The organism is Pseudodesulfovibrio aespoeensis Aspo-2 (genome assembly GCF_000176915.2).
GTDB classification, from domain to species: domain Bacteria; phylum Desulfobacterota; class Desulfovibrionia; order Desulfovibrionales; family Desulfovibrionaceae; genus Pseudodesulfovibrio; species Pseudodesulfovibrio aespoeensis.
Map to the genome: position 1 here is coordinate 171,559 of NC_014844.1, position 57,359 is coordinate 228,917.

A 57,359-nucleotide genomic window follows, 5' to 3' on the forward strand; every position below is an offset into this window, starting at 1 on the left:
GCGTGCTCCGCAAAAAAAGGGGGCTGCAGGAGATTCCAGCAGCCCCGGTGACGTGTCTGGCGAAAGGGGTTAGACCACGCGGTGGACCGGGTCGGTGACCCAGTAGACCACGTCGAACTTCTCCTCCATCCCGGCCTTGATCCGCTTGAGGTCGGGTTTTTCCATGTCGCGCATGCGGATGTAGACGTGCTTGAAGCCGACATCCTCGGGCACGTTGTGGGTCATGACCGACATGATCCGCGCGCCGTTCTCCTTGAGATAGTCGAGGACCGGGGCAAGGCTGCCGGGGCCGGTGGAGATTTGCAGGCAGACCTGGACGCCGCCCTCGTAGACGCCGGATATTTCGACCAGCACCTTGAAGATGTCGGTGTCGGTGATGATGCCCACCACCTTGCCGTCGCCGTCCACCACGGGCAGGCCGCCGAAATTGCCTTCGAGCATGAGCACGGCGGCCTTTTCCACGGTCTCGTCGTCGCGGATGGTGGTCACCTTCTTGGTCATGATGTCTTTGATCTTGACCTCGGAGAGCAGGTAGTACAACTCGTGCATGTCCAGAGTCGTGGCCTTGGACGGCGAGGCGTCCTTGATATCGCGGTCCGAGACGATGCCCGCGATCCGGCCCGATTCGTCCACCACGGGCAACCGGCTGATGCCGTGGTCCTTCATCAGCTTGGACGCCTTCATCATGGACCGCTCCGGGGTGATGGTCACCACGTTCTCGGTCATCCAGTTCTTCACCAGCATATGTTTTCCTCCTGTGTGATTCTGTTTGGCGGTCCGCTCTCCGGCAGGCAGCCGGGGTAAGGCGCGTCGGTTCCAGACGGGGCTTGGACGGGCTTCAATCCATATATCCGCAACTTGCCGTTTTGGCTAGTCTTGAGGCATTGTCGCCGCAGGGAATCATGCGGGACATGCGGGCCGGCCTCAGGTCGGCCCGGCAGGCGCGGGGAGGCAGTTGGGTCTGAATCGTGGGCAAATGGGATTGTCTTGTGTTTTTGCATTGGCGCCAGTAGTGACGAAACAGGTGTGTCCCGAAAAAGGGAAATGCACAAACCCCCGGAGTCTGACCATGGGCAAACCGTTGTGGACCTTCGTGCTTATCGTGTTTCTCATGGGCGTGGCTGGTTGCGACTCCACGGGCGAATCCGATCCCGCGCGCAGCGAGACGCCCGGCGTTTCCAAGGACGAGATACGGCTCGGCTCGTCGCTGGCCCTGACAGGCCACGCCGGGTATCTGGGCACCCAGACCCTGCGCGGGGCCGAGGCGTACATCCGCTTTGTCAATGAGGGCGGCGGCGTTCATGGCCGCAAGATACGCATCATCTCCTATGACGACTCCTACGATCCGCCCCGCTGCCTCTCCAATACCCAGGAGCTGATCATTTCCGGCGATGTCTTTGCCCTGTTCTGCTATGTGGGCACGCCGACCACGGTCAAGGTGCTGCCTCTGGTGGAGGAGGCGGCCATCCCCCTGGTGGGCATGTTCACCGGGGCCAACGCCCTGCGTGAGCCGTTCAACCCCTATGTGGTCAACATCCGCGCCTCCTACTATCAGGAGACCGAGACCGCCGTGCGGCATCTGGTGGAGGATCTGGGCATTTCCCGCATCGCGGTCTTCTACCAATACGACGCCTACGGGTTTGACGGGCTCATCGGCACCGAGCTGGCCCTCAAGGAGTATGATCTCGAACCCGTGGCCCGCAGCTCGTACATCCGGGGCACGCAGAGCGTGGCCGAGGGCATGGAGAAGATCAGGGTCACCGGGGCCGAGGCCGTGGTCATGATCGGCACCTACGACGCCTGCGCCCGGTTCATCTCCGTGGCCCTGGCCGCCGAGTACGACCCCATCTTTTACAACGTCTCCTTTGTGGGCGCCGAGGAGCTGGCGCGCCGGGTCGGCCCGGACGTGTCGCCTGTGGTGCTCATGTCCCAGGTGGTGCCCCAGCCAGTGGCCGGGGCGGACGGGGCGGACGATGTGGCGTCCCAGTATGTGCGGCTGCTGGCCCGGTATTTTCCCGACGACACGCCGAGCTTTGTCGGGCTTGAGGGGTTCCTCAACGCCCGGATCATGGTCGAGGGGCTGGAGCGGGCCGGGCGCGACCTGACCCGTCAGGGCCTCATCGCGGCCATCGAATCCATCCGCGACTACGAGCTTGGGCCGGGGCTGTCCATCACCTATGGCCCGGACGACAGGCAGGGGCTGGAAAAAGTCTATTTCACCCGGCTTGAGGGAGGGCGCTTCGTGCCCCTGGTCGATTGGCAGGCCCTGGTCAGAAGGCCCGGAGGTGAGCAATGAACATCAGCCAGCGAGTCGCCTTCCGGTTTTCCAGGCTGGGGTTGCGCGAGAAGATCCTGTTTTCCATGCTCGTGGCCGTCTTGTTCATCAGTGTGGCCATCGCTTTTGTGGCCCGCTACATCCTGGTCAGCTCGCTCACCCACGAGCTGGAGATGCGCGGCGAGGCCATCGCCTATTCCGTGGCCGAGCGCGGCGGCTCGCACATCCTGGACAACAACGTGCCCCAGCTCCTGGCCCTGATCTTTGACGAGACCCGGCTGCACCAGCGCAAGTATCTGGTCTCGTACATCTTCATCGAGAATCAGGCGGGCGAGATACTGGCCCATACCCTGACCAGGCCGCTGCCGGAAAACCTGCTGACCAACCGGCTGCCCGCCGGGGCGCAGGACTCCATCAAGCTCGTGTACCTGGACGGCGAGCCGGTCTTTGATCTGGCTGCGGCCATCAACGAGGGGCTGTACCGCATCGGCACGGTCCATGTGGGCCTGAACAAGAGCCACATCGACGCCCTGGTGGGCAAGCTGCGCGTGGCCTTTCTCGGCTTCATTTCCGGTGTCATCGCCATCACCATCTTTCTCAGCTCGTGGCTGACGCGCTACATCACCCGTCCTGTGTCAGACCTGACGCGCCTGTCCGACGAGATCAGCCGGGGCAACTTCGACATCCCGCTCAAGCTCGGCCCGGACGAGGACTGGGACGCCTCGAGGTGCCCGGCCTTCACCAACACGGACCTGCCGTGCTGGCATTTCGATCAGGCCCGCAGCACGGCCAGCCCCGGCGGGGAGTACCGCAAGTGCGCCAGTTGCACCTTCTATCGCAAGCACGAGGGCGACGAGGTGGTCCAACTGGCCGACTCCTTCAGGAACATGGTCTGGTCCATCAAGCTCTATCGTCGCCGCCTGCGCGAGTCCGAGGAGAAGTACCGCTCCCTGTTCGACTCCGGTCCGGACCCGATCTTCGTGGTCGATTGCGAGACCGGGGAGATTCGCGACGCCAACCCCCGCGCCGTGGAACTCTACGGCTATTCGAGGGCGGCCCTGCACGGCATGCGCTTTGTCGAGCTTGGGCCTGATCACAACGAGAAGTGCGTGAACTTCTTTGTCGATGGTGGCGGGGGATGCGTGTATTTTCCCAAGCAGATCCACTACAAGCGTGACAACGAGCCGTTTTTCGTCAACATGCACGCCTGCCCCATCTCCTACCGGGGCCATCACGCCATCATCATCGCGGTCACGGACATCACCGAGATGATCGAGAAGGACGCCCAGCTGATCCAGGCGAGCAAGATGAAGTCCCTGGGCGAGATGAGCGCGGGCGTGGCCCACGAGATCAACCAGCCGCTCAACGCCATCAAGATGGGCAGCGACTTCCTGTGCCTCATGGGCGAGGAGAACGCCGACGTGCCCAAGGAGCATTTCATGGAGGTGGTGCGCGAAATCTCCATCCAGGTGGACCGGGCCGCGGAGATCATCAACACCCTGCGCTCGTTCGGGCGCAAGTCGGATTTCATGGAAGAGCGGGTGGACCTCAACCAGCCGGTGCGGGCCGTGCTCTCCATGCTCAGGCGGCAGTTCGAGCTGGACAACATCAGCTTTGATCTGGAGCTGACAGAGGGGCTGGCACCGGTCATGGCCCACTCCAACCGGTTGCAGCAGGTGGTGTTCAACCTGGTGGCCAATGCCCGCGATGCCATCAACGACAAATCGTCGCCCCATGACGAGGGCTCGGATCGGCGCATCTCCATCCGTTCCGGGGCCGAGGGGGCATCGGTGTTTATCGAGGTGGAGGACACCGGCTCAGGCATTGACGAGGAGGATCGCGAGAAGATTTTCGAGCCTTTCTTCACCACCAAGGAGGCAGGCCAGGGCATGGGCCTTGGGCTGGCCATCACCTATGGCATCGTCAAGGACTACGGGGGAGATATCCGCATTCGCAGTGAAAAGGGCAAAGGCTCGGTCTTTCGCATGCAGTTCCCGGCCGCAGTGGCCCGGGGAGGCTCCAGACAATGAGGGACAAAACCGTGAAAGAAACGATACTGGTCATAGACGACGAGCGGCCAACGCTCAAGATGTTCACCCTGCTGCTCTCGGCCCTGAATTACGAGGTCATCACCGCGGAAAACGGGCTGGAGGGGCTGAACCTGTTCAAGGAACATCATCCGCCGCTGGTGCTGACCGATATCAAGATGCCGGTCATGGACGGCATTGAGGTGCTCAAGGAAATCAAGAAGATCAACCCCATGGCCGAGGTGGTGGTCATCACCGGCCACGGCGACATGGACCTGGCCATCCAGGCCCTGAACCTCGACGCCACGGACTTCATCAACAAGCCGCTGCGGCGTGAGGCGCTGGAGCTGGCCCTGTCGCGTGCCGGGGAGCGGCTGGCCATTGCCAAGAGCGAGATGGAGCAGATCGGTCTGGAGGAGCGGGGCGACGCGGTCATCATCCGCGTACGTGGCAACATCACGGGCAACACCGTGCCCCATCTGGCCGAGAGGCTGGCCGAGGCCAGACGGCTCGGCAGGAGGGTCATCCTCATGGACTTTGACGAGAATTCGTCCATCAACGGCGCGGGCATCACCGGGCTGACCACCCTGCTCAGGCAGTGCCGCGACGCGGACGTGCGCGTGATCCTGGCCGGGCTCTCGGACAACTTCCGGGCGGTCTTCGAGTCCGTGGGCATCACCCGGCTGGCCGAATTGTTCGACTCCCAGGCGGACGCGCTGGACACGCCGGGCAGCCGTAGCGCCTAGCCGACCGGGACACGGGACCAAACGATTGATCCGGCGGCCACACCATGTGGCCGCCGGATCAATCGTTTGGCGATGCCGGATTGCGGAGCCGGGTGCCTGTCAGTCGAGTTTTTCCACCTCCCGGACCAGCAGACCGAGGTCGGGCCGGGTGTTGATGTCGTGGACCTCGATGAAGCGAAGCACGCCCTGCTTGTCGATGACGAACAGGGCGCGTTCGGCCTCGCCGCTGGAGCGCAGGATGCCGTATGTGTCGGCCACTGCGCCGTGGGGCCAGAAATCCGAGAGGACCGTGAACCTCAGCCCGCCCATGGCCTCGACCCAGGCGCGCTGGCTCGGGGTGTTGTCCACGGTGATGCCAAGGAGCACGGCGTCGTGTTCCTCAAGGATATCCGTTATCAGATTGTAGCCCGGCCATTGGTCCGAGCAGACCGGCGTCCAGGCCGCGGGCACGAAGGAGAGGACCACGTTTTTCCTGGCGCGAAAATCGCGCAGGCGCACGGGCGTGCCCGCCAGGTCTGGCAGGGTGAAATCCGGGGCCATCTCGCCCACGGCCACCCGGAGCACGCTGTCCATGGGCTTGGCCGGGCCGCGCGCAGGGTCGCCCAGGGCCGGGCCGTGCAGCGCCAGGGTCAGGGCCAGAGAGGCCAGGGCCGCCACGAGAATCCGGTCGGCGAAACGAGTGTGCATGGCCTGTCCTCCCTATCTGGCCTTGGCCAGGGTCATGATGGTTTCAAAGATGTCCTTGGCAAGCTCCCCCTCGGCCTCGTAGAGCAGTTCCGGTGCAGGGCCGCTGGTCCTGACGATGTAGTAGGTGGGCGCGACCGGCTCGCCCAGGGCCTTGTGGATGGCGTAATCCTCGTCCTTGAACAGGGGGAAGGGCACGTTGAATTTGTCCTGGTAGAAAGTGGTCTCGAATTCCGTGTTGCCGAGGGCAAGGCCGATGACGCGGATTCTGCCCTCCGGGTCGGCTTTGCCGAGGCGTTGGAATAGCTCATTGAGGGCCGGGGCGTCCTGCTGGCAGATGGGGCAGTACATGCTGTAGCCCTCGATGAACAGGATGTCGGCCTTGATTTCCGAGAGCCTGAAGGGGTTGGTGTCCACGCCGAGATAGGTCTTTTGGGCGTCTGTCAGCGGGCCGGTGAGCGTCAGATCGGGAAAAGTCTTGGGGGATTGGGCTGCGACTGTGGCCGTCATGACCAGCAGGATCATGGCCGCGAGCAGGGAAATTCGCATTGTCATCCGGTCCTCGTGTCCTGTTGCGGTTGGGGCCTGACTCCCTGGCGGCGCAAAGCGGCGGGTCCGGCCTGGGGGGGGGCTGTGTTGCCTTTTCATAAGTATAATGGGCCCCGGCACAATAGCAATGGCCGGGGCCCGGAATTCTCCGTGTGCCGCGTTGCCGCAGGTCCGATACGGCAGGCTTACGGAGGTGTTCTGCCTGTAAAATTGGTGATCCCCCGGCGCGGGCCATTGGTCCGCGCCGGGGGGATTGTGTTGTTTAGCTGTTCATGCGCTTCAGCGGCGCGGCGAGCTTGGCCAGGAACTGCTTCCTGCTCATGGGGCCCTTCTGGATGGACGAGGCGTCGGCCTCCAGATACTCGTAGTAGCTGCTTGCCTTGGTCTGGATCAGATAGATGACCCGGACCATGTCCACATCAACCAGTTCGGCGTTCGGGTATCTCTTCTGGGCCGCTTCAAGGTTCTTTTCGGCCAGTTCGAGCATGTCGTCGCGATTGCCGAAGTTCATGGCGCCCGTGGGACAGGTCAGCACGCAGGCGGGCAGCATGCCCATCTTGACGCGGTCGTTGCACATGTCGCACTTGACCACCATCCCGGTCTCTGCGTTGACGCGCGGGATGTTGTAGGGACAGGACATGGCAAAGGCGTCCTTGTTGGGCTCCTTGGCCGTGAGGCTGGTGTAGACCACGGCCCCGGTCTCCTGGTCGTGGACGATGGAACCGGGCACGGTCATGGCGTCCAGGCAGGGCGGCTCAATGCAGTGGCGGCACTGTTCGGGGAAGAACAGCCACTCCATTTTGCCGTTGGTCTCAAGCTCGTTGAACCGGACCAGTTTGAGGGTTTTCCCGGAGAGATCCTTGGGGTTCTGGCGTGATCCCCAGTTCTCGGTCTTCTCGGCGGGGAGCTTTTTCCACTGTTTGCAGGCAACCTGGCAACCACGGCAGGCCGTACACTTGGTCAGGTCGATGAAGAAGGTCTTACTCATTTCATTCCTCCTTTACGCCTTGCGGACGTTGACCATGAAGGCCTTGGTTTCAGGGATGCCGGTATTGGGATCACCGACGGACGGGGTCAGGAGGTTGGCCGAATCGCCGCCGTCCTTGGGCCATGTCCAGCCGTAGTGCCAAGGCAGGCCCACCTGATGGATGACCGTTCCCTGGACGTCGAAGGGCTTGAACCGCTTGGTGACCATGGCCTTGGCCCAGAGCGAGCCGCGCACGCTCTCGACGATGACCTTCTCGCCGTTCTTGATGCCCCTGAGGGCGGCCAGTTCTTCGCTCATTTCCACGAAGATCTGGGGCTCCATCTCCACCAGCCATTCCTGGTTGCGGGTCATGAGACCGGTCTGCCAGTGTTCGGTGACGCGATAGGTGGTGCCCACAAAGGGGAACCTGGGATCGCACACGGCCTTGTCCTCGTCAGCGTAGGAAAGGGCCGTGGGGTTGTGCAGGGTGCCGGAGAACGGATGGGTGTTCACCGGGCATTCCAGCGGTTCGTAGTATTCCGGCAGCGGCCCGTCATCGCGGCCAGGGCCATAGAGCTGACCAAAGCCGTGCTTGCGCATGATGAAGGCGTGCTTGTCGCCGGGAGCCCAGCCGCCGTCCGGGACATCGCCGACCCATTTTTTGTCTGGGCCCTCCCAGGCGATAACGGCCTTGTCAGGGTTCCAGGGCTTGCCCTGAAGGTCCACGGACGCCCTGTTGTACAGGATGCGCCGGTTGACCGGCCAGCACCAAGAGAAGTTCGGGTACAGCCCGATCCGCTCCTGTTCCGGGGTCTGGGCCAGGCTGCGGCGTGCGGCCATGTTGCCCTTGTCGGTGTAGGAGTTGCAGTACAGCCAGTTGCCCGAACAGGTGGAGCCGTCGGCCTGGAGCATGGCAAAACTCGGCACCTGCTCGCCTTTTTTGTAGACCGTGCCCTTGATATCCACGTCGCGGGTGAAGTGGCCGTTGATCAGCTTGGCGGTCTTGTGCGGGTCGAACACGCCGTTGGTGGCGATGGCGTCCCAGTTGAGCCGGAGAATGGGCTCGGGGTAGACGCCCCCATCCTTCTTGTACAGGGCCTGGATCTCATGCATCAGTTCGTACATCAGGTCGCCATCCGGCTTTTGGCCGTTGGGCGTGTCTGGACCTTTGTAGCGCCACTGCATCCAGCGGCCCGAGTTGCTGATGGAGCCTTCCTTCTCGATGGACACGGCGCAGGGCAGGAAGAAGACCTCGGTCTTGATCTTTGCGGGATCCATACCTGGGCCTTCCCAGAACCAGCCGGTCTCGTTGGGGAAGATGTTGACGTTCACCATCCAGTCGAGCTTGGTCAGCGCCTGGCGGGTTTTGTTGGAGTTGGCGCCCGAGCAGGCGGGGTTCATGCCCCAGGCCAAGAGCCCCTTGAACTGTCCCTTGTCCATCTTGTCGAAGATGGTCAGCCAGGAGTATTCGGCTGCCGAGGCGGAATCGAGCTTGGGCAGGTAGTTGAAGGAGACCGCCGGGTCGTCGTCCATCCACATGGCCTTGAGCAGCGACGCCGAGTATTTCGGGAAGTTCTGCCACCAGTTGGCGGATTTGGGGTCGTTTGAGACCGGGGTGTTCGCCTTGTTGTACTCCTCAAGCGACTGATGGATCGCCTTGGGCGTGGACAGGTAGCCGGGCAGGATGTGGTAGAGCAGACAGTGGTCGGTCGAGCCCTGGACGTTGGCCTCGCCGCGCAGGGCGTTGACGCCGCCGCCAGCGATGCCGATGTTGCCCAGCAGCAGCTGGATGATGGCCATGGTGCGGATGTTCTGCACGCCTACGGTGTGCTGGGTCCAGCCCATGGCGTACATGATGGTCCCGGCCTTGTCCTTTTTCCCGGTGGCTGCGTAGGTCTCGTAGAGCTTGACGAGGTCCTCGCGCTTCATGCCGGAGATGTCCACGACCTTGTCCAGGGTATAGCGTGAGTAGTGCTTCTTGAGCATCTGGTACACGCACTTGGGATCCTTGAAGGTCGGGTCTTTTTTGGGCACGCCGTTTTCATCCATGGCAAAGGCCCACTTGGACTTGTCGTAGGTCCGGGTCTCGGCGTTGTATCCCGCGAAGATGCCGTTGTCGAAGGCGTAGCCGTCGCCAACGATGAAGGAGGCGTTGGTGTAGTCAAGGACGTATTCCTTGAAGGTCAGGTCGTTTTCGAGGATGTAGTTGATCATGCCGCCCAGGACGGCGATGTCCGCGCCGGAGCGGATGCCGGCGTACATGTCCGCCTTGGCCGAGGTCCTGGTGAAGCGGGGGTCCACATGGATGACGGTGGCACCCATTTCCTGGGCCCTGGTCACCCACTTGAAGGAGATGGGGTGGTTTTCGGCAGCATTGCTGCCCATTATGAGAATGCAGTCACTGTTCTTGAGGTCGATCCAGTGATTGGTCATCGCGCCGCGTCCGAACGACTCTGCCAGAGCCGCAACAGTTGCGCTGTGTCAGATACGCGCCTGGTGCTCTACGTACACCAGGCCGAGGCTGCGGAGCATGGTCTGGTAGGCCCAGCACTCCTCGTTGTCGAGAGCGGCGGAACCGAGCGAGGCAATATTGTCGCACCGGTTGACCATCTGGCCGCGAGAGTTGACGTGGGTGAACCCCTCGTCGCGGGTTTTCTTGATGTTGTGGGCGATCTTTTCCAGCGCCCAGGACAGGGAGACCTTCTTGAACTTGTTGGCATAGGGAGCGCGGTAGAGGACGGAGTCGGGCCTGCGGTCGTTCTCGGCCAGCTGCCAGATGGACGCGCCCTTGGCGCACAGCGCGCCTTCGTTGATCGGGTGATCCGGGTCGCCTTCGACGTTGATGGCCCGTTTGGTCTTCAGGGACGTGTTGACGAGCAAACCGCAACCCACTGCGCAATAGCAGCAAATGGTCGTGGTCTGCTTGCTCCATTTCGGGTCCATGGCCGCTGCCCGGTCGACCACGTCGGCCTTGGGCGTGCAGCCAAGCCCGAGTCCGCCAAAGGCCGTGGCAACGGCTGCGGTGGCGGAGAGCTTGAGGAAATTCCTTCGGTTGGTGTGCATGAGACCTCCTGATGTTGAGTGCGGCTCAACGCCCGCGTATCTCGCGACACAATGTCACGAGAAGCGAGTAGCCGCTTGGCTGCGCCACAAGGGCCGGAAAGGGCAGGCTCGGACCCGCGTCGCCTGACTGGCGATGGCGCACCGGGGCCATGCCCCGCGCCGCTTCCCGGACTCCATCCATGGCGAAGCCCAGCCCGGCAAAGGGGTGGGGCGTCGCCGTCTTGGCAGCCGCTGTCTGGTTGAATGAATTTCGCATACGCGTACCTCTCCCATGTATCATTGATACCCTTATGGGCGGCCTGGGGAAAAACGGCAACCATATCAGTCTTGCGCGTGGTGTCGCACAGCTGTTTTTCGTCGGTTTTCGCGCATCGTCCCGGAATCATGGACGTTCAATTGTGTCATTTTTGACATAGCCAGTTTTCTTCGTTGCGTTTTTGCACCGAATCGGCAGCTTGGCGAGCGGGCTGGGGATGGATCCTGGCGGGTGTTGCCCCTGGTGGCGGGGCGGCACGGTTCTGATAAAAAAACGAGTTCCGGCAGCTGGTTGTGGCCGGCAGGAGTGCCCAGGTTCAGGGCCGGGGTCTTGGGCGGGCCTGGGTCAGGCTAGTCGATGGTCGGGACCAGGGCGCAGAGGTAGGCGGCCAGGATTTCGCCTATGGGCCGTCCCTCGTTGTTGAAGCGGAACTCCAGTTCCTTGAGATAGAGGGGGAACCGCTGGCAGGAAATGCCGCGAAACCGCTTGATGCGCTCCTGGGCAAAGGCCCAGAACTCGTCGTCCACCGCGTCGATGTAGGGCTTCTCGTCATAGCGGCGGATGATCTCGTAGGGCAGGGAGTCGTTGCCGCAAAAGAGCAGGGCGTCGTATTCCTTGTAGCGGTCGGTGTAGACGAGGTTGCCTGTGCGGATGAGCTTGAGATGGAAGTTCATGTGGAAGTGGAAGAGGGTCTCGGCCTGGAATCCGGGCACCAGATCGATGAAGACCAGCCCGTCGCGGCGCAGGATGCCGTAGACCGGGATGGTGTCCATGCGCATGTCGCGCGGGCCGCCCGTGAGGCGGCTGCCCTTGATGTAGGAATCAAGGCCCGTGGCCCGGCCCAGCACCTGGCGCGCGTCGATGGCGTGGGCCACGATGGCAAAACGGATGGCGGTCAGCGCCTTGTACACGGTGTTGTAGGACAGGCCGAGGCGCTGCTTCATCTGGTGGACGCTGCATTCGTCCACAAACAGGGTGATGAGGTTCAGCCACTCCAGGGAGGTCAGTGCGCCATTGTTGATCCAGCGGCCAGAAAAGGGGTGGAAGGTGTACTTGCAGTCCGCACAGCGCAACCGCTCGCCCGACAGGTCGTAGACCTTGCGGTGGCCGCATCTGGGGCAAAAGGGCGCTCCCGTGGGCCAGGTCAGGTCCAGCAGGAAGTCGCGCGCCCGCTTCTCGTCGCCGAGCAGGGCAGAGAAATCCGCAGGCTCCACCTGCGAGGCACAGTGCGGCGGGGCTGTGGCCCGGCCTGCCCCATGGGCGCATCGGGCGCTGACGCCCGACGGTTCCCTGGTGGTCGTTGCTTCGGACATGGCTGCCTCCAGTCTCAGAATCCCCAGGCGGACAGGGTGGCCCGCCGATATCCCTGCCCCGCTGCCACATAGTCCAGCGCCAGGGAGTCCAGGTCGTCGAAGACAGGCAATGGTATCCTGTCGAGCGCGCGAAAGTCTATGGTCTTGATGTAGGTTTTGCAGCTTTCACAGACATCGACGCGGAAGCCGGGTTCCTCGTCCACGGTGAAGAAGGTCAGTTTCTTCTGGTCCTCCTCGCCACAGACCGGGCAGGCGATGCGCCGGATGCGGTAATCATGGCGACAGAACGAGCAGGAGGCGTGGCGGAATCCCTCCTTCTCCTTGAGCAGCGAGATGAGTGGCAGGCTGCCGCAGATGGGGCAGGAGCCGACCTGTGGCGTCTTGGTCGGGGGTAGTTTGCCGACCAGTTGCTCGGCAGCGGCCTCTATGGAGGGGCCGAGCGAGGCCAGGGCGAGGAAGGGGAGCGCCTTGGGCGCGCCCGGCGTGCGCTCCACCCAGGAGGCAAAGAAGGTAATGTCTTCGGACAGATAGCGGCGGAAGAGCTCTTCAGGCGTCATCTCGCCGCTTGTGAGCGCCTTGCCCACGGTCTTGGCCGCCTGCCCCAGGGGGCCGCCCGCAGCCTCAAGCAGCCCGATCAGCTGGCCCAGTAGGTCCGCCGCCTGGGCCGGATCGTAGGGAAAACACTCGCGGGCCACCAGGGGCACGCCCTGAAGCACGGCCTGGGCCGGGGCCAGCTCAGCATCGGGCGGCAGAACCACCTTGGCCGTGGCGCGCGCCTCCAGTTGCAGGTGGGCCACCTTGTCCAGGAGGTCGACCAACTCGGCCGAGATGTAGGATTTCCCCCGCAACTGGGAAATCTTGGTGTCCAGAGTGCGTCCGGCCTTGTCCTTGTTGAATTGCATGGGTGTGTCCTTATGGCTGTTTCCCCGTGGGGTTTTCCGTTCCAGGATAATCCTATGGGCCTGCCGTTGGTCTTGCCAACGGTTCTGCACTTGCTTGCGTTCTGGCACAAATAATGTAAAAGATCAATGAATTCAATAAATAACAGAACGGAAACTATGCCTATTTCGGCATAATTCTGACTTGTTTGGTCAACAATTCAGGGGCTTCCGAAAAGTGAAAAAAACCGCATTTTTGTGTCGGAAATGTGAATCGGCCCGGAGGAGTGTCCGGAATCGGGGCGGAATCGTCGGGGCAAGGCGGACGGACCGGGTTGCCGGGCACATGGCTGGCCGGTTCAGTACAGGGTGGTCAGCACCTCGACCTCGTCACCGGGGAGCATGGCCGCGTTGCCTGCAAGGACCACCGCGCCGTGGGCCAGGGCCATGGCGAGCATGGGGGGCGAGTCCGGGCCGGTCAGGGGGGTGGCGGTCATGCACGCCCCAACGCGCTTGAGGGAGCACAGGGCCAGCCATTCGCCGCCCGGTCGTGTGGAGATGGCGGTGTCGAGGCGGGCGGTCAGGGGCTGCACCGGCTCGGCCAGTCCGCGCAGGCGGCGCACGGCGGGCAGGATGACGGCGTGGAAGCAGGCAAACACGGCTGCGGGCGGGCCGGGAAGGCCAAAGAGCAGGGTGTTGTCCCGGTGGGCGGCGAACATGTTCCGGCCAGGGCGGATGTCCAGGCTGTCGAAGAGAGTGACGAACCCGGCCCGGCGCGCGCCGACGCGGGCAAAATCGCGCTCGCTGCGGCCCGTGCCCCCGGTGGTGATGACGATTTCCGGCAGGTCCGGGGAAGAGAGCAGGGCCACCAGCCGCTCCTCGTTGTCGGGCAGCACCCCGGTCTCGATGCGCTCAAGGCCGCAGCGGGCCAGCAGGCCCGAGGCCATGACCAGGTTGTCGGCAGGGAATCGGGCGGTGGGGCTGCCGCTGTCGTGAGCGTGGGCCAGGGTCGGGTCCGAAAGTTCGCTGCCCAGGGCCACGACCCTGGCGCATGGCCTGGGGTGGACCGGGACCGACTCGATGCGCGTGCGGATCATGACCGCTGCGGCCTGGGGCGTGATCTCGCTCCCCTGGCAAACAATGGTGTCGCCATGGGCGATCTCGCCGCCCGCGGCGCGGACAAACCAGCCAGGTCGGACCGGTTCGCGGACCTCGATGCATTCCGGGATATCCTGATTGCGGCACGGAGCGGATTTGGCGCATCCCTGGATGGTCACGTCCTCCTGGGCCAGGACTGCGTCCGCGCCGGGCGGGACCATGCCGCCAGTCAGTACGCGGGCCGTGGTGCCCGCCTCTACCGGGCGGTTGGCCCCGGATTCGGCGCGCACGGTGTGGGTCACGCGCAGGACTGTCGGCCTGCCCCCGCTGCTTCCGGCGATGTCGGCAGCGCGCACGGCATAGCCGTCGCGCACCGAGCTGGCGCGCTCGGGCACGTGGCACCCGGCGCTGATATCGGCGGCGGCCACCAGCCCGACGCAGTCCATGGGCGACAGCGCGACCGGCTCGGATGGCCGGGCCGCGTCGAGCAGCCGCCTGAGGGCCTTGCGGCGGGAGATGGGGCCGTCCTTCATGTCAAAATCCGATGATCCGCCCGTTGTCGTTGTAGACCCAGAAGCTGTCGTCCTTGGCATTGCCCACCAGGGTGATGCCGGTCTTGCGCGCCAGTTCCACCGAAAAATTGGTGGCCACCGCCGTGGAGACCAGGATGGGCACGCCGATGCGCACCACCTTGAGCAGGATCTCCGAGGCCACGCGCCCGGTGGAGACGATCAGCTTGTCGTCCACCGGCACGTTGTCCAGAAAGCACTGGCCGCAGAGCATGTCGATGGCGTTGTGCCGCCCGATGTCCTCGCGGAACAGGAGCATCTCGTCGGGCGTGCACAAGGAGGAATTGTGGCACCCGCGCGTTTCGTTGTAAAGGGTCGATCGGGAGTGCAGCTCGCGGACCAGGGCCAGGATCTGGTCGGGCGTGATCCGGATGTCGCCCCCCAGCCGCCGCTTGGACACGGTCTGGACGTTGCGCCCGAAATTGGTGCCCTTGCCGCAGCCCGAGGTGATGGACCGCTCCATGATCCGGTTCTCCCACGGGTCGTGGCAGGTCTCCACCTCGGCCACCAGCCGCTGGTCGTCCCGGCGCACGGTCAGGTCCGTGATCTGGTCCGGACTGGTGATGAAGGCGTCGGACTTGAGGAATCCGACCGCGAGATATTCCGGATACTTGGCGGTGCAGAGCAGGGTCACCACCTCGCGCCCGTTGAGCATGATGGTCAGGGGTATTTCGCTGATGGAAGCGATGGGCTTGCGTGTGAAACCCTGCCTGTATTCGTGAACGTCGTAATTCTGGGAATCCATGGTTCGCTCCCTGTCGGCGCGGGCCAAACCCGGCGGACGTGGCTTTTTCAGTCTGCCTCGAGTATATGACCCCCAGGCGTGTCGGCGCAAAGAAGCGCCATTTCCCCCAGCTCTCACACTGACGAGGTTGTGCCCATGTCCGTTCCCGTCATCTGCATTGTCGGCAAGAAAAAGTCAGGCAAGACGACCTTTATCGAAAAACTCCTGCCCGAGCTGGCGGCCCTGGGGCTGAGCGTGGGCACGGTCAAGCACGACGCCCACAGTTTCGAGATGGACCGCGAGGGCAAGGACTCCTGGCGGCACCGGCAGGCCGGGGCGGCCACGGTGGCCGTGTCGTCGCCCACCCAGGTGGCGGTGATCAAGTCCGTGGACCGCGAGATGTGGCTGCCCGAGCTGGCCGAGACCTTTTTTGCCGACCGGCATCTGGTGCTGGCCGAGGGCTATTTCCGCTCGGACATGCCCAAGATCGAGGTGTTCCGGGCCGAGGCCCACGCCGAGCCCCTGTGCGGCCCCCACAACAGCGGGGAGAAACGGCTTCTGGCCATGGTCACGGACGACCTCGCCGGTTCCGCCGATCCGGGCGTGCCGGTCTTCGGCCTGGACGAAGCCCCCCAGGTGGCCGCCTGGATCGCCCGCCGCTTCCACGGCTGGGTGCAGAGCGGTTTGTGGAGCGCGGAGCGCGATTAGGGGGTGTCCCCGGCGGCCATGCGGCGGGCCAGGTCCAGGTCGTCGGGCCGGTTGACGTTGAGGAACGAGACAAGGTCCGGGTCGCCGGGTCGAAGCTCGGCCACAGGCACCTCCCGGACCTGCACCCGGTCGAAGAAATCGATGATCTTGAAGTTTCCGTCCGCCAGCTGACGGGCGATGTGGGGCAGGCAGCGGCGGGAGTACACGGCGGTCAGGGGTTCGCGGTAGCCGTCCTCTTTCAGCGGCAGGACCACGTCGTCATCGGGCTCGACATGGGCCAGCAGCAGCCGGACCAGACCGGCCTGGAGAAAGGGGGCGTCGCAGGCGGCGAAAAAGCCGTGGCTGGTGGCCATGGCCTCAAGCCCGGTGTGGATGCCGGTCAGCGAGCTGCGCGCCTCGAATTGGTCCAGGGCCACGGGCAACCCCAGGTGCGCAAAGGGTTGGGCCTCGCGCGCGGCGATGATCACCTGGGGGAAGATGGGGCGGTACACGGCCAGCAGCCGCTCAATGATGGGCGTGCCGCCGATGTCGAGAAAGGCCTTGGCCACATGGCCCATGCGGCTGCCGATCCCGCCCGCCAGGATCACCCCTGTGAAGCTGTTCGCGCTGTTCATGGCCGCAGGGTAAGGCAAGCCAAAGGCAATGAAAAGGGGCATGGACATTTTTGCCGCCCGTTGCCTGCCCTGTTTCCCTGCGTGACCAGGGGTACCCAAGCGGCCCGGTCCCATGTATGTTCCGGCCATGACGACCCTGCTCAAGATCGTTGCCGTGCTGGCCGCCGCCTATGTCTGCCTGACTGTCTGGGTCTATCTCTCCCAGCGCAGGCTCCTCTACCAGCCCACCCGGACCGTGACCGCCACGCCCGCCGACATCGGGCTGGCCTATGAGGACGTGCGCCTGGTCAACGCGCTCGGCACTGAGCTGCACGGCTGGTGGCTGCCCCATCCCCAGGCCCGCTTCACCCTGCTCTTCTGTCATGGCAACGGCGGCAATGTCTCGCACCGGCTCCACTCCCTGCGCCTCTTTCACGACCTGGGGCTGTCCGTGCTCATTTTTGACTATTCAGGGTATGGCCGCAGCCTGGGTGAGCCGTCCGAAGTTGCCACCCGGGCCGATGCCCGCGCTGCCTGGGACTGGCTGGCGCAAAGGGGCATCGACCCCGGCTCGGTGATCCTCTTTGGCCGCTCTCTGGGCGGGGCCGTGGCCGCCCGGCTGGCTGCGGACGTGGTTGCGGATGTGGCTGCGGAGGGAACGCCCGTGGCCGGGCTGATCCTCGAATCCACCTTCACCTCGGTGCCGGACATGGGCGCGCGCCTCTACCCCTGGCTGCCCGTGCGCCTGCTCGTCCGCGACCGCTACGATTCGACCAGGGCCCTGGCCGGACTGCAAACGCCCGCCCTGTTCATCCACTCCCCGGACGACGAGATCGTACCCCATGCCCTGGGCCTCGCCCTGTACGACGGCTACCAGGGGCCGAAATCCTTCCTTGCCCTGACCGGCGGCCACAACGACGGTTTTCTGCTTTCGGGCCAGGACTATGTGGCGGGTCTGGTCCGCTTCCTGGCCGGACTCCAGGTCCGCGCCCCAGGGCCAGGGGCGGAAAATCCTGCCTGATTGGAGGGGCAATGTTTTTTCAAGATAAAGTAATATAAAGACATTCAAGTTTGCGCACAGCTCTTGCTTTGTGTTTTCAACATTGCAAGGAGGGACACCAATGAACCGCATCGAATTGTCGCGGGGGCTGGAACCCCGCATAGATCAACTGAGCAAAAAGGTTCGGGAGCTTCGCGAGAACGGCCACAGGTCTGCGGACGGGCTTGATAACGCCCTCATCGCGGTGGAGCGGAGCGGCGGACGCCGCGAGGCAGCCGAGGCGGCCATGAGCCTGCGCGGCCTGAGCAGCGAACTGCCCCTGCAAGGTGCGCAGCTGCATGGTCTGGATCCGGCCCGCGTGGCCGATCTCATCAGCGATCCCTTTGCCGACGACTAGGCCGGCCCGGCCTGTCGTCGTCCGGCTCCGGGCCAGGAGGGGCAGAAAACAGTTCGCCCCTTCTTTGCGCTTGCCTTTTGTCTCTGCTGGCAATATGCTGATTTAATTGCCCCTTGTCTGTTTTCTGTGTTTTCCCCCGGCCCCACGCTTCCCCTGGTCGGTTTTCTTCATTTTTATTTCCATAGGTGTCCGTTGGTTGCGCCCGATCCACCGGGTTCGCCGCCAAAACCCCTTGCCATGTTTTTCGGGCGGGAGTATATATAAGACAAAGGCTGAGGCTACCTCTGGAATGAGGGTCCATTGAAAACGGCAACGGAGGATGGAGGAAAATAGACACCGATTTCTTCTGGAACACATGTGGCGAATCGAGTCGCCCCATCTCTAGAAAGAGCACCGTGCGCCAAACCCAATGTATCAGGTCGTCAGGCCACAAAATGACGGTCCAGGTACGCCCGGATAACCCGGAAAGGCGCACTTTGCTTGGCCCGACAACCGCCCGGCCCCTGCTTCCGCCCGGCCCCTGATCTCTCCCCGCAATTCTCCTTGCCACCGCTTATCCTCCCATGCAATCCCGAAGACCCGCCTGAAAATCGCATTGTTGTCCTCTTTACTTTCGCCCCTGGATGCTTATCTATCAATTGTAAGGGAGGCCCAGGTGGACCTGCCCATGAGATAGACGGACAACCTTGACGGAGGATACAGGCGATATCACCCCTCAAAGCCATAAATCAGCGAGACGAGTCGCAACACATCACCAAACAGTGACAGTGCGCATCAACCCCCGGACCGAGAGCAAAGCGGTCGGAGGCCCGCCGGGCAAACCGGCAAGCGCACTTCTTTTTTGTCCTGCGTTCAAGCGTAATCGGTCCCGCCAGCTGTAACGCCGTTTCCTGCCTCCTGCCGACAGCCCTGCCCCATTTTCCTGCCATTCGACAGCCTTCCCTCAACGCCGTTCATTCCGGTCTGGCGAACGGGTGGGCATTCATGATATTGGCTGATCATGCACAGAAGAATCATCGTCATCCTTTTTGCGGTGCAGGCGGCGCTCCTGTTGGCGGCCTGCGGTTCGGACCCGGCTCCCTTGGCCGGGGCGCGGGCCGCGTATGTTCCCCGAACCACGGCTGAGGCCGCGCGCGTCATGGTGCCCAGGCTGCACGAGGCCGTGGGCACGGTCAGGGCCAGGACGGATGTCAGCGTCGAGGCCCAGGTCACGGGCCGGGTGCTCGAGGTGCTGGTGCGGCCCGGCGACAAGGTCGCTGACGGCGACCGGCTGGTGGTTCTGGACGGGCGCGCCTCCCAGGCGCGGCTCGACCAGTCGCTCCAGGCCCGGCAGACCGCATCGAGCATGATCGCCCAGGCGCGCGACGGGCTGGCCTCGGCCAAGGCGGCCTTTGACAAGGCCGAGTCCACCTACCGGCGCATGCAGCAGCTCGGCGAGCAGCGCGTGGTCACTGCCGAGGAGGTGGAGCAGGCTGAGTCCGCCTATTTGCAGGCCAGGGCCGCCGTGGGCCAGGCCGAGGAGGGGGTGGCCGCCGCCCAGGCGCGCTCCCGCGAGGGGGACAAGGTCATCCGCGAGGCCGAGATCGACCTGGAACACACGGCCATCCTGGCCCGCGAGACCGGGGAGGTGGCCAAGCGGCTGGTGGAGCCCGGCGATCTCGCCTTTCCGGGCAAGAAGCTGCTGGTGCTCCAGACCGGGGCCAGCCTGCGCCTGGAGGCCATGGTCCGCGAAGGGCTCATTGGCCGGGTGCGGGTGGGCGACCGGGTGGAAGTGATCGTTTCAGCCCTGGGCGAGGGCGAGCCTCTTGAGGCCGTGGTGGACGAGATGGAGCCGCTGGCCGATCCGGTGACGCGTTCCTTCCTGGTCAAGGCCAGGCTGCCCGAGGCACCGGGGCTGTACCCCGGCATGTTCGGACGGCTGCTGGTCCCGCTGGGCGAGCGCGAGGCCGTGCTCGTGCCGCAAGCCGCCCTGATCCGCGTGGGCCAGCTGGAGACGGTCATGGTCCGCCAGGGCGACGCGTGGCAGCCCGTGCATGTGCGCACCGGAGAGCGTGTGGGTGAGGGCGAGGGCGAGATGATAGAGGTGCTCTCCGGTCTGTCCGGCGGCGAGACCGTGGGCGTGGGCGCGGGCGTGGTCCAGGCGTCGGGCGTCGGGGAGGATGGCTAAATGGGCAGCGAGACGGGCGGCGGGCTGGGCGGCGAGACGGGCCGCACCGGACTCATTTCGGCTATAGTCGGCTATTTTCTGACCTCGCGCATGGCCGTGATCCTGGCCCTGGCCGCCCTGGCCCTGGGCGCGGCGGCTCTTGTCGTCACCCCGCGCGAGGAGGAGCCGCAGATCGTGGTGCCCATGGCCGACGTGGTGGTGCAGGTGCCGGGCGCATCCGCCGACGAGGTGGAAAAGCTGGTGACCACGCCCCTTGAGCGGCTGCTGTGGCAGATCGACGGGGTGGAGTACGTCTATTCCATTTCGCGCAAGGACATGGCCGCCGTGACCGTGCGCTTCTTTGTGGGCGAGGATCGCGAGGACTCGCTGATCAAGCTGCACAACATGATCGCCAAGAACGTGGACCTCGCCCCGGCCATTGTCGAGGGGTGGGTGGTCAAGCCCGTGGAGATCGACGACGTGCCCATCGTGGCCCTGACCCTGCACGCGGACCACGGGCATGAGGCGCGCTATTCTGATCACGACCTGCGGCGCATGGCCGAGGAGATGTTCCACCGGCTGGCCGAGGTGGAAGACGTGTCACGCATCACCCTGCACTCGGGCCGCAGCCGCGAGGTGCGCGTGGAGATCAGGCCCGAGCGGCTGACCGGGTTCAACATCTCGCCCCTTGAGGTGCAGCGCGCCCTGGCCGGGGCGGACCGCTCCCTGACCGCGGGCGACATGGTGGGCGCAGACAGGCGCACCCGGGTGGTCAGCCAGTCCTTCCTGCTCTCGGCGGACGACGCGGCCTCACTGGTGGTGGGCGTGTTCGGCGACCGCCCGGTGTACCTGCGCGATGTGGCCGACATCACCGACGGCCCGCAGGAGCCGGGCGATTATTCGCGCATCGGGTTTTCCGAGACATATCTGGCCCGGCTGGGGCTTGAGCCGGAGCAGCCGTCGCGCCCGGCGGTGACCCTGGCCGTGGCCAAGAAAAAGGGCGTCAACGCCGTGGCCGTGGCCAACGCCGTGGTGGCCCGCGCCGAGGAGCTGCGGCGCGAGGTGCTGCCCGCGGGCGTGGCCCTGACCATCACCCGCAACCAGGGCGAGACCGCCCAGGCCAAGGTCAACGAGCTGCTCTCGTCGCTCGGTTTCGCCATCGTCACCGTGGTGGCGCTCCTCGCCTTTGCCCTGGGCTGGCGCGAGGCGCTGGTGGTGGCCCTGGCCGTGCCCATGAGTTTTTCCCTGGCCCTGTTCGTCAACCACCTGTTCGGCTACACCATCAACCGCGTCACCCTGTTCGCCCTCATCCTCTCGCTCGGTCTGGTGGTGGACGACCCCATTACCAATGTGGACAACATCCAGCGCCACATCCGCATGGGCCTCAAGAATTCGCTTCAAGCCACCCTGGATGCGGTCCGGGAGGTGCTGCCCCCGGTGATCATGTCCACCCTGGCCATCATAGTCTCCTTCACGCCGCTCTTCTTCATCACCGGGATGATGGGGCCGTACATGGCCCCCATGGCCGCCAACGTGCCGCTGACCGTGACCTTTTCCACCCTGGCCGCCCTGACCGTGGTGCCGTGGATGGCCTGGTTGCTCCTGCGCCGCCAAGAGCGAAGCGGTGATGGACAGAGAGAGAGCGGTGATGGGCGGAGAGAGAGCGGTGACGGGCAGGGAAAGGGCGATTCCGGCGGGGCGCCCAATGCCCGGCTGCTGGCCGTCTACACCCGGATCGTCACGCCGTTTCTGGGCGCGCCGCGCAACCGGCGGCTCCTGCTGCTGGGCATCCTGGCCGGTCTGGGGCTGTGTTTCGGGCTGGTGATCCTGCGGCTGGTGCCCCTCAAGATGCTCCCCTTTGACAACAAGAACGAGCTGCAACTGCTGGTGGACATGCCCGAAGGCACCACCCTGGAGCGCACGGACCGCGTGCTGCGCGACTTTGAGTCCTTCCTGCGCACCGTGCCCGAGGTGACCACCTTCGTCACCCACGCGGGCTCGCCCTCGCCCATGGATTTCAACGGCATGGTCCGCCACTACTACTGGCGCGACGAGCCCCATCTGGGCGAGATTCGCATCAATCTGGCCGACAAGTCCGAGCGCGACCAGCAGAGCCATGTCATCGGCCTGCGCCTGCGGGGCGGGCTGGACGAGGTGGCCGCGCGCCACGGGGCGGCGGTCAAGCTGGTGGAAACCCCGCCCGGCCCGCCGGTCATGGCCACCCTGACCGCCGAGGTGTACGGCAGGCCCGACCTGCCTTACTCCGCCCTGCTCGAAGGCGCGGTCCATGTGCGCGAGCTGATGCGGTCCGAGCCGGGCGTGGTGGACGTGGACGACTCCTCGGAGGCGGACCGGATCATGATCGATTTCGTGCTGGACAAGGAAAAGGCGGCACTGCACGGCATATCGGCCTCGGATGTGGTTCAGACCCTGCGTCTGGCCCTGGGCGGCGACGCGCCAGCGTTCGTGCATCTGCCGGGCGAGCGGCAGCCCCTGCCCGTGCGCGTGGTCCTGCCCGCGTCCCTGCGCGTGGGGCCGCAGACCCTGGGCGAGCTGACCATGAAGAGCGGGGCCGGGTCCATGGTCCCCCTGGCCGAGCTGGGGGCGTTTCGCGAGGTCCAGGCGGACCAGCCCATCTACCACAAGAACCTGCGCCGCGTGGCCTATGTCTATGGCGAGACAGCCGGGGTTCCGCCCGTCGAGGCAGTGCTCGACCTCAAGGGCAGGCTGGGCCGTGACCCCATGCCGCCCGGCACCACGGTGGACTGGGCGGGCGAGGGCGAGTGGAAGATCACCCTGGACGTGTTCCGCGACCTGGGGCTGGCCAACGCGGCGGCCCTGGCCTCCATCTACGTCCTGCTGGTCATCCAGACGGGCGCGTATCTCATGCCGCTTTTGATCATGTCGGCCGTGCCCCTGACCCTGCTCGGCATCCTGCCGGGCTTCTGGCTGCTCAATCTCGTGGCGGGCGGCACCGTGGGCGGCTACGGCGACCCGGTCTTCTTCACGGCCACATCCATGATCGGCATGATCGCCCTGGGCGGCATTGTCATCCGCAACTCGCTGGTGCTCATCGAGTTCATCCAGTCCGAGGTGGCGTCGGGCAGGCCGCTTCGGGAGGCCATTGTCCAGTCCGGCGCGGTGCGCATGCGGCCCATCCTGCTGACCGCCCTGACCACGGCGCTGGGCGCGTGGCCCATCACCTTGGACCCCATCTTCTCCGGTCTGGCCTGGGCGCTCATCTTCGGCCTGGCTGCCTCCACCCTGTTCACCCTGGTGGTGGTGCCCAGCGGCTACTACGCCCTGTATGGCGGGCGGGAGGAGTCAGGCGAAAGGAAGTGACAGGGCGGCTGCGCAAGGAATGCAAAAAGATCAGGCCCGCTTCATCGAAGCGGGCCTGATGGTTTTTTGGGGGAAGAGAAAGGGGGGCGGGCTATTCGTCGTCCAAGTCACGAACGTCGCGGGCGTCGCGGGCATCGGGGCCGAAGTCGTCCTCAAGGTCGGGGTCTGTTGCCGGGGCGTCCTGGGGGGTGGGTTCCCCGTCAGGGAGCAGCTCCTCGGCGGGCTGCTCCATGTAGCGGGTAAAGACCAGGAAGCCGGTGTGGGCCACCATGCGGTCGTCCGGGCGCAGTCTGTCGGCCACGGGTTTCCAGCGGCGCACCAGGATTTCGAGCACCTCGGTCTCGGCAAAGGGACCGGCCTCCAGGCCGCGCAGCAGGTCGCTGACCTGATTGACCGTGGGCAGCAGAAAGCCGCACATGGCGCCGGGGATGACCGCGCTGGGAATGGCACCCAGGTATTCCCACGGGGTGCGCACGTCCAGGAAAAGCGCGTCCGCGCCCGAGTGCAGAAAGCCGTCCTCGATGTTGCGGTTGACCTGCTCAACGCGCGCGGCCAGCCCCACGCGCTCCAGGTTCTTGCCCGCCAGCTTGTAGAAATCCGCGCGCCGCTCGTAGGTGATGACCTTGCCCGTGTCACCCACGAACCAGGCCAGGGCCGTGGTCAGGCCGCCCGAGCCGGTGCCGGACTCGATGACCGTGGAGCCGGGGCCGATGCCCAGCTTCATCATCAGGTATCCGATTTCCTTGGGATACATGATCTGGGTCTGCCGTTTCACGCCCTTGATCAGGTCGTGCAGGGTGGGCTTGAGGGTGAGGTAGGACCGGCCCAGATGGGTCTTGACGTACTGGCCGAATCCGGCCTCGGCCACATCGTCCATGAGCAGTCTGCCGTCGTGGGTGTGCACCTCGCCGCCCGCCTCGAGCTTGCGCAGGTAGCGTTTGCCCTTGTGGCTGATGAGCAATACGAGCTGTCCGGGTTCGATCATGGAGCCTCCTGATGGAAATATGGCCTGGGGTACGGTCCCCATGCGGGGAAGTCAAGGAAAAGGGCGGACCGGATTGCACATACCCCTTGCCAGCGGACCGTCCGACCTGTACCTAACACAGTGGCGCATACAGCGTGGCCGCTCTTGACAAGGGCGTCCTGATCCTTAATCTTCCTTGAGATTTTTCCGGCTTCGGCCTGACACGGACACCAGCGCGAGGCATATCCATCGGCATGGCATACAGATACGTCTTCGGACCCGTCATGAGCGGGCGGCTAGGCCGGTCCCTGGGGCTGGACCTGCTGGGCGGACACATATGCTCCATGGATTGCGTGTACTGCGAGGTGGGCGCGACCAGGAACCTGACCCTGGAGCGCAGGCCCTACGTTTCTGCAGCCGCCATCCTCAAGGAGCTGGCCGCCTGGAAGGCCGAGGGGCTGGACACGCCCGACGCGGTCACCCTGGGCGGGTTGGGCGAGCCCACGCTCAACTCCGACATGGCCGAGATCATCGCCGGGGCGCGGGCGTTGTTTCCAGACACGGTCATCGCCGTGCTGACCAACGCCACCCTGATGACTGACCCGCAGGTGCGCCGCGAGCTGGCCCTGGCCGACGCGGTGCTGCCGAGCATGGATTCGCTGGTGGAGGCCGAATTTGCCGCCATCAACCGCCCCTGTCCGGGGGTGACGCCACAGGGTGTGGCGCAGGGGCTCCTCGCCTTTCGGCAGGAGTTCACGGGCAAGATATTTCTGGAGATTTTGCTTGCCAAGGGGATCAATGATTCCGACGAGAACCTGGGCAGGCTGAAGACTTTTTGCCAACAACTCGCCCCTGACCGGGTGGACGTGGTCACCATGACCCGTCCGGGCACGGTCAAGGGGACACACCCTGTTGACGGGGCGGTGTTGAGCCGTTGGCGCAAGGCACTCGGCGCGGGAAAGGCCCGCACCGGGGAGCGGGGGGAGCCGGAAGCGGGCACGCTGGACGAGGCGCGGACCATTGAGTTCGTGCAGGCGTCCCTTGCGCGCAGGCCCCAAACCGTTTTACAGTTGGCCCAGGCCCTGGGCGCGTCGCCGCATACGGTGCGCGCCGCCGTGGAAGCCCTGGAGCGGACGGGCGGCATCGTTGCCCGCACCGACCGGGGCGAGACCTACTACCACGGCTCCGGGCATATCCTCGAAGCGTAGGAAAGGCAGGCCAACGCCTTGAAGCATTTCATAAATTTTTTGACACGAGGTTCCAATGACCGACAAGAGCAAACGGCAGAAGATGTTCATCTCCGTGCTGCCGGGAGAACAGGTTGAGGTTGTCATCGCCGAAGAGGGCAAGGTCAACGAGTATTACGTTGAGATGCTCCATCAGGCCAAGACCAAGGGCGACATCTACAAAGGCTACATTCACAACATAGACAACGGGCTTCAGGCCGCCTTCATCAACTACGGGGCCGAGCGCAACGGATTTCTCCAGATCGACGAGGTCCATCCCGAATACTACACGGGCAGCTACCCCATGAAGAAGGGTGCGCGCTACCCGCTGATGCAGAAGGTGCTCAAGGCGGGCCAGGAAGTGCTGGTCCAGGTGGTCAAGGAACCTACCGGCAAGAAGGGCGCCTTTCTGACCACCTATCTCTCCCTGCCGGGCCGCAGCTTTGTCTACACCGTGGGCCGCGGCCAGATGGGCGTCTCGCGCAAGATCGAGAACGAGAAGGAGCGCGACCGGCTGAAAAAGGCGCTCGAATCCTTCACCACCACCGAGGGCGTGGGCCTCATCGCCCGCACCGCGGCCATCGGCCAGTCCAAGGCCGCCCTTGAGCGCGACTACAAATACCTGAACAGGCTGTGGGAGGATATCCGGGCCAACGCCCAGAAGGTCAAGGCCCCGGCCATGGTCTACCAGGAGCTCGGGCTGGCCGCCCGCGCCGTGCGCGATTATCTGACGCTGGATGTGACCGAGATCTGGGTGGACGACACGCTCACCTTCGAGCAGATCAGCCAGTTCGTGAAACTCGCCTTCCCGCGCAAGAACAACCTGGTCAAGCTGCACGAGGACACGGACCTGAGCCTGCTTGAGCGGTTCAACCTGGTCAAGCAGGTGCAGGAAATCTACTCCCGCGAGGCGTCCATGCCCTCGGGCGGGCGGCTCGTCTTTGACGCCACCGAGGCCCTGACCGCCATCGACATCAACTCCGGCAAGATCGGGGGCGAGAAGAATTTCCAGAAGATGGCGCTCAAGACCAACCTGGAAGCCGCCACCGAGATCGCCCGCCAATTGCGCCTGCGCGACATCGGCGGGCAGGTGGTCATCGACTTCATCGAGATGAAGAACCCCAAGGACTGCCGCGAGGTGGAGAAGGTCATGAAGGCCGAGATGAAGAACGACCGGGCGCGCACCGATGTCAGCCGCATCTCTCCCTTTGGCCTGATGGAGCTGGTGCGCCAGCGGCTGGGCTCGTCGGCCATCGCCATCTCCACCGAGCCGTGCCCCTGCTGCAAGGGCACCGGCATCCGGCGCAACATGGAGTGGCAGGCCATGCAGGCCCTCAAGGACATCCACCGCGAGGCGCGCAAGCCGGGCCAGGATCTGGTGGAGTACACCTGCGAGGAGGAGCTGGCCATCTACCTGCTCAACAACAAGCGCGGCGTGCTGGCCGATCTCGAAATCCGCTACGGCAAGCGCATCCACGTGGACATTGAATACGAGTACGACGAATAGTCCGGCTGTTGAAAAACGTCCGATTGCTGCCGTTAAGTGACTGTAGGCGAGTCTTCGAGCCGTACAGATAGCTTATTCAAAAAGTTCAAATCCTCGCGTACTAAGAGTACGCTTCGGCCTTGACCTTTTTTCGCGCCTTGCACTCGAACATTTTTGAACAGCCTAATAACCCTCTTCAATGATTAGATTGTCGGGGCCGGGCGCATACACCGGAAAGTGACATGAAACGCCTTCTCTTGCACATCTGCTGCGGGCCGTGCTCCATCACCACGCTGACCACGCTGCTCGGCCAGGGCTTCGAGGTCACGGGGCTGTTCCACAACCCCAACATCCATCCCCTGACCGAGTACGTCAAACGGCGCGACGGCTGCCTTGCGGTGGCCGAGCGCCTGGGCGTCAAGGTCATTGTCAAGGACGACGAGTACGACCCAAAGGCGTGGTTTCGCGACGTGGCCTTTCGCGAGGGCAACCGCTGCTTCCACTGCTACGCCCGCCGTCTGGAGCGCACCGCAGCCATTGCCAAGAGGGGCGGATTCGACGGGTTTTCCACCACCCTGCTCTATTCCAAATACCAGAAGCACGAGGACATCGCCGCGCTGGGACGCGACATGGAGTCCCCGACCACCCGGTTCGTCTACCACGACTTTCGCGAGGGATGGAGCGAGGGCATTGAGACCTCCAAGGCGTGGGGCGTCTACCGCCAGCAATATTGCGGTTGTCTCTACAGCGAGAACGAGCGCTACGCCCGCCTGCTGGGGAGCGGGTCATGACCCGGTCCGGGCAGACGCCGCCGGACCGGATCCTGGCCGGGCGCGACGCCGGGCTGGCCGCGTTCGTGGCCGTGACCGCAGCCGAGGCCCTGATCACCGGCCTTGCCCGGCACTCTGCTGACGCCTGGACCACCGGAGTCCTGGCCGTGCTCGTTTTTTCGGCCCTGGCCTGGCTGGCCCGGCAGGGGCGCATCATCCCCCTGTGGGCCGTGGTCGTGATCATGCTCATCACCGGCTCGCGGCACCTGAGCGTGGGCCTGGCCGGGACGTTCTCGACCCCTGGTCCGGCCCTGGCCGATCTGCTCCGGGTCGCGGCGGGCGCGGTCCTGGCCTGGGGCGCGCTGGCCGTGTTCCGCAGCCGCTCTTATCGGGGCGATCCTGGGCGGGGCGATTCTGGGCAGGGCGATCATGGGTAAAATCTACGGCGAGGACGTGCCTGTCCGCCCGGCCTTTCCGGACGCGGTCCGCAAACCCAAGGGCGCGGGCACGCCCAAGGCGGGGCCGCCGCCCCCCGGCGACACCGGGCTGCTCCTCTACATCCACGTGCCGTTCTGCCGGTCGCGCTGCCACTACTGCACCTTTCACTCCCAGGCCTTCAACCAGGTCACCTTTGCCTGGTATCACAAGCTGCTGCTTCAGGAGATCAAGCTCTGGGGAGCGCGGCTCAAGAGGCCGCCGCTGCGGACCATCTATTTTGGCGGCGGCACGCCCAGTCTGATCCCGCTCAACCAGCTCCAGCAGATCATGAAGGTGCTCGATGCGGCCTTCACCCTTGGTCCGGCCATGGAGGTGACCCTGGAGGCCAACCCGGACTCGGCCACGGATGTCAGCTATTTCCGAGCCCTGCTCTCCATGGGCGTCAACCGGCTCTCCCTGGGCGTGCAGAGCTTGAGCGATGTGGACCTGCATGCCATGGGCAGGCCGCATTCGGCGGCCATGGCCTACGCCTCCTATGACAGCGCCCGGCAGGCGGGATTCGGCAACATCGGGCTCGATTTCATTTGGGGGCTGCCCGGTCAGCGGCTCAAGTCCTGGATCGACCAGCTCAACGTGGTCACGTCCATGCGGCCCGAACACATCTCGGCCTACAACCTGACACTGGAGCCGAACACGCCCATGACCGCCCTGTGCGCCGAGGGCGGACCCCTGACCCTGCCGCCGGACAAGGAGCAGGGGCGCATGTTCATCTACGGCGCGGAATACCTGGAATCCATGGGCTACATGCACTACGAGGTCTCCAACTTCGCGCGCATGGGCTTTGTCTCCAGGCACAACTCCGGCTACTGGGGCGGGGCCGACTACCTGGGCCTGGGGCCGTCGGCAGTCTCGACCATCGGGCGGCGGCGGTTCGAGAACCCGCGCTACATGGACGAGTACGACGCCTATGTGCGCGGCGGGCTGGTGGGCCGCGATCATGAGACCCTGTCGGACGCCGACCTGCTCAAGGAGCTGGTCATGCTCTCCCTGCGCACGGCCAAGGGGCTGGACCTCAAGGAGTTCCGACAACGGGCCGGATACGATCTGGTCAAGCGGCAGGAGCGGCTGGTCATGGCCCTGCACCGCGAAAACCTCGTGCGCATCAACCACGGGTTTCTGCGCCTGACCAAGAACGGCATGCTCGTGTCCAATGTCATCATCCGCCGCCTCGCCTTTGACGACGAGTAGGCCCGACGGAAAAACCCGGCAGCGGGAAAAACCCGACTGCCCGGTTGCGTCCAACGCCCTGTCAGGGTAGACGTATGTCCGTCCGCCACAGGCGGTAATGCCGGGGAGAGGCAAGAGAGACGAGGAGAACCCATGAGAGTCGCCATACCCAAGGTCCACGGCAAGTCGCCCAGGGAAAAGCTCATCCGCACCCTGGCCCTGGTCCTGATCTTCGCCGTAGTGGCCTGGGCGTTCATGAAGAACAACGAGCGGGTGCTGGATACCCTCAACCGCGAGGGCGCCATCTACGACGAGACCAGTACGCTGGACGAGGGGCAGAAGAAGTTCATCGTCTCCTTCACCCGTGCCCTCAAGAGCGAATACGGCATGAACTGCCGCATCCAGATTTTTGGCGGCGATTTTGTGGTGCCGGAGCTGGACGCCAAGACCATGTACATCGGGCTGGCGCCGGCCATCGGCGCGGTGGAGCTGCGCTTCCCGCCCATGATGCGTCAGGCCCTGGGCGCGGATTTCATCGAATCACTCAAAACGGAGCATTTCTTGCCATCATTTGAAACCAACGATTGGCCCATGGAAATCCAGATCGTCCTGGCCGCCATCTTCGAGAAGCTGTCCCAGCTTGAAGGGGGCGCGCCCGGTGAGTAGCCGCGTGACCATCTACACCGACGGCTCCTGCCTGGGCAATCCCGGTCCGGGCGGCTACGGCGCGGTGCTCATCCACGGCGAGTACAAGGGCATGAACGCCGACAACTACAAGGAGTTCTCCCAGGGCTACCGCGACACCACCAACAACCGCATGGAACTGCGGGCCGTCATCGTCAGCCTCTCGGCCCTGACCCGCGCTTGCGCCGTGGACCTCTGGACCGACTCCAAGTACGTGCAGGAGGCCATCACCAAGAACTGGATCGGCAACTGGCAGCGCAACGGCTGGAAGACCGCGGCCAAGAAGCCGGTCAAGAACCAGGACCTCTGGCAGCAGCTCATCCCGCTCATCAAGGAGCACGACGTCACCTTCCACTGGGTCAAGGGCCACAGCGGCCACATGCTCAACGAACGGTGCGACATCCTGGCCCGCACCGCCGCCGCTGGCTCCGGCCTGCTCGACGACACCGGGGCGTAAGCCCTCGCCGATAGTTCAACACCACGAGAGACACGCCGACGCGAGGGGATCGCGTCGGCGTGTTCAGCAACCCCTGTCAAGCGCTCTTTAGGGTCTTTTGCACCCCTTTCCTGTCCTGCTCGCGCCCGTTTCCCATTCCTCTCCAAAACCCATGTTACTCAACCGTCATTCAAGGCGGTTCCACGGGGGGCCGAGACACCAAACGGAAAAGGAGACAGCCCGTGAGCGAAAAACAGGTGCGACACATCGGAGACGATCAACTGGTCCACGGGATGCCCAAGCGGATGGTCGGAGCCGCGAGACTGTCATCCGAAAAAACGATTTCGGATGGGCAAAAGAAAAAGTACTGGTGCTACCGCCCCAAGCTGCACGCCTGCGACAAATGCCAGGCAATGCAGGGGTTGTGGTTTGAAGAGAAGCCGGGGCCGGTTCACCCGAATTGCAAGTGTGAGATCGAAGAATTCGAAGCAGTCAAAGTGACAGGGCGGGCAGACGTCATCATTGTGCCTCCGGGAGTGGACCTGGAGGCGAACTTGGCAGAGGCCCGGCGAATCAGGAAAATTTGCGAATCATTCTTCTTTGTGGCCAAGCCCCTGTCTTCCGCCAGTTTCTTTCTCAAATGCGCCTGGGTCGTTTTCAACTTCAAATCCGGGGCACGATACGACTACAAACTCAACGGTCATCCAGAATACGAGGATTTCGGCAACTATCACTATGGCCTCTACACCCGCGCACTCGGTCTCAATGCCACGTTCACCCAGGCCATGGCGGGTTTCTATCAATTCCTGTCAAGAACCTCGGGCTGGAAGTTCAAAGAAACATGGTTCGACGATCCCAGAGACAATGAGATGATCCGCAAGGGGCAAGCCGGATTCAAGAAATAGCGGCGTGTTGCACGGGGCCGCTCGCAGGCGGAAAGTGTTGTCATCAGGGGCGGCGCCGGCAATCTATATTTGACATTTGTTTCCATCTGCCGCACAGTCGCCGGATGCAGCCCGGACGCGGAACCATTGGCCAAATCGCCCAGTTCGCCCTGCGTTTGCTCCTGGGCGCGGGCCTCGCCGCGCAGGCCGCCTATGTTGGATTCTATTTCTTTGGAATAACATTTGTTTTTCTGCTCGACACCCTGTCTCTCAGCTTCGCCTATTGGCACACTATCCCCTGGCTGCTTCACGGTGCTCTGGGATTGTTCGTCCTTGGCAGCATCCACCTGCTGGCGCGGCTTGTCGGCAGGTGGCCGGAGAAATACTGCACGCGGCGGCTGGACGCCCTTGCCAGCCTCGCCTGTATCGCGCTGCCGGGCTGGGTCAACGGCTCCATGGCCCTTGAGGGAAACCTGAAGCTTGAGAGCCACCTGTTCTACGCCTACTTCACCGGCTTCAACCTCCTCGTCCTCTGCCTGATCGCCATCCCCCGCGTTCACGGGTTCATCTTTGGGGCGGGCGGGCGGCGTCATGAGACTTGAGCCTCTCTTTCTTGTCCGGCCATCCCCCGCAAGGCGAGGCTCCAACTCGGCCACAAGCAACAGCCAAAAATCAAAACCCGCTTGACAAATAAACCAACTTATATCACAAAATCAATATGGCGCAAACATTGACTGAGGTCGCTCAATCTCAATGACAGGAGGATTCCGATGTCGCCCGTAGAAACCTGTTTTATTTGTGGTTGTGAATTTACGTTCGGCCCACACGAGTATAACGGGAAGCTCTGTAAAGGGTACGACGTGATGACCTGTAGACAGTGCTATTCTGGGAATTGGGATGGTTGGGCTCCTCACCACGAACAAACGCTGCTCGAACACCTGGAAGCAGAAGGCATTGACGAGCCTGAACGCTTAGAAAATGGATTGCTGCCCCGCGAGTTTTAATTACAAAGACATATCCTCTGCCACAAGAAAGCAGCGCTAGACCGCTCCCGTTCCAATCTCTCGAAAATAGCAGGCCGCAGGCCGTTCAAAAATGTTCGAGAGCAAGGCGCGAAAAAAGGTCAAGGCCGAAGCGTACTTCCTGTACGCGAGGGGTTGACCTTTTTGAAGCAACGCAGCAATCGGACGTTTTTGGACAGCCTGCCTCACCCCTCGCCGCGCATGGCCTGGATGGGATCAAGCCCGGCGGCCTGACGGGCCGGCTTGAGGCCGAAGATCAGGCCCACGGCCTGGGAACCGGCCAGGGCCAGGAAGAACGCCTTCCAGGAGAACTGGATGGTCAGGATGTCCAGGCGTGACAGGAACTGGCCCAGACCCAGGCCCAGAAACAGGCCGAGCACGCCGCCCAGCAGGGTCAGGGCGCACGCCTCCACCAGAAATTGGAGCATGATGGCCGAGCCGCGCGCGCCCAGCGCCTTTTTCAGCCCGATCTCCTCGGCCCGCTCGCTGACGCTGATGGAAAACAGGTTGGCCAGCACAAAACCGCCCACCAACATGGAGATGGTCGCGGTCACGCCCAGAAAAATCGACAGCCCTCCCTTGAACATGCTCAGGAATTTCAGGATCTCGTCAGCCGTCAAGATGGTGAAGTCGTCGTCCGCCCCGAACTCCAGGTGGTGCAGCTCGCGCAAGAGCGAGCGCAGGTTCTCGGCATGGGCCGCCATGTTCTCCGGCTCGTAAAACTTGATGCGCAGGGCGCGGAAATACTTCCTGTCCAGATTGTACCGCTGCATCAGCGTGTTCAGCGGAATGATCACGCGGTTGTCGATGTCCCCCCCGCCGCCTGTGGTCACCCCGCGATAGGCCAGCCTGCCCACCACCTGAAACGGGATGTTGCTGATGAACACCACCCGGCCCACGGGCGACTCGTCGCCGAACAACTCCACGGCAGGCTTGTCGCCCAGCAGCACCACCTTGGCCCCGGCAGCCTCGTCCGCCGCCGTGATGTCGCGCCCCTCGACCAGAGGCCAGTCCCAGGCCACGGCGTAATTCTCGGTGGAGCCTACCACCAGCACGTCCTGCATGTTGCGGTTGCCCGCCTTGACCGTCTGGCCGGCCTGCACCCGCATGGGCAACACCTCCCGGACGCCGGGCAGCGACTCCCGCACCTGCCGGGCGTCGTCGCGGCTCAAGGTCATGGTGCGCATGCCCACCGCACGCATCATGATGTTGCCCCCAAACACCAGCGCCGCGTCCGGGCCGAACATCTCCACCATCTCCACGGCCTTGCGGTTGGCCCCGTCCACCGCCGTCACGATCAAGGTCAAACTCGCAATGCCGAACGCCACGCCCAATATCACGAAAATCGAACGCAACTTGAAAGACCAGACAGCCCCCAAGCCCATGCTCGCCACCCGTATGTACAACCTCGGTCCTGTCATGCTGTGTGTGGTGCCTCCGGCGGCCAGGGGGGGAAGGGGAGAGGGGAAACCTTTGAGAAAAGGTTTCCCCTCTCCCCTTCCCCCCTGGACCCCCCATCCTCTCTCCCTTTCTAAACTTTTTATCCTGCGCATGCGCGCGGGCAGGGACAGGCGATCAGGTGTCAATTGTTCAAAAAATCATAAAATCTAAAAACAATCTTCCGTGACCCTCCTTCATCCCCACCTCGTCACTCCCTCCGCGCCCTCCCCCTACGCTGTGGCGCGCATCACGTCTTCCACGATGCGGCCATCGTGCAGCTGGATGACGCGGTCAGCTTCGCGGGCCACGTCCTGGTCGTGGGTGACGATGACGATGGTTTTGCCGCTTTGGTGCACGTCGTGGAAGAGCTTCATTATTTCCGTCGAGGTGGCGGAATCGAGCTGGCCGGTGGGTTCGTCGGCCAGGATGATATCGGGTTCGTTGAGCATGGCGCGGGCCATGGCCACGCGCTGCTGCTGGCCGCCCGAGAGGCGCGAGGGCTTGAAGTCCATGCGGTCGCCAAGACCCACCTCGTTGAGCAGGCGCACGGCGCGGGCGTGGATTTCGGCGCGCGGGCGGCCCGAGTAGAGTCCGGGCAGGACGACGTTTTCGAGCGCGGTGGCGTAGGGGATGAGGTAGAAGGACTGGAACACGAAGCCCAGCGCGAGGTTGCGCAGGTCGGACTGATGGTCGTCGTCAAGGGCGGAGGTGTCGTGGCCCAGCAGGCGGCAGACGCCTGCGGTGGGCCGGTCGAGCAGGCCGATGATGTGGAGCAGGGTGGACTTGCCCGAGCCCGAGGTGCCTTGCAGGGCCACGAATTCGCCGCGCGGGATATCAAGGGTGATGCCCTTGAGCACCTCGATGCCGGGCGCGTCGGGCGTGGCCTTGTTCTCGGCGTTCCGGAAGAATGTCTTGGTGACGGCGTCGAGGCTGATGGCCGGGTCCGGCATGCTATTCCTTCTTCTTGGTGGCCGAGGCGGGCAGCACCAGCTGGGTGGCGACCACGTCGCCTTCCTTGAGTCCGGAGAGCACCTCGCTGGTTTCAAGGCCCGCCAGGCCGAGTTCGGGTTCGACTTCACGCGGCGGGCGCTTGGGGTCTTCCACCACGAAACAGACCTTGCGCCCGGCCACCCATTTGATGGCGGTATTGGGCACGGCCAGCACGTCGCGGCGGGTCTCGACGATGATCTTGCACTGGGTGGTCATCTCGGGCCGCAGCGCTCCGGCCTGCTCGGGCGTGACCCGTACCAGGGTGCGGTAGTAGACGATGTTGTCGCGGATTTCCGGCTCGGGGTAGATGGTGTCCACCTCGCCCTCGAAGACGCGGTCGCGGTAGGCGTCCACGGTATAGCGCACGGGCAGGCCGTGGGTGACGCGGCCCACGTCGGTCTCGTCGATGTATATCCACATCTCCAGGCGCGCGGGGTCGAGCACGGTGATGAGGTTGGAGACGGACAGGCCGGAGACGATGGTTTCGCCCTCCTGGGCGGCCACCTGGCTGACCACACCGTCGATGGGGCTGTAGATGCGGGTGTAGGAGAGCTGGACCTTGAGGGTGTCGAGCCTGGCCCGGGCCGAGGCAGCGGCGTGTCGCGCCATCTCGGTGTCCTGGATGGCGGAGTCGAGCGAGTCCTGGGGTTCGATCTGCTGGCGGACCAGGGAGCGCTTGCGGGGCAGGTTTTGCTCCATGTAGTTGAGCTTGGCCACCTGCTGGCGCAGGTTGGCCTCGGCCTCGGTCATCTGCGAGCGCAGCTCGCGGCTGTCGATGGTGGCGATGAGGTCGCCCTTTTTGACGATGTCGCCCACTTTGACCGGTACGGATTCGAGCACGCCCGTGGCCTGCGCGCCGATCTTGACCTGTGCGCCCACCTGGGCCTTGACGATGCCCGTGGCCTCAAGAATCTTGGAGACATCGCCGCGCCCGATGGTGGCGGTCTTGATGATCTTGATCTCTTCCTTGGTTGCGCCCCCGGTGAAATACCAGATGCCGCCGCCGGTGATCAGCGCGGCCACGAGGACGAATATGAGCTTCTTCATGGAGCCTTACCTGTTTCCGGGCTTGTTCAGTTCCTGGCGCAGAACCTCGTTGAATTCCGGGATGGCGCGCCGCCTTCGCCGCATGATTATGTCACGAAAAGTGGTCGCCTTGAAGGAGAAACCGCAGGCCGACCGCAAATCCCGGCCCTGGTAGTAGAGGGATTTCGATGGATAGGTTCTACACAAAGGCAGGCGGTCTTCATAGCATGTGCAAAAATGGTCCTCGCCCTGCAAGGTGCAGCGGAACACGAGGTAGCCTTCCTCGTCGCGCCCGGTGATCTCGAAGCAGCCGTGGTCCGGCTCGCGCTCGCACAGCTTGCGGAAGGCGCGCTCGCTCTTGAGCCAGCGGCCCCGGTCGCGCAGCAGGATGCCCTGGCAGCAGAATCCGCAGATGTTGCACTGGCCCACCACCCGGACCTCGCTGCGCAGGATGAGGGCGCGCAGGCGGCGCAGGAGCCCGACAAGGACGCGCAGGCCGTCCATGGTCAGCCTCCAAGCTCCTTGATCCAGCCCCGGATGGGGGTCTCCATAATCTGTCTGATCTCGTCCAGCCGGGCCTGGGACTCGGCCTCGAAGCGCAGCACCAGCGCACCCTGGGTGTTGGAGGCGCGGACCAGTCCCCAGCCGTCGCCGAATTCCACCCGCGCGCCGTCCATGTCGATGACGCTGTAGCGCGCCTTGAAGTAGGCCTGGGCGCGGGCCACCACCTCGAACTTGATGGTTTCCGCGCAGTCCATGCGGATTTCCGGGGTGTTGTAGACCGTGGGCCAGTCGGCCAGGAAGGCGGACAGGGGGCGGTCGGCCCGGCTCACGATGCCCGCCAGCTTGAGCGCGCCAAAGGTGGCGTCGTCAAAGCCGTGGTAGCCGTGGAAGAAGAACATGTGGCCGGACATCTCGCCGCCGATGGCCGCGCCGGTCTCGATCATCCGGTCCTTGACGATGGAGTGGCCGGTCACGCACATCTCGGCCTTGCCGCCGTGGGCCTCCACGTCGCGGAAGAGCAGGGGGCTGCATTTGACATCGGCCACCACGCCCGCGCCGGGCAAGTCGCGCAGCAGATCGCGGGCATAGATGGCCAGGAGCTGGTCGCCGTACATCAGGCGGCCTGTCTCGTCCACGGCCCCGATGCGGTCGCCGTCGCCGTCAAGCCCCACGCCAAAATCCGCGCCCATGGCCACCACCGTGGCCTTGAGGTCTTCCATGTTGGCCTCCACCACCGGGTCCGGGTGGTGGTTGGGAAAGGAGCCGTCCGGCTCGCAGTAGAGGCGGATCACCTCGGCCCCGGCAGCCTCGAGGATGTCGGCGGTCAGGTCGCCCGCCGCGCCGTTGCCGCCGTCCACCACCACCTTGAGAGGCCGGGCCAGAGTGACGCGGGAGAGCAGATCCTGGCGATAGGTGGGAAGAATGTCGTGGCAGGAGGTCAGGCCCGCGCCCACGGGGTATTCCCCGGCCACCATCAGGTCGTGGATGTCCAGGACGTCCTGGCCGTGGATGGTGGAGCGCCCGCTCCAGACCTTGAACCCGTTGTATTCGCTGGGATTATGGCTGGCAGTGATCATGACGCCCGCGTCAAAGCCCAGGTGGCGGGCCGCAAAATAAAAGACCGGGGTGGAGACCTGGTCGAGATAGACCACGTCGAGCCCGGTGGCGGTCAGCCCCTGGGCCATGGCCTGCTGGTAGGCGGGCGAGCTGGCCCGACAGTCGTGGCCGAGCAGGGCGCGGGTGGCGCCGCGCCGGGCAAAGAAGGCACCGCACGCCCTGCCAAACTCGCGCACCCACTGGGCGTCGAAATCCTGGTCCACGATGCCCCGGATGTCGTAGGCACGGAATATTTGTCTGTTGATCGTTTTCATGGTCGTATCCTTGTAATATGCACGTTCACTGCTGGATCATGAGCAAGTTCAGGGCCGGGTCGCGCGCAGGCTCGGGGGCTAGCCCGGGGTGCGGCCACAATCGTCCGGCTTTCCTTGACCTCGCATCCGATTGCGCCTATTCCTGATCCATTATGAACTGGGATTGGGAAAAACTCCAAAAACAACAACAGGGGCGCCCTGGCGGCAAGCCGCCGAGCTTCAATGATTTCCAGGAACAATTTGATAAATTCAAAAATTTCAAATTTCCCGGATGGAAACTCATTGTCCCGATCATCGTCCTCCTCTGGATCGCATCCGGATTCTACATAGTGGAACCGGACGAGGTGGGTGTGGTCAAGCAATTCGGGCAATTCAACCGTATCACCACTGCCGGGCCGAACTACCACATTCCGTATCCGGTGGAAAGTGCCGTCACCCCCAAGGTCACGCAGATCCAGCGCATCGAGTTCGGCTTCAGGTCGGGCGTGCGGGGCCGGGCCGAGAACTTCCAGCAGGGAGTCTCGCGCGAGGTGCCCGAAGAGGCGCTGATGCTCACCGGCGACGAGAACATCGTCTCGGTGCAGTTTACGGTCCAGTACCTGATCAAGGATGCGCAGGATTACCTTTTCAACGTGGCCGCGCCCGAGGCGACCATTGTCCACGCCGCCGAGGCGTCCATGCGCGAGATCATTGGCCGGGCCAAGATCGATGACGCCCTGACCACGGGCAAGCAGGACATCCAGACGGAAACGCGCGACCTGATGCAGACCATCCTCGATTCCTACGGCACCGGTATCAGCATTGTGGCCGTGCAGATGCAGAACGTGCACCCGCCCGAGCAGGTGGTGGAGGCGTTCAAGGACGTGGCCAGCGCCCGCGAGGACAAGAGCCGCTTCATCAACGAGGCCGAGGCCTACGAGCGCGATATCCTGCCCAAGGCGCGCGGCGAGGCGTCGCGCATTGTCAACGCGGCCCAGGCTTACATGGAAACCAAGATCCGCCGCTCCCAGGGTGACGCATCCCGGTTCCTGGCCGTGCTCGCCGAGTATGACAAGGCCAAGGACATCACGCGCCGCCGTCTCTACCTGGAGACCATCGAGTCCATCCTTGAGAACCCGGAAGTCGAAAAGCTGATCATGTCCGACGACGCGCTCAAGAAATCCGTTCCCTACCTGCCTCTGGACAAGCTGCCCAAGCCGGCGGCCCCAAGCCAGGAAAAGCAGTAAGGAAGGCGATAATGAAAACCTCCACCATAGCACTCATCGTCCTTGTCATCGTCGCTGCCGTGGGCTTGACCCAGGCCGCCTTCACCGTGGACCAGACCGAGCGGGCCATTGTGCTCCAGCTTGGCCGCCCGGTGGGCGACACGGCCCTGGAGCCCGGCCTGCACTTCAAGATTCCCCTGGTCCAGAACGTGGTCTTCTTTGATTCCCGCATTCTGGATTTTGACGCCAAGCCCGAGGAGATCACCACCACGGACAAGAAATACATGAACGTGGACTCCTACACCAAGTGGCGCATATTTGATCCGCTCACCTTCTATACCAAGGTGCGCACCGTGCAGGGCGCCCAGGCCCGGCTGGACGACATCGTCCGCTCGCAGCTGCGGGTGGCCGTGGGCCGCTACACCCTGATCGAGGTGGTCTCCCACAAGCGCCAGGAAATCATGACCGCCGTGACCAAGCGGGCCAGCGAACTGCTCCACCCCTATGGCATCGAAGTGCTCGACGTGCGCATCAAGCGCACCGACCTGCCGCCTGAGAACGCCCGCGCCATCTTTGGCCGCATGAAGGCCGAGCGCGAACGCCAGGCCAAGCAGTACCGCTCCGAGGGTCGCGAGGTCTCGGCCAAGATCATCGCTGAGGCGGACAAGGAGCGCAGCATCATCCTGGCCGACGCCGAGAAGGAATCAGAGATCATCCGGGGCGACGGCGATGCCCAGGCCACCAAGATATATGCCGACGCCCTTGGCCGTGCTCCGGAATTCTATGAGTTCACCAGGAGCCTCGACGCCTACCGCAAGAGCTTTGGCAGCAATTCGCGTTTCATCATGACGCCCAACAGCCAGTTTCTGCAACATATGCAGTAACCCGCTGCAATCAGGACACTGTTCAGGACACGGCCCGCCCATGCGGGCCGTGTCCTTCCCCTTTGTGGACCTGGGCTGGTCAGATACGGCTTGACAGAACCGGGAGTTTTTCCCAAGTTGTGCGGGACTATTTCCCCCAAGGCGAAAAATATAGATGGTGCCGATATTGCCTTTCCCCAGGCAAGTCCTATTATATCATAGATGAACCTGTAAATCCTCTCCGCGTTTGCGAGGCCGTGATCAAAATCATGGTTGACGAAGTGGGGATGTGACATCTACTGGCTATAAGCACATAGCCGCAGGCCAAAAGGAGCCACAATGCCGAAAAAGAAACGTCACTGCGACGAAGCACAGTTGAAATGGTTTGAGGAAGCTCTGGAGCGGATCAAGAAGGCGACCGGCGCGCGCACCCAGGTGCAGCTGGCCGAGGTGCTGGATGTGCGCCAAAGTTCCATCAGCGACGCCAAACGGCGCTGCTCCATCCCCGCCGAGTGGTTTCTGAAGCTCTACCGCAGCCACGGGCTTGACCCTGACTGGCTGTCCGAGGGCGTGGAGCCGGTCTACATCAACGCGGCCAAGGCCAAGATTCCCGCCGACACCCTGCTGCGCGAAACCCCGGCCCCCTATGGCCGCATGAACTCGCGCGGTCGTGTTGTCCCGGTCTCGACCATGGCCGGGGCCGACAAGGAGAAGGCCAGCTGGGAGCCCAATCCCATCGAGGAGCTGTCGGTTCCCGAGTCCTTCTGCCGCCCGAAACTCCAGGTGGTCAAGGTCGATTCCGCGGCCATGGAGCCGGTCATCGGCCGCGCCGCGTTCGTGGGCATTGACCGCGACCAGCGCGAGCATCCGGACGGCGACCTCTGCGCCGTGCACTTCCCCCATCAGGGGCTGACCATCCGCCGCGTCTTCATGCAGGGCGACACCTTCCTGCTCAAGGCGGACAACGAGAAATACACGGACCTGACCATCCCCGCCTCGGAAATGGGCGAGCGCACCGTGGGTCGGGTCATCTGGGTTTTGCAGAGTCTCGCCCCCATGTAGGGGTGGGGCTCACCGTCATTCCAGGCCGGGCCGGGCGGAGATATTTCCGCCCGGCCCGGTCGCATTGAGGCCGGTCCTGCCGCCTGCGCCCGGCAGGGTGCTGGCGGCATTATTCTCCCCCGCCCCTTGACGCCGCCATGCGGGCTTCATACTGTCCCAGGCATGAACACAGCACCCGACACCCCGCCGGTCAAGGCCGCTCCCGCAGCTCCTGTCACCGCCCCGGACATCATGGCCCGCAAGGGCCAGGACAAGATCTGCTGCATCACCGCCTATGACTACTCGTCTGGCATGATCGCCGACGGTGCGGGCGTGGACATCGTCCTGGTGGGCGACTCCCTGGCCATGGTCGTGCTCGGCCATGAGGACACCCTGTCCGTGACCATGGACGAGATGGTCCACCACACCCTGGCCGCCAGCCGGGGCGTCAAACGCGCCCTGCTTGTGGCCGACATGCCCTTCATGTCCTTTTGCACCGTGGAGCGCGCCCTCAAGAACGCGGGCCGCCTCATGGCCCAGGGCCGCGCCAGGGCGGTCAAGCTGGAGGGCGGCGTGGCAGTGGCTCCGCAGATCCGCGCCCTGGTGGAGGCGGGCGTTCCGGTCATGGGCCATGTGGGGCTGACCCCGCAGCACATCGCCCGGTTCGGCGGGTTCAAGGCCCAGGGAAAATCAGCCGAGGCCGCGCGCGCCCTCATCGACGACGCCCAGGCCGTGGAAGAGGCCGGAGCCTTCAGCGTGGTCCTTGAAGCCATGCCCGTGGAGTGCGCCCAACTGATCACCGAGGCCCTGACCATCCCGACCATCGGCATCGGCGCGGGCGAGGTGACCGACGGCCAGATTCTCGTCTATCACGACGTGCTCGGACTCTTTGACCGCTTCGTGCCCAGGTTCGTGCGCTGCTACGCCGAACTGGGCGAGGCGTCGCGCCAGGCCCTGGCCCAGTATTGCGACGACGTGCGCCGGGGCCGCTTCCCCGGCGACAAGAACACCCTGTACATGCCCGAGGATCAGGTGGCCCAGGTCCGCAAGATCAAGGTCAAGAAGAAGAGATAGATGGTGCTCGACCTGTCGTGGCCCGTGCTCTGGCACGGCCTGCTCTGGCCGCTCATGCGGCTGACCTTCTTCATCAGTCTCGGCCTGTTTGTCGGCAACCTCATCGAATCGCTGCACTGGACCCGCCACGCGGCCCGGCTGGCCGATCCGCTGGCCCGACGCGCCCGGCTCAAGGACGTGTCCGCCGCCAGCTTCTCCATGGCCTTCTTCTCGGGTGTCACGGCCAATACCATGCTCTCCGAGGCCCATGAAAAGGGGACCATCAGCGACCGCGAGCTGATGCTCTCCAACCTCTTCAACAGCCTGCCCACCTATTTCCTGCATCTGCCCACCGTGTTTTTCATCGCCGCCCCGTTCATCGGGGCCACGGCGGCGGTCTATGTGGGGCTGACGGCCCTGGCCGCCGTGCTGCGCACCGGGGCCATCGTGGCCGCGGGCCGGTTTCTGCTGCCGCCCGTGCCAGAGGGGTGCCTGCCTTGCCGCCTGGATGAGGCCGAAGCCAAGCGCGACCGGGGCTCGGCCCTGCGCAAGACGTGGCGGCGGTTCCTCAAGCGGCTGCCCAAGGTGCTCTACCTGACCGCGCCCATCTACACCGTCTTTTTCCTGCTCAAGCAGGCGGGTCTTTTCGCCTGGCTCGAAGACCTTCTGGCCGGGCAGGTGGGGCTGTTCTCGTTCCTGCCGCCCGAGGCCCTGTCCATCGTCGTCTTTCACATGGCTGCCGAGTTCACCGCCGGACTGGCCGTGGCCAGCGCGCTCATCACCGACGCCGGGCTGACCCAGCCCCAGGTGGTCCTGGCCCTGATGCTCGGCAATGTCCTGTCCTCGCCCATGCGCGCCTTTCGTCACCAGTTTCCCTACTACGCGGGCATTTTCAGGCCGCGCATGGCCATGAAGCTCATCGTCTGCAATCAGGCCCTGCGCGTGGTCAGCCTCGTCCTGGTCGGCACGGTCTACGCCCTGTTGGCCTGAGCAGCCGATCTCACCCCGTCTTCCGGGGCCGACATTCCCTCCTTTTTTGCCAGCGCGCCTCCAGGCTGGGTCGCAATGTGCAACAATGCGCACGAAATGTGTGCAGAGGATTGCGCGTTGCACAAAAGTTGCATCAGCAACAAAGTACAATCGTTTGGATTAAAAGAGAAATTTTTTTGGCACGGGTCGTGCTTTAAGGATGGCATGCAGACCGTAGCCACATTCTCTCTCCTCATCCTGATCGCCGCGTTGTTGCGGCGGTCCCTCCTCACCCCCCCGGATGCCACCCCCGGCATCCGGGACGGGGATGATGAGACAGACGACGGCTTCAAGACCCTGGTTCCGGTGGTTGTCCGGGCAAGTAGCCCCCACTCCACCCGGCGTCCGAAATCCGGAGCCAAGCGGTTTTAAGCATATACCACACCTCCTTGAACGCAGTTTCAAACCTCCTCCTCAGTGAACCCCCAACAGAAAAGGGCCGCGTAAGCGGCCCTTTTCCATGGCTGTTGACAAAGGCCCGATTGCGTCGTTGCTTCAAAAAAGGCAAACCCTCGCGTATTGTGTATACGCGTCGGCTTTGCCTTTTTTTCGCGCCTAGCACTCGAACCTTTCTCAACAGCCTGTCAGAGGGGACTGTGTCAATACTCTGAGAAAAGGGCCGCTTACGCGGCCCTTTTCCATGGCGTCCGGAGACGCCGCAAAATCATCAGTTCTGACGGGTTATTTGCCGGTCAGGGCCGCCTCGCGGATGAAGGCCGTTCCGGCGGTAAGCGAGCGGATGTGCCGCTGGAGGACCAGCTCCACAATGCGTCTGCTCTCGGCGGAGAAGACGATTTTTTCCACGCCGTTGCGTTCGATCACCACTTCAAACATATCCTCACCATTCCTTACATGCTTGAGTCATCGGAGCCGGTTCTGGCGACCGGGATATCCGCCGTTGCATCCGTCTGGGCACCCTTGCCGCCAAAGTCGGCGGAAACCACCTTCTGTCGGGCGGGTGCGCCCCCGGTCATGACGATGTTGCCCTCGACGATGGCACCGCGCTCCACTTCGAGTACCGGCGTGTTTAGGGTGCCGGTCAGTACCGAGGTCTTTTCAAGCACGGCGTGCTCCTTGACCGTCACATCGCCTTCGATGCGGCCACAGGAGGTCAGCCTGCCGACCCTGACGGTTCCCGTGACCGTTGCCTTGCGGCCCAGGATCAGGTCCCCGTCCGTGGAAATTTCGCCCTCAAAGCGGCCATCGATGCGCACGGTGCCCACAAAGTCGAGCTTGCCGCGGTATTCGGTGCCCACACCCAGAAAGGCATTGAGTTCCGTGTGTTCGCTTTTCTTCTTCTTGAACAGACCCATGGGGATCACCTCGCAATGTGAAAGGAGAGGGGCGTGCGTCCCTCCCGGAGCCAGTCTTATCGACAAAACCGGAAACCTCTATACCCCCGGCATCGGCTAAAGGCCACATCTTTTTCGTCAGTCTGGCATTGCTCCCGCATGGGGCGGGCAGCCAGGGAACAGGTGCGGGTACGACCCCGCTACAAATGGTAGAGAACAAAATTCACCAGAAAGTGGACCAGGACGGACGGCCAGATGGAGCCGGTGGCCAGGGTGGCGGGCACGAGGATGAGGCCGTAGACAAGGGCGTCCGTCAGGGTATGGGCCGAAAGGGACCAGTGCATGAGCGAGAAGAGGAGCGCGGAGACCGCATACAGGGCCGGGATGGAGAGGCGGGGGCGCAGCACGCTCAGGGTCAGGCCCCGGCAGACCATTTCCTCGCTCACGGCCACCAGGACCAGCCCGGCTGTGGCGTCGAAACGAAACAGGGGCGAGGCCGTGTCGAGCGGCACGTCGCCCAGCGCGCCGGGCGGAAAGTACGGCGCGAGCACGAACTCCGAGAGCCAGAGAAAGGCCATGGCCGCCGCCGAGGTGGCCACGGTCCACAGGACAAAGTCCGTGACTGGCGGAAGGGTGAGGCCCAGCGCGTCGCGGGTCAGCGCGCCGCGCCGGAGCATGCACAGGAGAAAGCCGATCACCGCCAGGCGCAGGGCATAGTCGATGAGCACCCAGGCGGTGTAGTCCGCGACGAAGATATTGACGAAATCATTGAGATAGTAAGGCAGGTAGGCGAGGAAGAGGATGGCGGCGCGGCTCATGGGGTGCTCCGGGCCGGGCGCGGTTCCTGAAGCTGCCGGTAGATCCTGAGATAATCGGTGACCATGCGTGCTACGGAGAACCGCCTGCGGCCAGCGGCAAAGGCATTTGTCCCCAGCTCGCGGCAGCGGGCCGGGTCGTTCAGGAGCGCGGCTGCGGCCTCGACAAAGGCATCGCTGTTCCCCGGCTCCACCAGCAGGCCGGTGGCGTCGTGGGAGACCTGCTCCGGCACTCCGCCCACGGCGTAGGCCACCACGGGCAACCCCTGGGCCATGGCTTCGAGGATGACCAGGGAGTGGTTGTCGGCCAGGGTCGGGTAGAGGAGCGTGTCTGCCGCGGCCATGAGCAGGGCGAGGCGCTCGCGTTCCACATAGGGCCAGATGACCAGATCGTCCTCGCGCCCCTCGCTGTCGCCGCCCACGGCAAAACAGAGGGCCTTGGGCACGCGCGCCTTGACCGCCTGCCACAGGGCGCGCCAGTCGCCCCCGGACTTGTAGGCCGCGCCCTGGCCGCCGTGGGCCGCGAACACGGCCATCCGGGCCGCCGGGAGGATGCCCAGCCGGGCGCGCGCCTCGCGGCGGGGCATGGGCCGGTCGGGCCAGGGGATGCCGTTGGGAATGACTGCCACGGGCTGGTGCAGGTGGGTTCGCGCCAGCCGGGCCAGCCAGCGCGAGGGGGCCGCCAGCGTCGGGTCCAGCCGGTGCAGCAGTTGGTGCTTGTGCCTGCGCACCCGGTCGCTGTCGGCAAAGGCGCGGGGGCACGGGCCAAGGCATCCCTGTTCCAGGACAGGGCAGCCGAGGGGATAGGGGCAGCCGCCGGTGAACAGCTCGCAGTCGTGCAGGGTTATGACCACCCGGCTGCCTTCCGGGATGGAGCCGAGCAGGCCGGGCCAGTCGCCGGTGCAGTGGACATGCGCCATCTCGTCCGGGGCCAGTTGCAGGCCGAACTGGTCCGGCGCGATTACCGAGGCGGCCAGGAGCGACTCCTGCCGATGGATTTCGGATTCGCCCACCTCGCAGGTCAGCCGGGCAGTCACGTCTGATGGGGCCATGCCCTCGGCGAGCAGCCGGGCCACGCGCGTGGCGCCGCCGGTCCACTCAAGGCCCGTGTGATGGACCACGGGCGGCAGACTTGGATTTTCCTGCGGGCGGGCCACGGGCTATTCCTTGACCGTGTCCATGTCCAGGGTCATGTCCACCAGATCCTCGTCGTGGGGGTCGGGCGTGATGACAAAGCCGAACTTGCGGGCCAGCCCCTGCATGGCCTTGTTTTCGAGCATGGTCTGGCCCGTGAGCTGTCTGGTGCGCCTGTCCTTGGTGTAGCGGATGCCCTTGAAAAAGAGCAGGCTGCCAAGGCCCTCGCCCTTCTGGTCCGAGCGGACCACGATGGCGAACTCGGCCTCGCTGTTGTCGGGCCGGGTGTTGGTGCGCATGACGCCCAGGGTTTCGGGCTCGCCGCGCGGGTCCTGGGCCGTGGCGATGAAGGCCATCTCGCGGTCGTAGTCGATCTGGGTGAAGCGGGCGATGTCCTTGTGGTCGAAATCACGCTGGACCACGCCGAAGAAGCGCAGGCGCAGGTCCTCGTCGGTCAGGTTGGAGAGGAACACGCGGTGGGTGGATTCGTCCTCTGGCCGGATGGGCCGGATGGTCACATGGCGGCCACTCTTGAGGGAGACGCACTCCTCCAGCTCGCGCGGATAGGGGCGGATGGCCAGCCGCCGCTCGCCATCGCCCTCAAAGGGGGCGATGGTGATCTTGCCGCCCAGGGCGAGCACGCCCTCGCTGTCCGCGTACAGGGGGTTGATGTCTATGGACGCGATCTGGGGCACGTCCACGATGAGCTGCGAGAGCTGGATCAGGGTCAGGGAGATGTCGTCGATGTCGGCGGGCGGGTGCGACGGCGTGCCCTTGAGCAGGGCCGAGATGCGCGTGCGGCCCACCAGCTCGCGGGCCAGGCTCATGGAGAGCGGCGGCAGGGTCAGGGCCGTGTCCTGGATCATCTCGCGGGCCATGCCGCCATGGCCGAAGAGGAGCACCGGGCCGAAGACCGGGTCCACCTCGGCGGAGACGGCCAGCTCGTGCGCGCCAGGCCTGCGCCCCATCTTCTGGACCGTGAAGCCCTCGATGTAGGCGTCGGGCCGCTCGCGGGTGGCCCGGGCCAGGATGGAGGCCGCGCCCTCCCAGACGCGCTCCGGGGTCTCCAGGTCGAGGAGCACCCCGCCCATGTCAAAGGGCTGGGGGATCTGCGGGCTGCGCAGCTTGATGGCCACGGGATAGCCCAGCTCGTCGGCGGCGATGACCGCCTCCTTGGCCGAGCGGGCGATGCGCGTCTCCACCACCGGGATGCCGTAGGCGGCCAGGGTGTCCTTGGCCTCCGGCTCGGTCAGGCTGGTGCGCCCCTTGTCCAGGGCGTGCTGGACGATGTCCCTGGCCCTGAGGGTGTCCGGGAAGAAATCCGTGGGTAGCGAGTCCGGCGTCTCGATGAGCAGCTCCTGGTTCTGCTGATACTCGGCCATGTAGAGGAAGGCGCGCACGGCATGGGTGGGCGTGTCGTAGGTGGGGATGCCCGCCTTGCTGAATATCTCGCGCGACTGGACCGCTGCGCCTGAGCCGAGCCAGGCTGTGAGGACCATGCGCTGCGACCGCTTGAGCGCGTCGCGCAGGGCCGTGGCCACTTCGAGGTCGGGCTGGGCCGTCCAGGGCACATGCATGACCAGGATGCCGTTTGACCCCTTGTCCTTGAGCAGCAGCTTGACCACCTCGCCATACGCCTTGCCGTCGGCGTCAAAGGGGATGCCCACCGGATTGGAGCGCGACCAGTTCTCCTCGCCCAGCAGGGCGTCGATGGCGGTCACGGTCTCGTCGGCCAGCCCGGCCAGCTCGCCCCCGCCCGCCAGCAGCCTGTCGGCGGCCAGAATGCCCGCGCTGGTGCCGTTGGTCAGGATGGCCAGTTTCCGGCCATAGACGTGCTTGGGCGTGCCCAGGGTCTGGGCCGCGTCGAACAGGCCGTCGATGTTCTCCACCCGCAGCATGCCCGCGCGTCTGAAGGCCACATCGTAGATGGCGTCGCCCAGCCGGTGGTCGCCGCTCTCCCACGCCTTGTGTTCGTCCAGCACGGTGTCGAGCGCCTGGCCTGGGCGGATGACCAGCACCGGCTTGTTGCGCGAGGCGGCGCGTGCCGCGGACATGAACGCGCGCGCGTCCTTGATGGATTCCACATAGAGCATGATGGAGCGGGTCAGCGGGTCTGAGGCGAGGTAGTCGAGGATGTCGGCAAAGGAGACGTCGATGCGGCTGCCCAGGGCAACCATGTGCGAGAATCCGACTCCCTTGGCCAGGGCCCAGTCAAGGACCGTGGCAAAGAGCGAATCGGACTGGGAGATGAAGGCCACCTTGCCCGGCGTGGCGTTGGCGTGGGCCAGCGAGGCGTTGAGGTTGAGGGAGGGGACCATGAAACCCAGGGACTTTGGCCCGAGGATGCGGATGTCCGGCGGGTTGGCGATCTTGAGGATGGTGGCCTTGATGTCGAGCCGCTCCTCCTTTGACATGCCGGAAAAGCCGGAGCCCATGAGCACCGCGCCGCGGGTGCCGCCTTCCTTGAGGGAGTGGATGATCTCCGGGACTTCGTCGAGCGGCGAGCAGACCACGGCCAGGTCCGGCGTCTTGGGCAGCATCTTGACCGAAGGGTAGGTGAGCACGCCCGCGATGGCCTCTGCCGTGTCGGACACCGGCATGACCGGGCCCATGAAGCCGCCGGCCATGAGGTTGCGCATGACGATGTTGCCCGCGTTGCGCGGGTCGTTGGTGGCGCCGATGACCGCGACGGAGCGGGGCTTGAAGAGATATTCCAGATTGATGACGCTCATGTGGCTCCTCGCGTGAAGTGGATGCGCTGGGTCTCCCGGACGGTACCTTTTTTTGACCCTGCGGCGCAACAGCCTTGTCGCCACAAACCGCCTCAAGTATTTCGCCGATCCTGCCGATAAGTCCTTCGAGGGACACCGTTCACGCAAAGGAGGCATCGTTCATGGTTATCGAACTCGGCCTGACCCAGCAGGCTTCGCAATTCAACGAGGCTCTGGACATCAAGACAGCGCCCGCAACCCAGAAAACCACCGAGGAGACGGCCCAGGCCTCCAAGGCGCCGGAGCAGCAGGGCGACACCGTGGTCATCTCCCAGGAGGCCCGCGCCCTGGCCGCGGCGGTCAAGAGCGAGGAGACGGAATCCGACAGCAAGGACAGCGACAGCAAATCCACCCAGGAGCAGCTCATCAGCAGCCTGGAGAAGCAGATCGAGAAGCTGGAGGAGGAGATCGACGAGCTTGAGGAATCCGACCTGCCGGAAAAACAGAAGCAGCAGCAGATTCAGGCCAAGCAGGCCCAGTTGATGCAGCTCAACGACCAGTTGCTCAAGGCGCAGCAGGAGCAGCTCGAACTGGAGGGCCAGGTTTCGGGCGGCGGCACCAGCGCCCAGGGGTTCGGCAACAGCCTGGCCGATTTCTAGCCTTCGCCGGGAGAGGGCGGGCATGCCCCCATGCGGGGCGACATGAGGCGCAACGGGTCATGCCGTTGCGCTTTGTTGCGTTCACTGGCCGGAGCCTGGGCCGGGGCCGGGGATGACTAGTGTGGTGGCGGGTCTGCCGTTCACCGGGCGGATTCGGACCGTTCACCTAAAATCGGTCACGGTTGCCCGAGCGATCCTATACATGGTAGCTCACAGGCAGGACGCCACGGCCAGCGGGCCGTCCTTGCCGCCCTCTTTCGCCGCAGTTCAACGGACAGTCAGGAGAAGCACATGAGCGCAGAGAAAAAGATCGAGAGTTTGCAAAAGGACGGACTGATTTTCAACCCCGACGCCTCCATGCAGCCCCAGGCCTGGATCAGGAGCATGGACGACTACCACGCCGCCCACAAGCGCGCCCTGGAAGACCCAGACGGCTACTGGGGCGAGCGGGCCAAGGAACTGATCACCTGGTTTTCCGAGTTCGACACCGTGCTTGAGGCGGACTACGACACCCCGCAGTTCAAGTGGTTCTCAGGCGGCACGACCAATGTCTCGTACAACTGCCTTGACCGGCACCTGACCGATGGCCGCCGCAACAAGGCCGCCCTCATCTGGCAGGGCGAGCCCGAGGCGGATGTCAAGGTCTACACCTACCAGATGCTGCACACCGAGGTCTGCCGCTTCGCCAACGTGCTCAAGAAAAAGGGCGTCAAGCGCGGCGACCGCGTGGCCCTGTACATGCCCATGATCCCGGAGCTGGCCATTGCCATGCTCGCCTGCACCCGGCTGGGCGCGGTCCACTCCATCGTCTTTGCCGGATTCTCTGCCGTGGCCCTGCAGTCGCGCATCGACGACAGCGCGGCCAAGGTGCTGGTCACTGCCGACGCCGTGCTGCGCGCGGGCAAGACCATCCCCCTCAAGCCCAATGCGGACGAAGCCCTCAAGAGCTGCCCGAGCATCGAGCAGTGCGTCGTGGTCCGGCGCGGCGGCAACGACATCACCATGGTCGAGGGCCGCGACTCCTGGTGGCACGACGAGGTCAGCGCCGACGACATCACGGGCGAATGCCCCTGTGAGGAGATGGACGCCGAAGATCCGCTGTTCATCCTCTACACCTCCGGCTCCACCGGCAAGCCCAAGGGCGTGCTGCACACCACCGGCGGCTACCTGACCTATACGGCCCACACCACCCAGTACGTCTTCGACGTCAAGGACGACGATGTTTACTGGTGCACCGCCGATGTTGGCTGGATCACCGGCCATTCCTACATCGTCTACGGTCCGCTGGCGCTTGGCGCCACCTCGGTCATGTTCGAGGGCGTGCCGAGCTATCCTAGGCCCGATCGCTTCTGGCGCATCGTGGACAAGTTCAAGGTCAACATTTTCTACACCGCGCCCACGGTCATCCGCTCCCTGATGCGCGAGGGCGACGAGTGGACCAAGCACTACGACCTCTCCTCCCTGCGCCTGCTCGGCAGCGTGGGCGAGCCCATCAACCCCGAGGCGTGGCTGTGGTACCACTCGGCCATCGGCGGCGGCAAATTGCCCATCGTGGACACCTGGTGGCAGACCGAGACCGGCGGCATCATGATCTCGGCCATGCCCTACGCCACACCGCTCAAGCCCGGCTCGGCCACCCTGCCCCTGCCCGGCATCTCGGCCAAGATCGTGCGCCGCGACGGCACCCAGGCCGAGCCCAACGAGGGCGGCCACCTGATCATCGACAGGCCGTGGCCCGGCATGCTCCGTAGCGTGTACGGCGACCCGGGCCGCTACAAGACCACCTACTTCGCCGGATTCCCCGGCGCCTACGAGGCGGGCGACGGCGCGCGTGTGGACACCGACGGCTACTTCTGGATCATGGGCCGTCTGGACGATGTCATCAACGTTTCGGGCCACCGCATGGGCACCGCGGAGATCGAATCCGCCCTGGTGGCCCACCCGGACGTGACCGAGGCTGCCGTGGTCGGCATGCCCCACGACATCAAGGGCGAGACCATCTACGCCTACGTCACCCTCAAGGCGGGCATCGAGCCCTCCGACGAGATCATGAAGGCCCTCAAGGTCTGGGTGCGCAAGGAGATCGGTCCCATTGCCACCCCCGAATTCATCCAGTTCGCCGACGGCCTGCCCAAGACGCGCTCGGGCAAGATCATGCGCCGGGTGCTGCGCAAGATCGTCGAGGGCTCAAGCGACTTCGGCGACACCTCCACCCTGGCCGATCCGAGCGTGGTCACCGATCTGGTGGAAGGCAACAAGGATCTGCGCGGCTGATCGCACCTTGCCCCGGCTCACACATGAACCGGCCCGCCATCCAGAGGATGGCGGGCCGGGTTTTGTTGTGTGGAGGGATGTCGGGCAATGCCACGGTCCGTCGCGCTCCTGAGGCTACGCGGCCAGTTCCGGGCTGGCGTTCCCTGACTCGGCCATGCTTGGCATCCGCACTTGAGAGAAGACCGCATCGACATCAACGATGATGATGAATTGATCCCCCTGCCGACCCATGCCGTTGATGTACTCGACATTGATGGCGGCACCCATCTTGGGCACAGGCTCGATGTCCTGCTCCTGCATTTCGAACACCTCCCGCACCGAATCCACAAGCGCCCCCAGGATGTGGGTTTCATTGTCCAGGGTGACCTCAAGGATGATCACGCAGGTGTCAACCGTGTCGTCGATCCGCTCCATGCCGAGTTTCGAGCGCATCTCGATGACCGGCACGGCGTGGCCGCGCAGGTTGATGACGCCGCGCAGATGGTCCGGCGTCCCCGGAATCCCGGACGCCGGGGTTATTTCAAGGACTTCCCTGACCTTGCTGATGTCGAGGGCGAATACCTCCCTGCCAAGGGAAAAGGTCAGATACTGGCTGTGAGTGGAATTGTCTGTTCTGGTCATGACCCCTCCTTAGAACCGTTCGAATTCGTGTTCACTGTCGGAGGTCATGTCCAATGCGGCACCTCGTGAGTCTCCGGCAGGTGCCTTGGCCTGTCCCTTGGTGTTGGGCAATGCCTTCATGGGCGCGCGCGTGACCACCTGACGGGGCCGGCGCGGCCCGTTTCCGTTGGAACCGATCTTGAAGAAGCCCATGGTCTGTTGCATCTGCTCTCCTTGCCCGGCCAGCTCCTCGCTGGTCGAAGCCATCTCCTCGGAGGCGGACGCATTCTGCTGGATGACCGTGTCCAGTTGGCTTATGGCCTGATTGATCTGCACGGCACCGGCGTTTTGCTCGTTGCTGGCCGCGGCGATCTCCTGCACCAGTTGCGCTGTCTTTTCTATGCTCGGCACCAGGTTGTCCAGCATTGTGCGCGCCTGCTTGGCCGCGCCAACAGTGCTTCCGGAGAGTTCGCTGATCTCCCCTGCGGCCTGTCCGCTCCGCTCTGCCAGCTTCCTGACCTCCGCCGCCACCACGGCAAACCCCTTGCCGTGCTCTCCTGCCCTGGCGGCCTCGATGGCCGCGTTGAGCGCGAGCAGGTTGGTCTGCCGGGCGATCTCCTCGATGATGGAGATCTTCTCGGCGATATTGGTCATGGCCCCGACCGCCTCGGCCACGGCAGCGCCGCTTTTGCGCGCGTCCTCGGCGGAGGCTGTCGCGATCCTTTCGGTCTCCTGCGCGTTGTGGGCGTTCTGGCTGATGTTCGAGGTCATCTGCTCCATTGACGAGGAAACCTCTTCAATGGCGGCTGCCTGCTCCGTGGCGCCCTGGGACAGGGTCTGCGCCGCTGCCGAGAGTTCTTCGCTGCCGCTGGCCACATTGTCCGTGGCACCCTGGACATCGCGCACCACGCCGCGAAGCTTTGTGACCATTTCATTGAGCGCCTTTGCCAGGGTGCCGATCTCGTCATTCTGATCGATATCCAGCATGGTCGTGAAATCCCCTTCGCTCATGCCCTGGGCAAAGGTCACCCCTGCGAGCACGGGACGGGTGATGATGCGGGTCAGGAGGAAGGCAACGACCACGCCGACAATCAGGGCGATGATCAGGCCGACGATCATGATCGAAGACGCGGAGTTCAGGCTGTCCATGGCTTCGTTGGCCCGCGCCTGGGTGGCGGCCACGCCTGCCGTGGCGGTTCCCTTTGCGGCGTCGAGGACCTCGTTTCCGGCCACGGTGCGTTCCCCGTTGATTCTCTGGAGCGTCAGGGAGTATTCCAGATAACGCTCCATCGCGGAGCCGTATCGTGCGGCGGCCTCCTGGGTGTTTTTGATCTGCTGGATGTTTGCCGATGCGCGCGTGGTTTTGGACAAGGCGGCGAAGGCCTCGTTCATCTTCGGGAAATTCTGCATCGCCAGGCGCATGAGTTCCGGATCACTGGTGGCTTGCGCCTGGAAGTTCTTGACGCGAGCGTCGTTGCCCAAACTGATGATGGTGTTGACGAGAGTTATTTTTTCAAGGCGCTCCACCAGTTTGGACGCGGGGAGCCCCTCGAAGACTTCGTTCTCCATGGCCTGATTCTGGCTGTCCAGAAAGTCGTTGCAGTTTTGCATGTACTCGCCGGCTGCCGCATTCATCTCGGACCGGTTGGCGGCCATGGCTGCAATGATTTCAGCGGTCTTATTTGCCAGGACGGTGTACTTGTTCACGCCCTCCTGGGCCTCGGCAACGTCCTCTTTGAGTTGGACCAGGTTGGGGTGCTTCTCGGCATGCGCCTTGGCCTTTGCCAGGCTCTCGCGCACAAGGGCGAGCTCCTTTTCCCCCTGGTTCCAGTATTCCGCATCTTCGCTAAAGGCGTAGCCGCGCATGGCGTACATGGTCATCATGGCCGCGCGTTCAAGGTCGTTGGCCATGGACACTTCAGGGACGTATTCTTCAGCAAGTTCCCGTGATTCATGTCCGACCTGTTGCATATTCAGGACGGCAATCCCGCCCAGGATTGCGGCGATGGCTATGAGCACACCGAATCCCAATCCAAGTTTCACTCCAAGCTTCAAATTCTTAAACACGATGCCTCCAACGGGTAAAAGATTACTGATTAGAGGCAAACATTTTCCTATCCATGTCTTTTGTAAAGACTGTTATTGAAGATTATAATATATTCATTTTATTGTAGTATTTTGCTGTAGTATGTCGAATGAATGTGTTTAAAACAACTCATGTTGACATGGCCCCCTCTGCTGTAGAGGGGCTGCGAACGTGGTTGAGGCCGTCTGGCGTTCGGTCTCGTGGGTATCAGGGTGATGCGGGAGTGCGCGACCGGGCGGGCTCAGCCTTGCCCGGCCAGCGGGGCGGCGATCCTGCCGTCCTTGATCACGCACAGGGGCGCGGCCAGGGGGTGCAGGCCAGCTGCGAGGTCGCCGCGGACCAGGAGCAGGTCTGCGGCCATGCCCGGCTCGATGGCGCCCCGGTCAGCGAGGTTGCAGGCCAGGGCCGAGGTCCGGGTGGCCGCGCCGATGATTGCCGTCATGGTCAGCCCGGCCTGGCGCAGCAGATCCATCTCGCGCAGGGGCATGCCCGCCCCGGTGCGCCGGTAGGGGTGGTCGTTGCCCAGGGCGATGCGGCCGCCCATGGCCGCAAAGGCGCGCACCGTGGCGAACAGGGCCGGGCCGTTCCACAGGGAGCGCGTCAGCACGTCGAGAGTGGGGGTCATGATGATCTTTTCGCGAGCCATGCGCTCAAGCAGGCGCAGGAGGTGCGGGACCGGCTCCGGGTGTTCGCCCGCAGTCAGCACCGGGCAAGGGCCGTTCGCCGTGATCCAGCGGTGGGGGACATGCTCCACGGTCTGGGCTCCGGCATCCAGGGCTGGTTCCAGTCCGCCGCAATCCTCCACATGGCAGCGGGTTGTCAGGCCGAGCCTGCGCGCCTCGTCGCAGATGGCGCGGGCCGTGGCCGCGTCGAACAGGGGCCACGGGCGGACGTTCGGACCGGGCTCAAAGGCGAACTTGACCGTGTTGACCCCGGCGTCGGCCAATTGCCGGACGCGCTCCCTGGCCTGATGCGGCGAGGCGACGGTCAGGCCGTGGTCAGGGCTGTGGACCGTCAGGGGATAGCCGCCGGGCGGGCAGAGCATGGGTCCGGCGCAGGCTGCCGTGGCTGTGCGTCCGGATGGGGAATCGAGGAGCAGGGGCAGGGCGGACAGGGGCGAGGCCGCATCGCCGATGGAGGTCACCCCGTTGACGAGGTAGCGTTCCCGGCGCTCGTTCGAGGCGTGGAGACCATGGACATGGCAGTTGACGATGCCGGGCAGGATGGTCGCGCCCGGAACGGCCAGAACCGGGACAGAGGCCACGGCCCTGGCCCGGTCCGGGTCCGTGGCCGCAAGGATCGCCTCGATGCGGCCATGGGCCACCAGCACGGCCATGTCCGGCTGCGGCGGCCCGCTGTCGCCCCGGATGAGCGTGCCGGTCACGGCGTAGCGCGCTCCGGCCACGAACCGGGTAGGGTCATGAACGGGGTCAAGAATCGGATCACGGACAGGAGCAGGGGCCTTGATGCGTGGAGCGGCCAGGGCCGGGACGATCCGCCACGGACTCCACGCGGCCACCACGCCAAGGGCTGCCAGGAATTCACGCCGGTTCATGGTCGTTTCGCCTCCGCTGGCCTGACCGGTCCGGGCAACGCGATAGGGCCGATCCAGAGCCGCCCCGAGGAACCCGGAACCGCTGGACAGGCCCGCCCGGCACGCGGGCATCCCTGTGCGAAGGCGGCTGCCGCACACGGTATCGATACGCTATCGGGGCCGGAATTGCCTTATTGGGCAGGGTCTTCCGCGTTGCCGGATGAAAAGAACGAGTCGGCCCAGGTAAAGGCGTGCTGGTAGCTGACGGCCACGGTGCCGGGGAGCAGGTCCAGGGTGCTGGCCGTGGCGCTGACCGCGTCCCAGTCCGAGCTTTCGATGGCTTTGGCCAGGGCGAGCCACGGCGCGTACTGGTTGGGCTCGCCGCACAGGGCTTCCTTGATGGCGTCGTCCACGGGCAGGTGGTTGACGATATCCTTCATCTTCATGTCGAGCAGGGCGTCGAGCAGGGAGAAGAGGCCGAGCATGAAGAGCTTGTCCGATTCCTCCTCGTGGCCGCCGCCCAGGGCCGCTGTCTCGAAGAGCTTGGCCCGGTGGGCCGAGAGGTAGGACAGCTCCAGGCTCTTCTGCGAGGGGGCCATGTCGGTCAGGATGATCAGGCGCAGCCAGTTGCGGATGGGCTTCCACCCGGCCAGGACCACGGCCTGCCTGATGGAGGTGATGGTGGCGGCAAAGCTGAAGCTGGCGGAGTTGAGAAAGTTGAGCAGCCGGTAGCTGATGGCCACGTCCGCCTCGATGGCCGGGGCCAGGGAGTCGAAATCGGGTTCGTCCTTCTCGATGATCTCGAAGAGCTTGAGCCGGGTGACCTCCGAGGAGGTGAGCTTGCGGCCCGATTCGGTCTGCGGGCGTTTGAAGAAAAAGCCGTGGAACAGGGTGAATCCCGCCTCCCTGGCTCTGGCGAGGTCGTCGGCGCTCTCCACGCGCTTGGCCATCAGCCGGGTGATGCCGAGCTTGCGGCCTCTGGCCGCGACATAGGCGAGGTCGGCCTCGTCCTTGTCGGCCATGTCCACCATGAGCAGGTCGGCCATCTCGGCCAGCCGCTCGCTGCCGGGCTTGCCCTCGAAGTTGTTGACCGCCAGTTCAAAACCGTCGCTTTTGAAATTTCTGAGGGCCGCGAGCAGGGCGTCGGAAGGCTCGGCCTGCTCTTCGAGGATGATGACGGTCTTGCTCCAGGGCACGGCCAGGGGAGTTCCGGCGATCACATCCGCCGGGGTGAAGTGGATGAGCAGGCGGGAGTTCTGGC

50 protein-coding genes (1 of these 50 running past the window's edge) are annotated in these 57,359 nt (G+C 64.2%); 24 read left to right on the forward strand and 26 right to left on the reverse strand.

The features are described 5' to 3' along the window. Positions 1-69: 69 nt before the first annotated feature. Positions 70-744 carry a CBS and ACT domain-containing protein gene (locus DAES_RS00765; protein WP_013513118.1) on the reverse strand — a complete coding sequence of 225 codons (675 nt, stop codon included), beginning with the start codon at positions 742-744 and terminating at the stop codon, positions 70-72. 325 nt (positions 745-1,069) lie between these two features. On the opposite strand from DAES_RS00765, the gene DAES_RS00770 reads away from it, so the two are divergent. The 3 genes from DAES_RS00770 to DAES_RS00780 are packed head-to-tail and all read left to right on the forward strand — an operon-like array spanning position 1,070 to position 5,048. Continuing rightward, complete coding sequence (locus DAES_RS00770; RefSeq protein WP_013513119.1) at positions 1,070-2,296, forward strand: ABC transporter substrate-binding protein; 1,227 nt, start codon at positions 1,070-1,072, stop codon at positions 2,294-2,296. After that, positions 2,293-4,305 (forward strand): ATP-binding protein, encoded by a 2,013-nt coding sequence (locus DAES_RS00775; protein ID WP_013513120.1) that lies wholly within the window; start codon positions 2,293-2,295, stop codon positions 4,303-4,305. Before DAES_RS00770 ends, DAES_RS00775 begins: the two co-directional genes overlap by 4 nt. Next, on the forward strand, positions 4,302-5,048 hold the full coding sequence (locus tag DAES_RS00780) for a response regulator (protein ID WP_013513121.1): 747 nt from the start codon (positions 4,302-4,304) through the stop codon (positions 5,046-5,048). Before DAES_RS00775 ends, DAES_RS00780 begins: the two co-directional genes overlap by 4 nt. A 99-nt stretch (positions 5,049-5,147) precedes the next feature. On the opposite strand, the gene DAES_RS00785 is transcribed toward DAES_RS00780, so the two are convergent. From DAES_RS00785 to fdhD, 9 genes are all read right to left on the reverse strand, one after another. Continuing rightward, complete coding sequence (locus DAES_RS00785) at positions 5,148-5,735, reverse strand: peroxiredoxin (RefSeq protein WP_013513122.1); 588 nt, start codon at positions 5,733-5,735, stop codon at positions 5,148-5,150. A 12-nt stretch (positions 5,736-5,747) separates the two neighbouring features. After that, the gene (locus DAES_RS00790) at positions 5,748-6,287 is read right to left on the reverse strand and encodes a peroxiredoxin family protein (RefSeq protein ID WP_236608438.1); all 540 of its coding nucleotides are present in this window, start codon (positions 6,285-6,287) and stop codon (positions 5,748-5,750) included. A 256-nt stretch (positions 6,288-6,543) separates the two neighbouring features. Next, complete coding sequence (locus DAES_RS00795) at positions 6,544-7,269, reverse strand: 4Fe-4S dicluster domain-containing protein (protein ID WP_013513124.1); 726 nt, start codon at positions 7,267-7,269, stop codon at positions 6,544-6,546. A gap of 12 nt (positions 7,270-7,281) precedes the next feature. Beyond that, complete coding sequence (gene fdnG, locus DAES_RS00800; protein ID WP_013513125.1) at positions 7,282-10,311, reverse strand: formate dehydrogenase-N subunit alpha; 3,030 nt, start codon at positions 10,309-10,311, stop codon at positions 7,282-7,284. Positions 10,312-10,336: 25 nt separating this feature from the next. After that, a complete protein-coding gene (locus tag DAES_RS17470; protein WP_013513126.1) occupies positions 10,337-10,567 on the reverse strand; it encodes a hypothetical protein in 231 nt (76 codons plus the stop codon). A 350-nt stretch (positions 10,568-10,917) separates the two neighbouring features. Further along, complete coding sequence (locus DAES_RS00810; RefSeq protein WP_013513127.1) at positions 10,918-11,880, reverse strand: transposase; 963 nt, start codon at positions 11,878-11,880, stop codon at positions 10,918-10,920. Between the two features lie 14 nt (positions 11,881-11,894). Beyond that, positions 11,895-12,782, reverse strand: coding sequence for a formate dehydrogenase accessory protein FdhE (locus DAES_RS00815; RefSeq protein WP_013513128.1), 888 nt, complete (start codon positions 12,780-12,782; stop codon positions 11,895-11,897). 335 nt (positions 12,783-13,117) lie between these two features. Next, positions 13,118-14,389 (reverse strand): molybdopterin molybdotransferase MoeA, encoded by a 1,272-nt coding sequence (locus DAES_RS00820; protein ID WP_013513129.1) that lies wholly within the window; start codon positions 14,387-14,389, stop codon positions 13,118-13,120. A 1-nt stretch (position 14,390) separates the two neighbouring features. Continuing rightward, entirely contained in the window at positions 14,391-15,170 is a 780-nt protein-coding gene (fdhD, locus tag DAES_RS00825) for a formate dehydrogenase accessory sulfurtransferase FdhD (RefSeq protein ID WP_013513130.1), read from the reverse strand. Between the two features lie 135 nt (positions 15,171-15,305). Here fdhD and mobB point away from each other — a divergent pair, with 135 nt between their 5' ends. Next, a complete protein-coding gene (gene mobB / locus DAES_RS00830; RefSeq protein WP_013513131.1) occupies positions 15,306-15,857 on the forward strand; it encodes a molybdopterin-guanine dinucleotide biosynthesis protein B in 552 nt (183 codons plus the stop codon). Here the strand turns inward: mobB and mobA are convergent. Next, positions 15,854-16,519: a molybdenum cofactor guanylyltransferase gene (mobA, locus tag DAES_RS00835; RefSeq protein WP_013513132.1), complete on the reverse strand. Its 666-nt coding sequence runs from the start codon at positions 16,517-16,519 to the stop codon at positions 15,854-15,856. The two genes, mobB and mobA, sit on opposite strands and share 4 nt — an antisense overlap. Positions 16,520-16,598: 79 nt before the next feature. Here mobA and DAES_RS00840 point away from each other — a divergent pair, with 79 nt between their 5' ends. The 4 genes from DAES_RS00840 (at position 16,599) to DAES_RS00855 (ending at position 23,335) form a co-directional block, all read left to right on the forward strand. Further along, complete coding sequence (locus DAES_RS00840; protein WP_041271519.1) at positions 16,599-17,471, forward strand: alpha/beta hydrolase; 873 nt, start codon at positions 16,599-16,601, stop codon at positions 17,469-17,471. Between the two features lie 100 nt (positions 17,472-17,571). Then, positions 17,572-17,847, forward strand: a complete 276-nt coding sequence (locus DAES_RS00845) for a hypothetical protein (RefSeq protein ID WP_013513134.1) — start codon at positions 17,572-17,574, stop codon at positions 17,845-17,847. A gap of 1,000 nt (positions 17,848-18,847) precedes the next feature. Further along, on the forward strand, positions 18,848-20,014 hold the full coding sequence (locus DAES_RS00850) for an efflux RND transporter periplasmic adaptor subunit (protein WP_013513136.1): 1,167 nt from the start codon (positions 18,848-18,850) through the stop codon (positions 20,012-20,014). Next, positions 20,015-23,335 (forward strand): efflux RND transporter permease subunit, encoded by a 3,321-nt coding sequence (locus DAES_RS00855; protein WP_013513137.1) that lies wholly within the window; start codon positions 20,015-20,017, stop codon positions 23,333-23,335. Between the two features lie 91 nt (positions 23,336-23,426). Here the strand turns inward: DAES_RS00855 and DAES_RS00860 are convergent, their stop codons facing one another. Continuing rightward, entirely contained in the window at positions 23,427-24,320 is an 894-nt protein-coding gene (locus tag DAES_RS00860) for a tRNA (adenine-N1)-methyltransferase (RefSeq protein WP_013513138.1), read from the reverse strand. A gap of 233 nt (positions 24,321-24,553) precedes the next feature. Between DAES_RS00860 and DAES_RS00865 the strand changes: the two genes are divergently transcribed. From DAES_RS00865 to DAES_RS00905, 9 genes are all read left to right on the forward strand, one after another. After that, positions 24,554-25,507, forward strand: a complete 954-nt coding sequence (locus DAES_RS00865; protein WP_013513139.1) for a radical SAM protein — start codon at positions 24,554-24,556, stop codon at positions 25,505-25,507. A 55-nt stretch (positions 25,508-25,562) separates the two neighbouring features. Continuing rightward, entirely contained in the window at positions 25,563-27,032 is a 1,470-nt protein-coding gene (locus DAES_RS00870) for an Rne/Rng family ribonuclease (protein WP_013513140.1), read from the forward strand. A gap of 221 nt (positions 27,033-27,253) precedes the next feature. After that, positions 27,254-27,802 (forward strand): epoxyqueuosine reductase QueH, encoded by a 549-nt coding sequence (locus DAES_RS00875; RefSeq protein WP_013513141.1) that lies wholly within the window; start codon positions 27,254-27,256, stop codon positions 27,800-27,802. Then, positions 27,799-28,218, forward strand: a complete 420-nt coding sequence (locus DAES_RS00880; RefSeq protein ID WP_013513142.1) for a hypothetical protein — start codon at positions 27,799-27,801, stop codon at positions 28,216-28,218. The genes DAES_RS00875 and DAES_RS00880 overlap by 4 nt, the downstream gene beginning before the upstream one ends. Next, positions 28,211-29,467, forward strand: a complete 1,257-nt coding sequence (gene hemW, locus DAES_RS00885; RefSeq protein ID WP_013513143.1) for a radical SAM family heme chaperone HemW — start codon at positions 28,211-28,213, stop codon at positions 29,465-29,467. Before DAES_RS00880 ends, hemW begins: the two co-directional genes overlap by 8 nt. Before the next feature lie 132 nt (positions 29,468-29,599). Continuing rightward, positions 29,600-30,112 (forward strand): hypothetical protein, encoded by a 513-nt coding sequence (locus tag DAES_RS00890; RefSeq protein ID WP_013513144.1) that lies wholly within the window; start codon positions 29,600-29,602, stop codon positions 30,110-30,112. Next, on the forward strand, positions 30,105-30,587 hold the full coding sequence (gene rnhA / locus DAES_RS00895; protein ID WP_013513145.1) for a ribonuclease HI: 483 nt from the start codon (positions 30,105-30,107) through the stop codon (positions 30,585-30,587). Before DAES_RS00890 ends, rnhA begins: the two co-directional genes overlap by 8 nt. Before the next feature lie 221 nt (positions 30,588-30,808). Further along, complete coding sequence (locus DAES_RS00900; RefSeq protein ID WP_013513146.1) at positions 30,809-31,471, forward strand: polymorphic toxin type 44 domain-containing protein; 663 nt, start codon at positions 30,809-30,811, stop codon at positions 31,469-31,471. 104 nt (positions 31,472-31,575) lie between these two features. After that, complete coding sequence (locus DAES_RS00905) at positions 31,576-32,052, forward strand: hypothetical protein (RefSeq protein WP_013513147.1); 477 nt, start codon at positions 31,576-31,578, stop codon at positions 32,050-32,052. 605 nt (positions 32,053-32,657) lie between these two features. Here DAES_RS00905 and DAES_RS00910 read toward each other — a convergent pair. The 5 genes from DAES_RS00910 to DAES_RS00930 form a co-directional block, all read right to left on the reverse strand. Beyond that, positions 32,658-33,893: an ABC transporter permease gene (locus DAES_RS00910; RefSeq protein WP_013513149.1), complete on the reverse strand. Its 1,236-nt coding sequence runs from the start codon at positions 33,891-33,893 to the stop codon at positions 32,658-32,660. Positions 33,894-34,142: 249 nt separating this feature from the next. Next, positions 34,143-34,862, reverse strand: coding sequence for an ABC transporter ATP-binding protein (locus DAES_RS00915; protein WP_013513150.1), 720 nt, complete (start codon positions 34,860-34,862; stop codon positions 34,143-34,145). A 1-nt stretch (position 34,863) separates the two neighbouring features. Beyond that, the gene (locus DAES_RS00920) at positions 34,864-35,949 is read right to left on the reverse strand and encodes an efflux RND transporter periplasmic adaptor subunit (protein WP_013513151.1); all 1,086 of its coding nucleotides are present in this window, start codon (positions 35,947-35,949) and stop codon (positions 34,864-34,866) included. A 6-nt stretch (positions 35,950-35,955) separates the two neighbouring features. Further along, positions 35,956-36,432, reverse strand: coding sequence for a hypothetical protein (locus DAES_RS00925; RefSeq protein WP_013513152.1), 477 nt, complete (start codon positions 36,430-36,432; stop codon positions 35,956-35,958). Positions 36,433-36,434: 2 nt separating this feature from the next. Then, positions 36,435-37,802: a phosphomannomutase/phosphoglucomutase gene (locus DAES_RS00930; protein ID WP_013513153.1), complete on the reverse strand. Its 1,368-nt coding sequence runs from the start codon at positions 37,800-37,802 to the stop codon at positions 36,435-36,437. 152 nt (positions 37,803-37,954) lie between these two features. Here DAES_RS00930 and hflK point away from each other — a divergent pair, with 152 nt between their 5' ends. The 5 genes from hflK (at position 37,955) to DAES_RS00955 (ending at position 42,954) form a co-directional block, all read left to right on the forward strand. Continuing rightward, complete coding sequence (gene hflK, locus DAES_RS00935) at positions 37,955-39,028, forward strand: FtsH protease activity modulator HflK (protein WP_013513154.1); 1,074 nt, start codon at positions 37,955-37,957, stop codon at positions 39,026-39,028. A gap of 11 nt (positions 39,029-39,039) precedes the next feature. Then, positions 39,040-39,891: a protease modulator HflC gene (gene hflC / locus DAES_RS00940; protein ID WP_013513155.1), complete on the forward strand. Its 852-nt coding sequence runs from the start codon at positions 39,040-39,042 to the stop codon at positions 39,889-39,891. Positions 39,892-40,209: 318 nt separating this feature from the next. Continuing rightward, complete coding sequence (locus DAES_RS00945; RefSeq protein WP_013513156.1) at positions 40,210-40,932, forward strand: LexA family transcriptional regulator; 723 nt, start codon at positions 40,210-40,212, stop codon at positions 40,930-40,932. A 162-nt stretch (positions 40,933-41,094) separates the two neighbouring features. Beyond that, a complete protein-coding gene (gene panB, locus DAES_RS00950; protein WP_013513157.1) occupies positions 41,095-41,985 on the forward strand; it encodes a 3-methyl-2-oxobutanoate hydroxymethyltransferase in 891 nt (296 codons plus the stop codon). Then, complete coding sequence (locus tag DAES_RS00955) at positions 41,986-42,954, forward strand: membrane protein (protein WP_013513158.1); 969 nt, start codon at positions 41,986-41,988, stop codon at positions 42,952-42,954. Between the two features lie 720 nt (positions 42,955-43,674). Here the strand turns inward: DAES_RS00955 and DAES_RS17760 are convergent. From DAES_RS17760 to DAES_RS00980, 5 genes are all read right to left on the reverse strand, one after another. Next, positions 43,675-43,827 (reverse strand): hypothetical protein, encoded by a 153-nt coding sequence (locus DAES_RS17760; RefSeq protein WP_013513160.1) that lies wholly within the window; start codon positions 43,825-43,827, stop codon positions 43,675-43,677. Between the two features lie 14 nt (positions 43,828-43,841). After that, the gene (locus tag DAES_RS00965; RefSeq protein ID WP_013513161.1) at positions 43,842-44,306 is read right to left on the reverse strand and encodes a bactofilin family protein; all 465 of its coding nucleotides are present in this window, start codon (positions 44,304-44,306) and stop codon (positions 43,842-43,844) included. A gap of 179 nt (positions 44,307-44,485) precedes the next feature. Continuing rightward, positions 44,486-45,103, reverse strand: a complete 618-nt coding sequence (locus DAES_RS00970) for a CPBP family intramembrane glutamic endopeptidase (protein WP_013513162.1) — start codon at positions 45,101-45,103, stop codon at positions 44,486-44,488. Next, positions 45,100-46,257, reverse strand: a complete 1,158-nt coding sequence (locus DAES_RS00975) for a glycosyltransferase (protein ID WP_013513163.1) — start codon at positions 46,255-46,257, stop codon at positions 45,100-45,102. Before DAES_RS00975 ends, DAES_RS00970 begins: the two co-directional genes overlap by 4 nt. Before the next feature lie 3 nt (positions 46,258-46,260). After that, positions 46,261-48,966: a bifunctional acetate--CoA ligase family protein/GNAT family N-acetyltransferase gene (locus DAES_RS00980; RefSeq protein WP_013513164.1), complete on the reverse strand. Its 2,706-nt coding sequence runs from the start codon at positions 48,964-48,966 to the stop codon at positions 46,261-46,263. A gap of 161 nt (positions 48,967-49,127) precedes the next feature. Between DAES_RS00980 and DAES_RS00985 the strand changes: the two genes are divergently transcribed. Next, complete coding sequence (locus DAES_RS00985) at positions 49,128-49,604, forward strand: FlxA-like family protein (protein WP_013513165.1); 477 nt, start codon at positions 49,128-49,130, stop codon at positions 49,602-49,604. 291 nt (positions 49,605-49,895) lie between these two features. Then, a complete protein-coding gene (gene acs / locus DAES_RS00990) occupies positions 49,896-51,878 on the forward strand; it encodes an acetate--CoA ligase (protein ID WP_013513166.1) in 1,983 nt (660 codons plus the stop codon). A 114-nt stretch (positions 51,879-51,992) separates the two neighbouring features. Here acs and DAES_RS00995 read toward each other — a convergent pair whose 3' ends face one another. The 4 genes from DAES_RS00995 to DAES_RS01010 form a co-directional block, all read right to left on the reverse strand. Further along, positions 51,993-52,499 carry a chemotaxis protein CheW gene (locus tag DAES_RS00995; RefSeq protein ID WP_013513167.1) on the reverse strand — a complete coding sequence of 169 codons (507 nt, stop codon included), beginning with the start codon at positions 52,497-52,499 and terminating at the stop codon, positions 51,993-51,995. A gap of 9 nt (positions 52,500-52,508) precedes the next feature. Continuing rightward, the gene (locus DAES_RS01000) at positions 52,509-54,545 is read right to left on the reverse strand and encodes a HAMP domain-containing methyl-accepting chemotaxis protein (RefSeq protein WP_013513168.1); all 2,037 of its coding nucleotides are present in this window, start codon (positions 54,543-54,545) and stop codon (positions 52,509-52,511) included. 260 nt (positions 54,546-54,805) lie between these two features. Next, positions 54,806-56,119, reverse strand: coding sequence for an amidohydrolase family protein (locus tag DAES_RS01005; RefSeq protein ID WP_013513169.1), 1,314 nt, complete (start codon positions 56,117-56,119; stop codon positions 54,806-54,808). Between the two features lie 170 nt (positions 56,120-56,289). Next, a protein-coding gene (locus DAES_RS01010) for an EAL and HDOD domain-containing protein (RefSeq protein ID WP_013513170.1) crosses the window boundary here: on the reverse strand, positions 56,290-57,359 show its 3' portion. 190 nt of this gene lie beyond the right edge of the window; 1,070 of the gene's 1,260 nt are visible here — the last part of the coding sequence; the start codon falls outside the window, past its right edge; it ends in the stop codon at positions 56,290-56,292.

Bases quoted from the DNA above. Each gene is read 5' to 3' on its own strand.
- DAES_RS00765 (WP_013513118.1), bottom strand. From the start codon at position 744: ATGCTGGTGAAGAACTGGATGACCGAGAACGTGGTGACCATCACCCCG.
- DAES_RS00770 (WP_013513119.1), top strand. From the start codon at position 1,070: ATGGGCAAACCGTTGTGGACCTTCGTGCTTATCGTGTTTCTCATGGGC.
- DAES_RS00775 (WP_013513120.1), top strand. From the start codon at position 2,293: ATGAACATCAGCCAGCGAGTCGCCTTCCGGTTTTCCAGGCTGGGGTTG.
- DAES_RS00780 (WP_013513121.1), top strand. From the start codon at position 4,302: ATGAGGGACAAAACCGTGAAAGAAACGATACTGGTCATAGACGACGAG.
- DAES_RS00785 (WP_013513122.1), bottom strand. From the start codon at position 5,735: ATGCACACTCGTTTCGCCGACCGGATTCTCGTGGCGGCCCTGGCCTCT.
- DAES_RS00790 (WP_236608438.1), bottom strand. From the start codon at position 6,287: ATGACAATGCGAATTTCCCTGCTCGCGGCCATGATCCTGCTGGTCATG.
- DAES_RS00795 (WP_013513124.1), bottom strand. From the start codon at position 7,269: ATGAGTAAGACCTTCTTCATCGACCTGACCAAGTGTACGGCCTGCCGT.
- DAES_RS17470 (WP_013513126.1), bottom strand. From the start codon at position 10,567: ATGCGAAATTCATTCAACCAGACAGCGGCTGCCAAGACGGCGACGCCC.
- DAES_RS00810 (WP_013513127.1), bottom strand. From the start codon at position 11,880: ATGTCCGAAGCAACGACCACCAGGGAACCGTCGGGCGTCAGCGCCCGA.
- DAES_RS00815 (WP_013513128.1), bottom strand. From the start codon at position 12,782: ATGCAATTCAACAAGGACAAGGCCGGACGCACTCTGGACACCAAGATT.
- DAES_RS00820 (WP_013513129.1), bottom strand. From the start codon at position 14,389: ATGAAGGACGGCCCCATCTCCCGCCGCAAGGCCCTCAGGCGGCTGCTC.
- fdhD (WP_013513130.1), bottom strand. From the start codon at position 15,170: ATGGATTCCCAGAATTACGACGTTCACGAATACAGGCAGGGTTTCACA.
- mobB (WP_013513131.1), top strand. From the start codon at position 15,306: ATGTCCGTTCCCGTCATCTGCATTGTCGGCAAGAAAAAGTCAGGCAAG.
- mobA (WP_013513132.1), bottom strand. From the start codon at position 16,519: ATGTCCATGCCCCTTTTCATTGCCTTTGGCTTGCCTTACCCTGCGGCC.
- DAES_RS00840 (WP_041271519.1), top strand. From the start codon at position 16,599: ATGACGACCCTGCTCAAGATCGTTGCCGTGCTGGCCGCCGCCTATGTC.
- DAES_RS00845 (WP_013513134.1), top strand. From the start codon at position 17,572: ATGAACCGCATCGAATTGTCGCGGGGGCTGGAACCCCGCATAGATCAA.
- DAES_RS00850 (WP_013513136.1), top strand. From the start codon at position 18,848: ATGCACAGAAGAATCATCGTCATCCTTTTTGCGGTGCAGGCGGCGCTC.
- DAES_RS00855 (WP_013513137.1), top strand. From the start codon at position 20,015: ATGGGCAGCGAGACGGGCGGCGGGCTGGGCGGCGAGACGGGCCGCACC.
- DAES_RS00860 (WP_013513138.1), bottom strand. From the start codon at position 24,320: ATGATCGAACCCGGACAGCTCGTATTGCTCATCAGCCACAAGGGCAAA.
- DAES_RS00865 (WP_013513139.1), top strand. From the start codon at position 24,554: ATGGCATACAGATACGTCTTCGGACCCGTCATGAGCGGGCGGCTAGGC.
- DAES_RS00870 (WP_013513140.1), top strand. From the start codon at position 25,563: ATGACCGACAAGAGCAAACGGCAGAAGATGTTCATCTCCGTGCTGCCG.
- DAES_RS00875 (WP_013513141.1), top strand. From the start codon at position 27,254: ATGAAACGCCTTCTCTTGCACATCTGCTGCGGGCCGTGCTCCATCACC.
- DAES_RS00880 (WP_013513142.1), top strand. From the start codon at position 27,799: ATGACCCGGTCCGGGCAGACGCCGCCGGACCGGATCCTGGCCGGGCGC.
- hemW (WP_013513143.1), top strand. From the start codon at position 28,211: ATGGGTAAAATCTACGGCGAGGACGTGCCTGTCCGCCCGGCCTTTCCG.
- DAES_RS00890 (WP_013513144.1), top strand. From the start codon at position 29,600: ATGAGAGTCGCCATACCCAAGGTCCACGGCAAGTCGCCCAGGGAAAAG.
- DAES_RS00905 (WP_013513147.1), top strand. From the start codon at position 31,576: ATGCAGCCCGGACGCGGAACCATTGGCCAAATCGCCCAGTTCGCCCTG.
- DAES_RS00910 (WP_013513149.1), bottom strand. From the start codon at position 33,893: ATGACAGGACCGAGGTTGTACATACGGGTGGCGAGCATGGGCTTGGGG.
- DAES_RS00915 (WP_013513150.1), bottom strand. From the start codon at position 34,862: ATGCCGGACCCGGCCATCAGCCTCGACGCCGTCACCAAGACATTCTTC.
- DAES_RS00920 (WP_013513151.1), bottom strand. From the start codon at position 35,949: ATGAAGAAGCTCATATTCGTCCTCGTGGCCGCGCTGATCACCGGCGGC.
- DAES_RS00925 (WP_013513152.1), bottom strand. From the start codon at position 36,432: ATGGACGGCCTGCGCGTCCTTGTCGGGCTCCTGCGCCGCCTGCGCGCC.
- DAES_RS00930 (WP_013513153.1), bottom strand. From the start codon at position 37,802: ATGAAAACGATCAACAGACAAATATTCCGTGCCTACGACATCCGGGGC.
- hflK (WP_013513154.1), top strand. From the start codon at position 37,955: ATGAACTGGGATTGGGAAAAACTCCAAAAACAACAACAGGGGCGCCCT.
- hflC (WP_013513155.1), top strand. From the start codon at position 39,040: ATGAAAACCTCCACCATAGCACTCATCGTCCTTGTCATCGTCGCTGCC.
- DAES_RS00945 (WP_013513156.1), top strand. From the start codon at position 40,210: ATGCCGAAAAAGAAACGTCACTGCGACGAAGCACAGTTGAAATGGTTT.
- panB (WP_013513157.1), top strand. From the start codon at position 41,095: ATGAACACAGCACCCGACACCCCGCCGGTCAAGGCCGCTCCCGCAGCT.
- DAES_RS00955 (WP_013513158.1), top strand. From the start codon at position 41,986: ATGGTGCTCGACCTGTCGTGGCCCGTGCTCTGGCACGGCCTGCTCTGG.
- DAES_RS17760 (WP_013513160.1), bottom strand. From the start codon at position 43,827: ATGTTTGAAGTGGTGATCGAACGCAACGGCGTGGAAAAAATCGTCTTC.
- DAES_RS00965 (WP_013513161.1), bottom strand. From the start codon at position 44,306: ATGGGTCTGTTCAAGAAGAAGAAAAGCGAACACACGGAACTCAATGCC.
- DAES_RS00970 (WP_013513162.1), bottom strand. From the start codon at position 45,103: ATGAGCCGCGCCGCCATCCTCTTCCTCGCCTACCTGCCTTACTATCTC.
- DAES_RS00980 (WP_013513164.1), bottom strand. From the start codon at position 48,966: ATGAGCGTCATCAATCTGGAATATCTCTTCAAGCCCCGCTCCGTCGCG.
- DAES_RS00985 (WP_013513165.1), top strand. From the start codon at position 49,128: ATGGTTATCGAACTCGGCCTGACCCAGCAGGCTTCGCAATTCAACGAG.
- acs (WP_013513166.1), top strand. From the start codon at position 49,896: ATGAGCGCAGAGAAAAAGATCGAGAGTTTGCAAAAGGACGGACTGATT.
- DAES_RS00995 (WP_013513167.1), bottom strand. From the start codon at position 52,499: ATGACCAGAACAGACAATTCCACTCACAGCCAGTATCTGACCTTTTCC.
- DAES_RS01005 (WP_013513169.1), bottom strand. From the start codon at position 56,119: ATGAACCGGCGTGAATTCCTGGCAGCCCTTGGCGTGGTGGCCGCGTGG.